General features: G+C 63.1%; 58 protein-coding genes (2 of these 58 running past the window's edge). 27 read left to right on the forward strand and 31 right to left on the reverse strand.

The genetic code is table 11. The features are described 5' to 3' along the window. A protein-coding gene (gene ccrA, locus RA19_RS04025; protein WP_039159761.1) for a crotonyl-CoA carboxylase/reductase crosses the window boundary here: on the reverse strand, positions 1-1,280 show its 5' portion. It extends 7 nt beyond the left edge of the window; only the first 1,280 of its 1,287 coding nucleotides appear in the window; its start codon is at positions 1,278-1,280; its stop codon lies off the left edge, out of view. Positions 1,281-1,391: 111 nt separating this feature from the next. Beyond that, the gene (locus tag RA19_RS04030) at positions 1,392-2,810 is read right to left on the reverse strand and encodes a 1-acyl-sn-glycerol-3-phosphate acyltransferase (protein WP_039159763.1); all 1,419 of its coding nucleotides are present in this window, start codon (positions 2,808-2,810) and stop codon (positions 1,392-1,394) included. Positions 2,811-2,983: 173 nt separating this feature from the next. On the opposite strand from RA19_RS04030, the gene RA19_RS04035 reads away from it, so the two are divergent. The 3 genes from RA19_RS04035 to deoD all read left to right on the forward strand — a co-directional run bounded on the left by RA19_RS04035 (position 2,984) and on the right by deoD (position 6,110). After that, positions 2,984-4,951, forward strand: coding sequence for a protein meaA (locus tag RA19_RS04035; RefSeq protein ID WP_039159766.1), 1,968 nt, complete (start codon positions 2,984-2,986; stop codon positions 4,949-4,951). A 118-nt stretch (positions 4,952-5,069) separates the two neighbouring features. After that, entirely contained in the window at positions 5,070-5,387 is a 318-nt protein-coding gene (locus RA19_RS04040) for an H-NS histone family protein (RefSeq protein WP_039159767.1), read from the forward strand. Positions 5,388-5,405: 18 nt separating this feature from the next. Beyond that, positions 5,406-6,110, forward strand: coding sequence for a purine-nucleoside phosphorylase (gene deoD / locus RA19_RS04045; protein WP_039159770.1), 705 nt, complete (start codon positions 5,406-5,408; stop codon positions 6,108-6,110). A 253-nt stretch (positions 6,111-6,363) separates the two neighbouring features. On the opposite strand, the gene RA19_RS04050 is transcribed toward deoD, so the two are convergent. The 13 genes from RA19_RS04050 to RA19_RS04110 all read right to left on the reverse strand — a co-directional run bounded on the left by RA19_RS04050 (position 6,364) and on the right by RA19_RS04110 (position 17,270). Further along, positions 6,364-7,221: an urea carboxylase-associated family protein gene (locus RA19_RS04050; RefSeq protein WP_039159772.1), complete on the reverse strand. Its 858-nt coding sequence runs from the start codon at positions 7,219-7,221 to the stop codon at positions 6,364-6,366. A 74-nt stretch (positions 7,222-7,295) separates the two neighbouring features. After that, a complete protein-coding gene (locus RA19_RS04055; RefSeq protein ID WP_039159774.1) occupies positions 7,296-8,471 on the reverse strand; it encodes a type III PLP-dependent enzyme in 1,176 nt (391 codons plus the stop codon). Positions 8,472-9,080: 609 nt separating this feature from the next. Continuing rightward, positions 9,081-9,350 (reverse strand): hypothetical protein, encoded by a 270-nt coding sequence (locus tag RA19_RS04060; RefSeq protein WP_039159776.1) that lies wholly within the window; start codon positions 9,348-9,350, stop codon positions 9,081-9,083. Between the two features lie 493 nt (positions 9,351-9,843). Further along, complete coding sequence (locus RA19_RS04065) at positions 9,844-10,623, reverse strand: succinate dehydrogenase iron-sulfur subunit (protein WP_039159778.1); 780 nt, start codon at positions 10,621-10,623, stop codon at positions 9,844-9,846. Positions 10,624-10,650: 27 nt separating this feature from the next. Beyond that, a complete protein-coding gene (locus RA19_RS04070) occupies positions 10,651-10,944 on the reverse strand; it encodes a hypothetical protein (RefSeq protein WP_039159780.1) in 294 nt (97 codons plus the stop codon). Continuing rightward, positions 10,944-12,749, reverse strand: a complete 1,806-nt coding sequence (gene sdhA / locus RA19_RS04075; protein WP_039159782.1) for a succinate dehydrogenase flavoprotein subunit — start codon at positions 12,747-12,749, stop codon at positions 10,944-10,946. Before sdhA ends, RA19_RS04070 begins: the two co-directional genes overlap by 1 nt. An 18-nt stretch (positions 12,750-12,767) precedes the next feature. Beyond that, the gene (gene sdhD / locus RA19_RS04080; protein WP_039159784.1) at positions 12,768-13,139 is read right to left on the reverse strand and encodes a succinate dehydrogenase, hydrophobic membrane anchor protein; all 372 of its coding nucleotides are present in this window, start codon (positions 13,137-13,139) and stop codon (positions 12,768-12,770) included. An 18-nt stretch (positions 13,140-13,157) separates the two neighbouring features. Further along, positions 13,158-13,541: a succinate dehydrogenase, cytochrome b556 subunit gene (gene sdhC, locus RA19_RS04085; RefSeq protein ID WP_039159786.1), complete on the reverse strand. Its 384-nt coding sequence runs from the start codon at positions 13,539-13,541 to the stop codon at positions 13,158-13,160. A gap of 193 nt (positions 13,542-13,734) precedes the next feature. After that, positions 13,735-14,436, reverse strand: coding sequence for a DUF1194 domain-containing protein (locus tag RA19_RS04090; RefSeq protein ID WP_039159789.1), 702 nt, complete (start codon positions 14,434-14,436; stop codon positions 13,735-13,737). 139 nt (positions 14,437-14,575) lie between these two features. Then, positions 14,576-15,607, reverse strand: coding sequence for a MaoC family dehydratase (locus RA19_RS04095; protein WP_039159791.1), 1,032 nt, complete (start codon positions 15,605-15,607; stop codon positions 14,576-14,578). Continuing rightward, the gene (locus RA19_RS04100) at positions 15,607-15,810 is read right to left on the reverse strand and encodes a DUF1737 domain-containing protein (protein ID WP_039159793.1); all 204 of its coding nucleotides are present in this window, start codon (positions 15,808-15,810) and stop codon (positions 15,607-15,609) included. Before RA19_RS04100 ends, RA19_RS04095 begins: the two co-directional genes overlap by 1 nt. Before the next feature lie 22 nt (positions 15,811-15,832). After that, positions 15,833-16,381, reverse strand: a complete 549-nt coding sequence (locus RA19_RS04105; protein ID WP_039159795.1) for an NnrU family protein — start codon at positions 16,379-16,381, stop codon at positions 15,833-15,835. Between the two features lie 34 nt (positions 16,382-16,415). Continuing rightward, positions 16,416-17,270 carry an HpcH/HpaI aldolase/citrate lyase family protein gene (locus RA19_RS04110; RefSeq protein WP_039159797.1) on the reverse strand — a complete coding sequence of 285 codons (855 nt, stop codon included), beginning with the start codon at positions 17,268-17,270 and terminating at the stop codon, positions 16,416-16,418. A gap of 350 nt (positions 17,271-17,620) precedes the next feature. Between RA19_RS04110 and RA19_RS04115 the strand changes: the two genes are divergently transcribed. Further along, a complete protein-coding gene (locus tag RA19_RS04115; protein WP_039159799.1) occupies positions 17,621-17,935 on the forward strand; it encodes a hypothetical protein in 315 nt (104 codons plus the stop codon). Between the two features lie 78 nt (positions 17,936-18,013). Here RA19_RS04115 and RA19_RS04120 read toward each other — a convergent pair whose 3' ends face one another. Continuing rightward, entirely contained in the window at positions 18,014-18,769 is a 756-nt protein-coding gene (locus tag RA19_RS04120; RefSeq protein WP_039159801.1) for a sulfite exporter TauE/SafE family protein, read from the reverse strand. 158 nt (positions 18,770-18,927) lie between these two features. On the opposite strand from RA19_RS04120, the gene mdh reads away from it, so the two are divergent. From mdh to RA19_RS04180, 13 genes are all read left to right on the forward strand, one after another. Next, positions 18,928-19,890 carry a malate dehydrogenase gene (mdh, locus tag RA19_RS04125; RefSeq protein ID WP_039159803.1) on the forward strand — a complete coding sequence of 321 codons (963 nt, stop codon included), beginning with the start codon at positions 18,928-18,930 and terminating at the stop codon, positions 19,888-19,890. A gap of 77 nt (positions 19,891-19,967) precedes the next feature. Then, positions 19,968-20,294: a hypothetical protein gene (locus tag RA19_RS04130; protein ID WP_039159806.1), complete on the forward strand. Its 327-nt coding sequence runs from the start codon at positions 19,968-19,970 to the stop codon at positions 20,292-20,294. Positions 20,295-20,342: 48 nt separating this feature from the next. Further along, positions 20,343-20,528, forward strand: a complete 186-nt coding sequence (locus RA19_RS26445) for a hypothetical protein (protein ID WP_152615674.1) — start codon at positions 20,343-20,345, stop codon at positions 20,526-20,528. 35 nt (positions 20,529-20,563) lie between these two features. After that, entirely contained in the window at positions 20,564-21,757 is a 1,194-nt protein-coding gene (gene sucC / locus RA19_RS04135; RefSeq protein ID WP_039159808.1) for an ADP-forming succinate--CoA ligase subunit beta, read from the forward strand. 539 nt (positions 21,758-22,296) lie between these two features. Then, a complete protein-coding gene (locus tag RA19_RS26450) occupies positions 22,297-22,533 on the forward strand; it encodes a hypothetical protein (RefSeq protein WP_152615675.1) in 237 nt (78 codons plus the stop codon). A 209-nt stretch (positions 22,534-22,742) separates the two neighbouring features. After that, positions 22,743-23,576, forward strand: a complete 834-nt coding sequence (locus tag RA19_RS04145) for a class I SAM-dependent methyltransferase (protein ID WP_039159813.1) — start codon at positions 22,743-22,745, stop codon at positions 23,574-23,576. Between the two features lie 18 nt (positions 23,577-23,594). Next, positions 23,595-24,479: a succinate--CoA ligase subunit alpha gene (gene sucD, locus RA19_RS04150; protein WP_039159816.1), complete on the forward strand. Its 885-nt coding sequence runs from the start codon at positions 23,595-23,597 to the stop codon at positions 24,477-24,479. 1 nt (position 24,480) lies between these two features. Then, positions 24,481-25,017, forward strand: coding sequence for a DUF805 domain-containing protein (locus RA19_RS04155; protein ID WP_039159818.1), 537 nt, complete (start codon positions 24,481-24,483; stop codon positions 25,015-25,017). Then, the gene (locus tag RA19_RS04160) at positions 25,014-27,965 is read left to right on the forward strand and encodes a 2-oxoglutarate dehydrogenase E1 component (RefSeq protein ID WP_039159820.1); all 2,952 of its coding nucleotides are present in this window, start codon (positions 25,014-25,016) and stop codon (positions 27,963-27,965) included. The genes RA19_RS04155 and RA19_RS04160 overlap by 4 nt, the downstream gene beginning before the upstream one ends. An 11-nt stretch (positions 27,966-27,976) precedes the next feature. Beyond that, a complete protein-coding gene (gene odhB / locus RA19_RS04165; RefSeq protein ID WP_039159823.1) occupies positions 27,977-29,494 on the forward strand; it encodes a 2-oxoglutarate dehydrogenase complex dihydrolipoyllysine-residue succinyltransferase in 1,518 nt (505 codons plus the stop codon). Between the two features lie 75 nt (positions 29,495-29,569). After that, entirely contained in the window at positions 29,570-30,073 is a 504-nt protein-coding gene (locus tag RA19_RS26455; RefSeq protein ID WP_152615676.1) for a hypothetical protein, read from the forward strand. Between the two features lie 45 nt (positions 30,074-30,118). Then, positions 30,119-31,510 (forward strand): dihydrolipoyl dehydrogenase, encoded by a 1,392-nt coding sequence (lpdA, locus tag RA19_RS04175; RefSeq protein ID WP_039159827.1) that lies wholly within the window; start codon positions 30,119-30,121, stop codon positions 31,508-31,510. A gap of 117 nt (positions 31,511-31,627) precedes the next feature. Then, complete coding sequence (locus tag RA19_RS04180) at positions 31,628-31,936, forward strand: EthD family reductase (protein WP_039159830.1); 309 nt, start codon at positions 31,628-31,630, stop codon at positions 31,934-31,936. 231 nt (positions 31,937-32,167) lie between these two features. On the opposite strand, the gene RA19_RS04185 is transcribed toward RA19_RS04180, so the two are convergent. The 3 genes from RA19_RS04185 to RA19_RS04195 are packed head-to-tail and all read right to left on the reverse strand — an operon-like array spanning position 32,168 to position 34,487. Continuing rightward, the gene (locus RA19_RS04185) at positions 32,168-32,917 is read right to left on the reverse strand and encodes a lysophospholipid acyltransferase family protein (RefSeq protein WP_039159833.1); all 750 of its coding nucleotides are present in this window, start codon (positions 32,915-32,917) and stop codon (positions 32,168-32,170) included. Beyond that, positions 32,914-33,813 (reverse strand): cell division protein FtsX, encoded by a 900-nt coding sequence (locus RA19_RS04190; RefSeq protein ID WP_039159835.1) that lies wholly within the window; start codon positions 33,811-33,813, stop codon positions 32,914-32,916. Before RA19_RS04190 ends, RA19_RS04185 begins: the two co-directional genes overlap by 4 nt. Next, positions 33,810-34,487 (reverse strand): cell division ATP-binding protein FtsE, encoded by a 678-nt coding sequence (locus RA19_RS04195; protein WP_039160243.1) that lies wholly within the window; start codon positions 34,485-34,487, stop codon positions 33,810-33,812. Before RA19_RS04195 ends, RA19_RS04190 begins: the two co-directional genes overlap by 4 nt. Before the next feature lie 216 nt (positions 34,488-34,703). On the opposite strand from RA19_RS04195, the gene RA19_RS04200 reads away from it, so the two are divergent. Next, a complete protein-coding gene (locus tag RA19_RS04200) occupies positions 34,704-35,636 on the forward strand; it encodes a zinc-ribbon domain-containing protein (protein ID WP_039159838.1) in 933 nt (310 codons plus the stop codon). A 100-nt stretch (positions 35,637-35,736) separates the two neighbouring features. On the opposite strand, the gene RA19_RS04205 is transcribed toward RA19_RS04200, so the two are convergent. From RA19_RS04205 to argH, 5 genes are all read right to left on the reverse strand, one after another. Further along, on the reverse strand, positions 35,737-38,340 hold the full coding sequence (locus tag RA19_RS04205; RefSeq protein WP_039159840.1) for a DUF4175 domain-containing protein: 2,604 nt from the start codon (positions 38,338-38,340) through the stop codon (positions 35,737-35,739). Between the two features lie 37 nt (positions 38,341-38,377). Beyond that, positions 38,378-39,643, reverse strand: coding sequence for a diaminopimelate decarboxylase (gene lysA / locus RA19_RS04210; protein WP_039159842.1), 1,266 nt, complete (start codon positions 39,641-39,643; stop codon positions 38,378-38,380). A 731-nt stretch (positions 39,644-40,374) separates the two neighbouring features. Next, positions 40,375-40,533 carry a hypothetical protein gene (locus RA19_RS26880; RefSeq protein WP_193748217.1) on the reverse strand — a complete coding sequence of 53 codons (159 nt, stop codon included), beginning with the start codon at positions 40,531-40,533 and terminating at the stop codon, positions 40,375-40,377. A gap of 96 nt (positions 40,534-40,629) precedes the next feature. Continuing rightward, positions 40,630-40,806 carry a lipoprotein gene (locus RA19_RS26885; protein ID WP_193748218.1) on the reverse strand — a complete coding sequence of 59 codons (177 nt, stop codon included), beginning with the start codon at positions 40,804-40,806 and terminating at the stop codon, positions 40,630-40,632. A gap of 36 nt (positions 40,807-40,842) precedes the next feature. Then, entirely contained in the window at positions 40,843-42,237 is a 1,395-nt protein-coding gene (gene argH, locus RA19_RS04215) for an argininosuccinate lyase (RefSeq protein WP_193748219.1), read from the reverse strand. 22 nt (positions 42,238-42,259) lie between these two features. On the opposite strand from argH, the gene RA19_RS04220 reads away from it, so the two are divergent. The 6 genes from RA19_RS04220 (at position 42,260) to phbB (ending at position 47,742) form a co-directional block, all read left to right on the forward strand. Then, positions 42,260-42,823 carry a TlpA disulfide reductase family protein gene (locus RA19_RS04220; RefSeq protein WP_193748220.1) on the forward strand — a complete coding sequence of 188 codons (564 nt, stop codon included), beginning with the start codon at positions 42,260-42,262 and terminating at the stop codon, positions 42,821-42,823. 60 nt (positions 42,824-42,883) lie between these two features. Then, complete coding sequence (locus tag RA19_RS04225; protein WP_152615677.1) at positions 42,884-43,513, forward strand: hypothetical protein; 630 nt, start codon at positions 42,884-42,886, stop codon at positions 43,511-43,513. 92 nt (positions 43,514-43,605) lie between these two features. Beyond that, a complete protein-coding gene (locus RA19_RS04230) occupies positions 43,606-43,947 on the forward strand; it encodes a hypothetical protein (RefSeq protein ID WP_039159850.1) in 342 nt (113 codons plus the stop codon). A 187-nt stretch (positions 43,948-44,134) separates the two neighbouring features. Further along, positions 44,135-44,974, forward strand: a complete 840-nt coding sequence (locus RA19_RS04235; protein ID WP_039159853.1) for an EAL domain-containing protein — start codon at positions 44,135-44,137, stop codon at positions 44,972-44,974. 677 nt (positions 44,975-45,651) lie between these two features. Beyond that, complete coding sequence (locus RA19_RS04245) at positions 45,652-46,830, forward strand: acetyl-CoA C-acetyltransferase (RefSeq protein ID WP_039160245.1); 1,179 nt, start codon at positions 45,652-45,654, stop codon at positions 46,828-46,830. A gap of 189 nt (positions 46,831-47,019) precedes the next feature. Beyond that, positions 47,020-47,742 (forward strand): acetoacetyl-CoA reductase, encoded by a 723-nt coding sequence (gene phbB, locus RA19_RS04250; protein ID WP_039131525.1) that lies wholly within the window; start codon positions 47,020-47,022, stop codon positions 47,740-47,742. A 79-nt stretch (positions 47,743-47,821) separates the two neighbouring features. Here the strand turns inward: phbB and RA19_RS26890 are convergent, their stop codons facing one another. Then, positions 47,822-47,971 carry a hypothetical protein gene (locus tag RA19_RS26890; protein WP_193748221.1) on the reverse strand — a complete coding sequence of 50 codons (150 nt, stop codon included), beginning with the start codon at positions 47,969-47,971 and terminating at the stop codon, positions 47,822-47,824. A gap of 113 nt (positions 47,972-48,084) precedes the next feature. Here RA19_RS26890 and RA19_RS04255 point away from each other — a divergent pair, with 113 nt between their 5' ends. Together RA19_RS04255 and yddG are read left to right on the forward strand one after the other, a co-directional pair. Continuing rightward, positions 48,085-49,032 (forward strand): transcriptional regulator GcvA, encoded by a 948-nt coding sequence (locus RA19_RS04255; protein WP_039159857.1) that lies wholly within the window; start codon positions 48,085-48,087, stop codon positions 49,030-49,032. After that, the gene (gene yddG / locus RA19_RS04260; protein ID WP_039159859.1) at positions 49,029-49,892 is read left to right on the forward strand and encodes an aromatic amino acid exporter YddG; all 864 of its coding nucleotides are present in this window, start codon (positions 49,029-49,031) and stop codon (positions 49,890-49,892) included. Before RA19_RS04255 ends, yddG begins: the two co-directional genes overlap by 4 nt. A 75-nt stretch (positions 49,893-49,967) precedes the next feature. Here yddG and RA19_RS26085 read toward each other — a convergent pair whose 3' ends face one another. The 3 genes from RA19_RS26085 to RA19_RS04270 form a co-directional block, all read right to left on the reverse strand. After that, the gene (locus RA19_RS26085) at positions 49,968-50,141 is read right to left on the reverse strand and encodes a YdcH family protein (RefSeq protein WP_082020447.1); all 174 of its coding nucleotides are present in this window, start codon (positions 50,139-50,141) and stop codon (positions 49,968-49,970) included. Positions 50,142-50,367: 226 nt separating this feature from the next. Continuing rightward, a complete protein-coding gene (locus RA19_RS04265) occupies positions 50,368-51,141 on the reverse strand; it encodes a tRNA1(Val) (adenine(37)-N6)-methyltransferase (RefSeq protein WP_039159861.1) in 774 nt (257 codons plus the stop codon). Then, positions 51,138-51,353, reverse strand: coding sequence for a putative signal transducing protein (locus tag RA19_RS04270; RefSeq protein ID WP_039131515.1), 216 nt, complete (start codon positions 51,351-51,353; stop codon positions 51,138-51,140). The genes RA19_RS04265 and RA19_RS04270 overlap by 4 nt, the downstream gene beginning before the upstream one ends. A 57-nt stretch (positions 51,354-51,410) precedes the next feature. Here RA19_RS04270 and RA19_RS04275 point away from each other — a divergent pair, with 57 nt between their 5' ends. Continuing rightward, a complete protein-coding gene (locus tag RA19_RS04275; protein WP_039159863.1) occupies positions 51,411-52,409 on the forward strand; it encodes a polyprenyl synthetase family protein in 999 nt (332 codons plus the stop codon). A gap of 199 nt (positions 52,410-52,608) precedes the next feature. Here RA19_RS04275 and RA19_RS04280 read toward each other — a convergent pair whose 3' ends face one another. From RA19_RS04280 to RA19_RS04290, 3 genes are all read right to left on the reverse strand, one after another. Beyond that, a complete protein-coding gene (locus tag RA19_RS04280; protein ID WP_039159866.1) occupies positions 52,609-53,430 on the reverse strand; it encodes a 4-(cytidine 5'-diphospho)-2-C-methyl-D-erythritol kinase in 822 nt (273 codons plus the stop codon). Beyond that, on the reverse strand, positions 53,420-55,132 hold the full coding sequence (locus RA19_RS04285; protein ID WP_039159868.1) for a tetratricopeptide repeat protein: 1,713 nt from the start codon (positions 55,130-55,132) through the stop codon (positions 53,420-53,422). Before RA19_RS04285 ends, RA19_RS04280 begins: the two co-directional genes overlap by 11 nt. A gap of 163 nt (positions 55,133-55,295) precedes the next feature. Then, positions 55,296-55,610 carry the 3' portion of a DUF1493 family protein gene (locus tag RA19_RS04290; protein WP_039159870.1) on the reverse strand. 114 nt of this gene lie beyond the right edge of the window, so the window shows 315 of its 429 coding nt (coding positions 115-429); the start codon falls outside the window, past its right edge; it ends in the stop codon at positions 55,296-55,298.

Genomic DNA, 55,610 nt, shown 5'->3' on the forward strand with positions numbered 1-55,610 from the left:
CCGGCGTCCAGCACGTCCTGCAGGGTGCGCAGGCCGGTTTTCGGCGCCTGTACCAGCACCGACATGTTGCCCGGCAGGTGCTCGTTCCGGCGCATCTTCATATGCGCTTCCGGCAGGTCAGCCCAGGTGAAGACTTCCGACATGCAGGGGTCCAGACGGCGCTCGACCATCAGCTGGTTGGCTGCCGACGCCTGCTTCAGGTGGGCAAAGTGCGAGCCCTGCAGGCGCTTCTGGTGCATCCACATGTAGCGCACGTCGAAGGTCAGGTTATAACCGGTGGTGCCGGCGCAGATCACAACCATGCCGCCCTTCTTCACCACGAAGGTGGAGACCGGGAAGGTGCTTTCGCCCGGGTGCTCGAACACCATGTCGACGTTCACGCCCTTGCCGGTAATGTCCCAGATCGCCTTGCCGAACTTGCGGGCTTCCTTGAACCACTCGGCATATTCCGGGGTGTTGACCGTGGGCAGCTGGCCCCAGCAGTTGAAGTCTTTGCGGTTCAGAACGCCCTTGGCGCCCAGGCCCATGACAAAGTCGCGCTTGCTTTCGTCCGAGATCACGCCGATGGCGTTGGCGCCGGCGGTGTTGATCAGCTGGATCGCATAAGACCCCAGGCCGCCCGAGGCGCCCCAGACCAGAACGTTCTGGCCCGGCTTCAGGTCATGCGGCTCGTGGCCGAACAGCATCCGGTAGGCGGTGGCCAGGGTCAGCGTGTAGCAGGCGGCCTCTTCCCAGGTCAGGTGCTTGGGGCGCGGCATCAGCTGCTGGGCCTGAACATTGGTGAACTGGGCGAACGAGCCGTCCGGAGTCTCATAGCCCCAGATGCGCTGGCTGTTGGAATACATCGGGTCGCCGCCGTTGCAATGCTCGTCGTCGCCGTCGTCCTGGTTGCAGTGGATGACAACCTCGTCGCCAACCTTCCAGCGGGTCACTTTGGAGCCCACCGCCCAGACGATGCCAGCCGCGTCGGAACCGGCAATGTGATAGGGCTGCTTGTGGACGTCGAACATGCTGATCGGAATGCCAAGCGAAGCCCACACGCCATTGTAGTTGACGCCGGCCGCCATCACCAGAACCAGCACCTCGTGGCTGTCGAGCTCGGGCACATCAACGACTTCGACCTGCATTGCCTTATCCGGCTCGCCCTGGCGCTCCTGGCGGATGGCCCAAGCGTACATTTTCTTGGGCACATAGCCCATCGGCGGGATTTCCCCAACCTCATAGAGATCTTTCTCGGGCGCCTCGTACGACATGACGTCAGTCTGGGTGTCCAAAGCCATGATGGCCTCCTTTGTGTCCTAGTTTTGCCGCGGTGCAGAATCGCAGCGGTTACCTAGGGAATAGGATTGAGGAGGTAATATTGCAACCTCTTTTGCGCTCTCTTGGTAATTTTATAACCCTGCAGATGCAGCATCACCCTTAGCAGGTGCAGAAAAATCCTCTGCTGCACTGTCCTCCGGCAGCAGGTGGCGGATGGAGTTTGCATAGAAGTCCAACAGATCGCGGCGTGCCTCAACCGGGGTGAAACGGCCGTTTGCCTCGGTGATCAGCCCGCGCCGCTGCAACTGGCGCAGCCCAACCTCGGCGGTATAGGCCCGGTTTTCCTGTGGTATGTGGACATGGGCCATCGGCATCGCCGCGATCAGCGCATCCAGCCGGTGCTCAATCGCGGAGCGGCTGAGACCGCCGTGGCGCTGCAGGATGGCGGCAATCAGCGGCACCGGCAGCACTGGCACAATGCCGCTGATCCGTTCCATCAGCTCCCGCGCCAGCGGCTTGGTGATATCCCCTTCCTGCCCGGCATCGAATCCCGCCAGGCTGAGGGGGCGGCCGAAATTCACTGCCGCATAGCCCGAGCGGTGGTAGCGCCCGGTCATCCACAGCCACAGCTGCCGCAGCAGCCGCAACGCCACCAGGCCGATACGGGCGCGGAACCGCCGCTCGCCGGCCTTGGCGGCGGAGGTCAGGATCCTGTCTTCCAGCACCCGGTCGTAGTTCAGCGCCACCGGCACAAAGACCACATCGCGCCCCTCCGGGTCATAGCCCTCGACGATGTATTTCAGCAGGCCTAGCTTGGCCGGGGCAAGCGCACCATCCAGGCTTAACCCGCCTTCGGGAAACATCGCCTGGGTTGACCCGCCCCGCGTCGCCAGCCGGACATAGGCCGCCAGAACCCTGCGGTAGAGGTCATTGCGCGAGCGGCGGCGGATGAAATAGGCCCCCATCGCCCGGATCAGCCGGCTGAGCGGCCAGACACGCGCCCACTCCCCCACCGCATAAGACAGCGCTGAGCGGTCTGCAGCCAAATAGGTCACCAGCACGTAGTCCATGTTGGAGCGATGGTTCATCACAAAGACCACGGTGGCATTCGGATCAATCGCCTGCAGCGCCGCCTCGTCCTGATGGCCCAGCCGCACCCGGTAGACCGCATTGGACAAGAGCCGCGCCGCCCGGATGGCAAAGCTAAAATAGGCGAAAGCCGAAAACCCCGGCACGATCTCGCGCGCGTAGCGGCGCACCTGTTCAAAGGCCACGTTTTCAGGGATGCCTTCAGCCGCCGCATGATCCACCGCAGCCTGTGTCACTTGCGGATCATGGATCAGCCTTTGGATCATGTCGTGGCGCCGGGCCAGCTTGAACGGCTCAATCGGCCGTTCCAGCCGCTGGTTCAGCCGCGCCACGGCCCGCTCCAGCCGCCGCCGGAAGAACCAGCGCACCGAGGGGAACAGGAAATGCGAGGCAAAGGTCACCGCGGCAAAGCCCAGGATCAGCACAAAGAGCCACAGCGGAAGTTCCACGGTTTGCGTCATATTATGAACCTTGCGTGAGGCCTGCGGGCATTACAAGCGCGCAGGCGGCAGAGGTCTCCCCACCGCAAAGGCGGAATTGCCGCAACGCAGCGAATTGACACGGGTTTAAAATTGCAGTTTACATCTGCCTGACGAAATAAAATTACCGCCACACTGACTCGCGAGGCCCGCTCATGCCGCAGACGCAAAAAGACCGCCCCTGGCTGATCCGCACCTACGCCGGCCACTCCACGGCATCGGCGTCCAACGCGCTGTACCGCGCCAACCTGGCCAAGGGCCAGACCGGACTGTCGGTCGCCTTCGACCTGCCGACCCAGACCGGCTATGACAGCGACCACGTTCTGGCGCGCGGCGAAGTGGGCAAGGTCGGCGTGCCGGTCTGCCACCTGGGCGACATGCGCACCCTGTTCGACGAGATCCCGCTCGAGCAGATGAACACTTCAATGACCATCAACGCCACTGCGCCCTGGCTGCTGGCGCTGTATATCGCGGTGGCCGAGGAACAGGGCGCCGATGTGTCGAAACTGCAAGGCACCGTGCAGAACGACTTGATCAAGGAATACCTGAGCCGCGGCACCTATGTCTGCCCGCCCAAGCCCAGCCTCAAGATGATCGCGGATGTGGCGGAGTATTGCTACACCAACGTGCCCAAATGGAACCCGATGAACGTGTGCTCCTACCACCTGCAGGAAGCCGGCGCGACGCCGGAGCAGGAGCTGGCCTTTGCCCTCGCCACCGCCCAGGCGGTGCTGGACGAGCTGAAGCCGCGCATCGCGCCCGAAGATTTCCCGGCCATGGTCGGCCGCATCTCCTTCTTCGTGAATGCCGGCATCCGCTTTGTGACCGAAATGTGCAAGATGCGCGCCTTCGTCGATCTGTGGGATGAGATCTGCGAGAAACGCTATGGCGTCGCCGATCCCAAATTCCGCCGCTTCCGTTACGGCGTGCAGGTGAACTCGCTGGGCCTGACCGAGCAGCAGCCGGAAAACAACGTCTACCGCATCCTGATCGAGATGCTGGCGGTGACGCTCTCCAAGAAAGCACGCGCCCGCGCGGTGCAGCTGCCCGCCTGGAACGAAGCGCTTGGCCTGCCCCGCCCCTGGGACCAGCAGTGGTCGATGCGGATGCAGCAGATCCTGGCCTATGAAACCGACCTGCTGGAATACGGCGACCTGTTCGACGGCAACCCCGCGGTCGACGCCAAGGTGGAAGAGCTGAAGGATGGCGCCCGCGCCGAGCTTGCCAACCTTGAGTCGATGGGCGGCGCAGTGGCCTCGATCGAATACATGAAAGGCCGCCTGGTTGACTCCAACGCCGAGCGCCTGAACCGGATCGAGAAGAACGAAACCGTTGTGGTCGGCGTCAACAAATGGACCGAAGGCGAGCCCTCGCCGCTGCAGACCGAAGACGGCGGCATCATGGTGGTCGACCCGGCGGTCGAGCAGGAGCAGATCGCGCGGCTGAACGCCTGGCGCGGCGAGCGCGATGCGGCCGCAGTCGAAAAAGCACTGACAGGCCTGCGCGCCGCCGCACAAAGCGGCGCCAATGTCATGGAGCCCTCCATTGCCGCCGCCAAGGCCGGCGTCACCACCGGCGAATGGGCCGAGGAAATGCGCAAGGTCTATGGCACTTACCGCGGCCCGACCGGCGTGTCGGCCTCAGTGTCGAACAAGACCGAAGGGCTGGACGACCTGCGTGATGCCGTGAACGCCGTCAGCGACGTGCTGGGCCGCCGGATCAAGTTCGTGGTCGGCAAGCCGGGTCTCGACGGCCACTCCAACGGCGCCGAGCAGATCGCCTTCCGCGCCCGCGACTGCGGCATGGACATCACCTATGACGGCATCCGCATGACCCCGGCCGAGCTTGTGGAAGCGGCGCAAAAGGATGACGCCCATGTGGTCGGCCTGTCGATCCTGTCGGGCAGCCACCTGCCGCTGGTCGAGGAAATGATGACCCGGATGAAGGAAGCAGGCCTCGCGCATGTTCCAGTGATTGTCGGCGGCATTATCCCCGACGACGACGCCGAGCGGCTGAAATCCATGGGAGTCGCCCGCGTCTATACTCCCAAGGACTTTGAGCTCAATTCAATTATGAGCGACATCGTCGACCTGGCAAAACCATCGGAAATTGCAGTGAATTAACTTTTCCTGCGCAATTTTCCGCGAATTCCAAAAAAGATGCTGAAAGGCGTCTGGCGTTTGCGTCATAAATGATGACATACCGGGATCTCCGGTATGTCATTTTTATGTGGAGTGCAAAATGACCGTCGATCTTTCAACAATGACAAGAAAAGAACTTCTTCAGCTGCAAAGCGACGTGGAAGAGGCACTGCGCGCGGCAGAACTGCGCGAGCGCCAGGAAGCCCTGAAAGCCGCCGAAGAAGCTGCTGCAAAATACGGCTTTTCGCTGGATGAGATTGCCAGCGCATCGCGCCAGGGAGCCAAGAAAAACAAAGCGGCTCCGAAATACCGCAATCCCAGCAACCCTGAAGAAACCTGGACCGGCCGCGGCCGCAAACCGCATTGGGTGCATGCCGCGCTGACCGCGGGCATGGATATTTCCGAACTGGAAATCTGATCCCGGCGGAGCAAAGCCATGACCATTCATATTGGCGCCGCCAAGGAAGACATTGCAGAAACCGTGCTGATGCCCGGTGACCCCTACCGGGCGAAATGGGCAGCCGAAACCTTTCTGGAAGATGCCAGGCTGGTCAACGAGGTGCGCGGCATGCTGGGTTATACCGGCACCTGGAACGGGCACCCCGTGACCATCCAGGGCAGCGGCATGGGAATGCCGTCGCTGTCGATTTACGCCAATGAGCTGATCCGGAATTACAGCGCTAAAACGCTGATCCGCATCGGCTCCTGCGGCGGCATGCAGGATAAGGTCAAGGTCCGCGACGTGATCCTGGCAATGACGGCCAGCACCGTGAACAGCCCTTCCAGCAGCCTTTTCAAGGAGCTGAACTTTGCGCCCTGCGCTGACTGGGGCCTGCTGCAGGCCGCCGCCCAGGCAGCGGCCAAACGCAGCACGCCAACCCATGTCGGCGGCATCTACTCTTCGGACGTGTTTTATGATGAACGCCCCGACCTGAACGAGCAGATGGTGCGCCACGGCATTCTTGGCGTGGAAATGGAAGCGGCCGAACTTTACACGCTTGCAGCCCGCTACGGCTGCCGTGCGCTGGCGGTGCTAACGGTTTCCGACCATTTGGGCACCGGCGAAGCGCTGCCCTCCGATCAGCGCGAGCGCAGTTTCGGCGATATGGTGGAAATTGCGCTGGAAGCCGCCTTTTCTTGACGTTAGGTAAATTGATTAGTTTGAAAGGGCGGCTGGTTTCCACCGCCCTTTTTTATTGAGATGCAGGTTTTGACCTTTTGATCAGAGAAAGCATGCGCGGCGCCATTCCCGGTTTTGCGAAATAACCGCCGCGCCAGCTCATTCACCAGCCTTCCGGCGTTCAAAGGACCGGGGCCAAAGCGAAGGCATTACTTTACAGAACCCGCGCCAATTTTGGCACCCATTCTAAAACAAACCTGATCGCGGCTTCGTTTCACCGGCATCCATGGCTTTGATCATAGGCATTGGGCAGCGGGCTTTTCCACCCGGACAACGCTCCCTCGGCAGGAGCAATAACCTCCACCAGCAGTGGAAAGCAGGCCGCGGTGTCGCTGGAATGCTCGGCCGAACAGTCGCCGCCCGGGCAAGCGCTAAGAGCACCCAGCAAGTCGATCTCGGCAAAGAACTCGAGATAATCGCCGGGCCGGACCGGGCTGGCCTTCATGAAATACTGGCCGGTATCGCGGGTAAAGCCCGTGCACATGAAGACATTCAGCACATCATGCACATGCGGCTCCGCCTCAGCGGGCGGGAGGCCCAGATGATCCGCCAGCGCCCGGGTCAGATTGGAATGGCAGCAGTGATGGTACTGGCTGCCTGCCAGCAGGTTGCCGGTGTAGGGATCGCAACGGGTGCCGATCACGTCATGCACCGAGCCGCCGAATTCATCCATGCCGTACCAGCCCAGCGTATCTTCGGTGATGGTGGCCATCGGGCGCATATGCGGAAAGCTGGTCCACATCCTCTCACCGGTGGTGATATGGGTGCCGTGCAAAGCCCGGGTCTTGCCCGAGTAAAACCGCTCGCTGAGATCGTTCTTGTTCCAAAGGTTCAAGTCCCCCACCTGCGGCCCCTCCACCGAAGAGATCCGGAAGAAATGCCCGGCAGGCACCTCGAAACAGGCAGCGTCGCGGGGCTGCACCAGCACTTCCCCGGTTTTCACAGCACCTTGCCGCGCCGCCTGGTAAAGCGGCAAGTCCGGCACGGGCAGGGTTTCATTCGGATAGCAGATCACCGGCTTGATGGCACGGCGGGCCGCGGCATCAGCGGGCGCGGCAGGGGATTTCGTCATGGGGCAAACCTTCCTGTTCGTTTGCCCCATCAAGACCGCGCCGCAGCCGGTTTGCAAGCCTTGCCGGCGCGCTGTCAGATCACAACCACATCCAGCGGCGGGAAGCCGTTGAAACCGACCGATGCATAAGTCGACGTATAGGCGCCGCAGGAGTGGATCACCACCCGGTCGCCGCCTTTCAGGCCAAGGGGCAGCTGGTAGGGTTTGCGTTCATACAGAACGTCGGCGCTGTCGCAGGAGGGGCCTGCCAGGATGCAAGGGCCGGTGGTCTCATGGTCGCGCCCGGTGGTGATGCGGTAGCGGATCGCCTCGTCCATGGTTTCTGCTAGGCCCGAGAACATGCCGATGTCCAGGTAAACCCAGCGGTGCAAGTCATCATCATGCTTGCGCGACACCAGCAGCACCTCGGCGGCGATGGCGCCGGCTTCGGCCACCAGGCCCCGGCCCGGCTCGGCCATGATCTCCGGCACATCGCCAAAGCGCGCGGTGACCAGTTCCATCACTTCGCGGGCATAATCCTCTGCCGGCAGCATCTCCGCGCCGTAGGACGCCGGAAAACCGCCGCCGATGTTCAGCAAGGTCAGCTTGTGGCCCGCATCTTCTGCCTGGTGCCAGACGCGCGCAACCTGGTCCAGGGTGCCAGCCCACATCCGCGGCTCGCGGGTCTGAGAGCCGACATGGAACGACAGACCTTCCACTTGCAGCCCGCGGGCGGCTGCATAATCCATCAGTTTCAAAGCCTTGTCAGGCGTACAGCCGAACTTGCGGCTGAGCGGCCAGTCTGCCTCGCTGGCCTCGACGATCAGCCGCAGGCAGATCTTGGCACCGGGCGCGTGCTCGGCCAGTTTATCCAGTTCCTCGCGCGCATCGGCTGCGAAATGCGTGATGCCGATGCTGTGGGCAAATGCGATGTCGGCGGGCCGCTTGATAGTATTGCCGAAGGTGATCCGCCCGGCAGCGGCACCTGCAGCCAGGCACATCTCGATCTCGGCCCGGCTGGCCGCGTCGAAATTGGCACCTTCCTGCACCAGCCTTTCCAGGATGCCCGCTGCCGGATTGGCCTTGACCGCATAATGGATGCGCGCACGCCCCAGGCCGCGCGCCAGTGCCCGGTACTTGCTCGCCACTGCTTCGGCATCGACAACCAGGGTGGGCCGGTCAAACCGGTTGGCGGCAATGAAGCTCAGAGTGCGGGAAACGGCTTCACCGTGACGGGCAGCCAGCCCGGCTACGTTTGCGTTCATGGTCATCTCCAAAAGACCCGGCCATATATGACCGCTCAGTTCTGTCAGAGACGTTACCGTCGCTACGTAACCGTAGGGGCGTGACCCCTTTCGCCAGAGGCGCGTGCGTTGGCGTCTTGGGCGCCCGTATCGGCGAAAGAGGTGAGTCTTTCAAGTGTTTTTTCCGCCTGCCGCCAAGGACAAGCCCAACCGGCGCGCTCCCGCCTGTTCGTGCGCCTTTTTGCAAAGGCACCTCGCAGTTGGGCGTGGCACCGCGCTTTGGCGCGGTGCCACGCCCAAGGCCGCACTGAAGGCGCTCCGGCGCAGCCGGGGCGCCTGCGGGCGCGGGAGTTCTCTCTGTTATGTTTTGCCGGCAGGTTTTCGGCAGACGCGCGGGGCATCCCCTCCCGGCTGAACCGCTCCGCAATAGCTGCAACGCCACTGCGCCTGCGCCCGCTCCTGGCGCCAGCGGCAGTCACGGGTCAAGCTGGTGGCCCTGCGCCGCCAAAGGAAATAGGCAAAAACGCCGGCCAACAGGAAAAGAAGCAAAACAGGCATGCTGCCTATCTAAGGCGCCTCCGCTGCAGCCTCAACCTCGCTCCGCCCCCCCGGCTGCTATACCCCTGCCCTGCCCCCTCAAGCGTTGATGCAAGAAGTCGCCTGTGCCGCCTGCGCCTGTGTCACATTGGGCCCGCTTTGAACAGTGCGGAGAACCACCGCCCCTGCCCCATGGCCCAGGAACTCCGTACGCACCCGGTATTGCCCGGCAATGCCCGCAGCCTCGACGCAGCCCGGAATACGCGCATCGGTAGCCGCAAGCTCGGCAGCCAGCCGGTCGTTGTCCGCCGCCGTCATACAGCCTGCCAAACCGCTCAGCACCGCAAGGGCCGCAATAGTGCGTCTCATAAAATCTCTCCGCCGCCTGTTCCTGCACATCAATACCCCCGGTCTCGCAGGAAACCCGGGGCATTTGCAAATCTTCAGCCTTCCAAGCAGCAGAACTTTGCTCACCCCGCAGGATGGCAGCACACTTTGGCCCCGCTTGCTATTCAGCCCGCATGCATGCGTTTGCCTTTGCAGCCTGGGCTGCGCTCACCCCGGCGCCAGGCTGGAAAACCTGAACAACCGAGACCCCATAATACTCTGTCGTCACGGAATACTGCCCGGTAATTCCGGCAGCCTTTGCGCATTGCGGCCGTTTGGCGTTCAACGCCTCCCAATCCGCGTTCACTTTGGCTGACTGTTCAGTACTCACACATCCTGCCAGAACACCAAGGGCTGCAGCGCAAAAGGCTGTTGCAATTCTCATCTCAATCTCTCCGATATAAATTTGGCAAACAAAAAACACCCTGCGATGTTTGCCATCGCAGGGTGTGAATTCGCAACCGGGAAAAATGCGTCAGACGGCGCGTTCGACCATCATCTTCTTGATATGCGCAATCGCCTTGGCCGGGTTCAGGCCCTTGGGGCAGGTCTTGGCGCAGTTCATGATGGTGTGGCAGCGGTAGAGCTTGAACGGGTCTTCCAGATTGTCCAGACGCTCGCCCGTGGCTTCGTCGCGGCTGTCGATGATCCAGCGGTAGGCATGCAGCAGCGCGGCCGGGCCGAGGTAACGGTCGCCGTTCCACCAGTAGCTCGGGCACGAGGTCGAGCAGGACGCGCACATCACGCATTCATAGAGGCCATCGAGCTTCTTGCGGTCCTCGATGGACTGCTTCCACTCTTTCGCCGGGCGGTTGGTCTTGGTCTCCAACCAGGGCATGATCGAGGCATGCTGGGCATAGAAATGCGTCAGATCCGGGATCAGGTCTTTGACCACCGGCATATGCGGCAGCGGGTAGATCGCCACATCGCCTTTGATCTCATCCATGCCATAGATGCAGGCCAGCGTGTTGATTCCGTCGATGTTCATCGCACAGGAACCGCAGATCCCCTCGCGGCAGGAGCGGCGGAAGGTCAGCGTCGGGTCGATCTCGTTCTTGATCTTGATCAGCGCGTCCAGAACCATCGGGCCGCAGCTGTCCATATCGACGAAATAGGTGTCGACCCGCGGGTTCTGGCCGTCATCCGGGTTCCAGCGGTAGATCTTGAATTTGCGCACATTGCTGGCGCCCTCCGGCTTGGGCCAGGTCTTGCCGGTGGTGATCTTGGAGTTCTTGGGGAGGCTGAATTGAACCATGGTCTGTCTCCTTCGGGTCCCTGGCGATTACTCGACCGTTACGGAATGGGCTTCGAGTCTGTGCGCCATACAGGCCGTGAAGGCCGCTTTAGCGGTGCGGAAGTCTTTGGCCTTGGCCTTGACCCTCTTGCTCTGCTTGATCGTCATGCGGACACCGCTGCTGCCAACACGCTTAAGGCTTTTGACATGAAGGGTTTCCGAATTGGCAACTTCTTCCAAACAATGAGGCTTTTCGTTCATCGCATAGAGGATCGGGTTTGCCGAAGCCGGCATGGCAAAGCAGGCCACTGCCAGGCCAGCGGAAAGTGTAAACTTTTTCATCAGAATGTCCTCGCCTTCGGCGCGATTTTCTTCAGGCTGATGCCGCCTTCGTCTTCAGTGGTCAGCGGATCGGTGATCACCGGACGGTAGGAGAGATCCACATTGTTGCCTTCCACGCGGGACACGGTGTGAACCCGCCAGTTCTCATCATCACGGGCGGTGAAGTCCTCATGCGCATGGGCGCCCCGGCTTTCCTTGCGCGCCTCGGCGCCGACGATGGTGGCCAGCGCGTTCGGCATCAGGTTGGTCAGCTCCAGCGTCTCCATCAAGTCGGAGTTCCAGACCAGCGAGCGGTCAGTCACGGCCAGATCGTCCATCTTAGCGGCGATCGCGGTCATCTTCTCCACGCCCTCGGCCATGGTTTCCGCGGTGCGGAACACGGCAGCGTCGGCCTGCATGCACTTCTGCATCTCCAGCCGCAGATCCGCGGTCGGGATGCCGCCCTTGGCGTTGCGCAGGGTGTCGAAACGGTCGAACGCCTTGTCGACGGAAGCCTGGTTCAGCACCGGGTTCGGCGCGTCGGCGTCGACAACCTTGCCCGCCCGGATGGCGGAGGCGCGGCCAAAGACCACCAGGTCGATCAGCGAGTTGGAGCCCAAGCGGTTGGCGCCATGCACCGAGGCGCAGCCCGCCTCGCCCACGGCCATCAGGCCCGGCACCACACCGGTCGGGTCTTCGGCGGTCGGGTTCAGCACCTCGCCCCAGTAGTTGGTCGGGATGCCGCCCATGTTGTAATGCACCGTCGGCAGAACCGGGATCGGCTCCTTGGTCACATCCACGCCGGCAAAGATCTTGGCGCTCTCGGAAATACCCGGCAGCCGTTCCGCCAGCGCCTCGGCCGGCAGGTGGCTCAGGTTCAGGTGGATATGGTCGCCCTCGGCGCCCACGCCGCGGCCCTCGCGGATCTCCATGGTCATGGAGCGGGAAACATAGTCGCGCGGCGCCAGGTCCTTGTACTGGGGCGCATAGCGCTCCATGAAGCGTTCGCCTTCGGAGTTGGTCAGGTAGCCGCCCTCGCCGCGTGCGCCCTCGGTGATCAGGCAGCCGGAGCCGTAAATGCCGGTCGGGTGGAACTGCACAAATTCCATGTCCTGCAGCGCCAGGCCTGCCCGCGCCACCATGCCGCCGCCGTCGCCGGTGCAGGTATGCGCCGAAGTGGCGGAGAAATAGGCGCGGCCGTAACCGCCGGTCGCCAGCACCACCATCTTGGCGTTGAAGACATGCATGGTGCCGTCATCTAGCTTCCAGCAGACAACGCCCTGGCACTGCCCGTCCTCGGACATGATCAGGTCGATGGCGAAATACTCGATATAGAATTCCGCGTTGTTCTTCAGGCTCTGGCCATAAAGCGTGTGCAGGATCGCGTGGCCGGTCCGGTCAGCGGCGGCACAGGTACGCTGCACCGCGGGGCCTTCACCAAACTCAGTGGTGTGGCCGCCGAAGGGGCGCTGGTAGATCTTGCCTTCCTCAGTGCGCGAGAACGGCACGCCGTAGTGCTCCAGCTCGTAAACTGCCTTGGGCGCCTCGCGCGCCAGGTATTCCATCGCGTCGGTGTCGCCCAGCCAGTCAGAGCCCTTGACGGTGTCATACATATGCCACTGCCAGCTGTCCGGGCCCATATTGCCCAGGGACGCCGCAATGCCGCCCTGCGCCGCCACGGTGTGGGAGCGGGTCGGGAACACCTTGGTCACGCAAGCGGTGCGCAGGCCCTGCTCGGCCATGCCCAGCGTCGCGCGGAGGCCAGCCCCGCCGGCGCCAACCACGACCACGTCATATTCATGTGTTTCGTATTCGTAAGCAGCCATTGAAAAGACCTCAGGGAGTTACAGGGCCAGGCGGAGCAGCGCATAGGCGCTGGTCACGGCGACGGCATAAGACAGGCAATTGACCAGGATGATCGTCAGACGGCCTTTGAAGCCGTGGACATAGTCCTCGATCATGATCTGGGCGCCGGATTTGAAGTGCATCATGCCAACCCAGATGGTCAGCGCCGCAACGATCGCCGGGAAAGGGCGGGAATAATAAGCGGTGATCTCTTCATAAGACCCGCCCAGCGCCGACCCGAAGGTGAAGACAAACAGCGGTACCAGGATCAGCAGCGCAATTGAGCTGATCTGCATCGACCAGTGGTGTTCAGTTCCGGATTTTGCAGCGCCCATGCCCACGGCGCGCTTGCGGTCAGTCAGATATCGCATTGCGTGTGCCTCCCGGGCTTAGACGATGATGATAGTCAGGACAGTCAGAACAGCCGAGCCAGCGACCACGAACCAGCCCAGCTTCTCGGCCTGCTCCAGATCCAGCATATAGCCGTTGTCCCAGATCAGGTGCCGGACACCTGCCAGCGTGTGGTACCACAGGCCCAGCGCCGAAAGCGTCATCACCAGATCGCCGAACCAGCTGGTCAGCAGCCCGTTGGCGATCGCGAAATATTCAGGCGAGGTTGCGGCAGCCAGGAACCACCAGGCGATCAGCAGCGCCGAGACGATCAGCGCGTTGCCGGTGATCCGGGTCAGGATCGACGTCACGGAGGTCAGCTGCGGACGGTACACCTGCAAATGCGGTGAAAGCGGGCGGTTGCCCCGATTGACATCGGCCATGTTGGCTCCTTTCCGGTTGGCTGACGACGTTTTAGCCGATTTTTACGTCGTGTCACCCGAAGGAAGGGTTAAAAACCACGGGTTTTTGCGCTGTTGGCGCTAAAAGGCCACGACTTGTGATCACACCGAATATTAAGTGATCACAAAATTGGAGATTGGAAATTTTTTGCAGAATCATCGGGAGTTCTGCAAATCACTGCAAAGCCGCTGCCTGCCGGCCCGCCCCATGCTGCAATGCAGCAGTCTGCCGTGCCACCTCGCGCACCAGCTTCCTCCGGATCCGGGACGGGTAGTCGGCAAAGCTTGCTGCGGTGACCACAAAGGCCCCCTCGCCGCGGATCACATTCTCAAAAAAATACGCAGTCAGATCCGGCTCGCTCTGCTCGATGGCTATGGCATTCACTGTCACCCCCGCGCCCGCCAGCGCCCCATGCGCCTCCCGCGGCTCGACCCCCTCGTTGGAGAACCCGTCACCGGATATGTCGATCACCCTGCGCTTGCACTGCGGCACCGCCGCGAACTGCTCCAGCGCCAGAAACAGCGCCTCGCCAACGGCCGTGGAGTAGTTCCGCCAGGGCCGCGGCGCCAGTTCGATCCGCCGCGCCAGCGCCTCCACATCGGCAAAGCTTTGCACCGGCGCCCAGGGCAGCGTCACCTCCTGCCGGCTCTCTCCGGACCACTGCATCAGCAGCACCTGCGTCCGCCCTTTGACCAGCGCTTCCGCCACCACTCCGTCGCGCAAGCCCGCCGCCAGCCCGTCCATCTGGATGCGGTACTCCTTGGCGTCGACCGACCCGGAGACATCCACTGCCAGCACCAATGCCAGATCGCAGGCCGCCGTGCGGAGCGGCCAAAAAGAAATCAGGGAGAAAACCAGAAGCTGCAAAATGCGCATGAAGGCAGCTTAGGACGCAAATCCGCCGCCGGTCATCACATTTCTGCCAGCAAGAGTCTCTCCCTGCCGCTTCTTTCTGGTCAAAAATACTCCGGGGGTGAGCAGGCGATGCCTGCGAGGGGGCAGCGCCCCCTCTCCGTCACTTCGGCATCAGCGCCCAGTAATCCAGATCCAGCAGCACGTCGGGCAGATACTTGCCATCCTCGCCCTTCAGCTCAAACGGTGCGCCTCCCTTGGTGGCGACCAGCCGCAGCCGGATCGCACCGACGCCGGGAGCAGAGGTATCCGCCTTGTCCAGCACCTCGGACCAGGCCCGCACTGTCAATCCAGACAGGCAGGGGTTGGCATGGGCGCCGCCATTGAGGCCCACGATCATCTGCGCATTGGCCAGCCCGTTGAACGACAGGGTCCGCGCCATCGAGATCACATGGCCGCCATAGATCAGACGGGTTCCATCCGGCCGCGCTGTATTGTCGAAATGCACCTTGGCAGTGTTCTGCCACAGGCGCGTCGCCATCATATGCTCGGCTTCCTCGATGGTGACGCCATCCACATGGTCGATGGTCTCGCCCACCTCGTAATCGCCCCAGCGGTGCGGCTCGCCGGCCAGGGTGAAGTCGTAATTGCTGAAGTCCAGCCCCGCCGGGATCACCAGCTGATCCGCCGGGATCACCTTGTTCAGTTCCGGGATCACGGTTTCGGGTGCAGGCGCCGAGATATCGCGTTTGCGCACCATCACCCAGCGCACATACTCCATCACGCATTCATCGCGCTGGTTCAGGCCACGGGTGCGCACATAGACCACGCCGGACTTGCCGTTGGAGTTCTGCTTGAGGCCGATCACCTCGGACTCGGATCGCAAAGTGTCGCCGGGATAGACCGGCAGCAGCCAGCGCCCCTCGGCATAGCCAAGGTTCGCCAGCGCGTTCAGCGAGATGTCCGGCACCGTCTTGCCGAACACCACATGGAAGGCCGCCAGATCATCCAGCGGCGCCGAAGGCAGACCAGAGGCCCGGGCAAATTCATCCGAAGAATAAAGCGCATGGCGGGCCGGATAGAGCGCATGGTACAGCGCCCGCTCGCCGCCCGACACCGTGCGCGGCACCGCATGGCGGATCACTTCGCCAACGGTGTAGTCCTCAAAAAAGCGGCCCGGATTGGTCTTGGCCATCAGTGTTCTCCCAGTTTGGTCTCAGGCGTGTAGGTTCCGTCCACGTCCTTCACCACCGCCTGGCCGCAGCGCATCACGCCGCGCGCCGCGTCAAAGGCGTAGACAGGCTCGCCCTGCAGCTCCCAGCCCTTGTTCAGCGCAGCCGTTACCTTGTGGCAAAAGGCAGAGGTGTCGTCTTCGGACAAAAATCGGTAGAGTTTCATGGCTTCCTATCCTGCTGAGGGCCTATCCTGGGAAAGGCGACGGCCCGACCATGGAATGGACGTAGCCGATCACCCCCATCAGGACAATCGAAGCCGCAAAGAACATGCCATCCTTGGCAATCGAACCCTTGGGCCCCGGTTGCCATTCCGGCTCGGAGCGGTTGATCACGATGACCTCAGCCACCGCCCAGGCCAGAAGCCCGCCGAACAGGAGGATCGAAGCCAGGTCGCCATTGACCAGCAGATGCGCCGTGGCCCATAGCTTGAACCCCGCCAGCATCGGATGCCGCATGCCGCTCAGCAGCGCGCCTTTTTTCGGTGCCGGGCTCATCATATAGATGGCAATCAGCACCATCAGATTGTTGATATGCACCATGAAGGACGGCGGCGCCCAAACGTGGATGAACTCCATGGACCGGTAGCCCAGCACCATCAGCACAACACCCGCAACCAGCACCAGTGCCACCACACCGCGGCCGCCATTGCCCATGGCGGCGCGGCGCTCCGGCGCCAGCCGTTTGAACAGGTGGCCGCCCCACCACAACAGGATGCCTATGAGCAGAAGCGTCATCTCAGTCTCCCAAAGCTGTTAATCGCGTCAACAGCTAGGCCGAAAGCGCGGCGATTGCATCCGCTTTTGCCAGGATCTCACGCGCCGTCACCACATGCAGGTTCTCAACTATCCGGCCGTCGACCACGGCAACACCCTGCCCTGCGGCCTGCGCCTCTTCAAATGCGGCGATCTGGCGGCGCGAGGTGTCGATCTCGCGCTCAGTCGGGGCAAAGGCGCCGTTGGCAACCTCCACCTGTGCCGGGTGGATCAGCGTCTTGCCGTCAAAGCCCATGTCGCGGCCCTGCGCGCATTCAGCGGCCAGGCCTTCGACATCCTTGAAGGCATTGTAGACGCCATCGACAATCACCAGCCCCTCGGCCTTGGCGGCCAGCAGGCACAGCCCCAGCCCGGTCATCATCGGCAGCCGGTCGGGGCGGAAGCGGGTCTGCAGCTCCTTGGCCAGGTCATTGGTGCCCATCACCATGCCCTGCAGCTTGGGATGAGTGCCAATCGCGGCCGCGTTCAGCATGCCGCGCGGGGTTTCCATCATCGCCCACAGCGGAATGTCCCCGGTGATCTCCGCCAGCGCATCCAGATCTTCCGGCGCGTTCACCTTGGGCAGGAGAATCGCATCGCAGTCCATCTTTGCCGCCGCAATGGCATCCTCGCGGCCCCACTCGGTATCCAGCCCGTTGATCCGCACGATTTTCATCCGCGCACCAAAGCCGCCCGCCTCCAGCGCTTGCGCCAAGGTCGCACGGGCATTGGGTTTTTCGTCCACGGACACCGCATCTTCGAGGTCGAAGATCACCGCGTCCACCGGCAGGGTTTTGGCCTTCTCCAGCGCGCGGGGCTTGGAACCGGGGATATACAAAACCGAACGGTAAGGGCGCGCACGCGGATCCATGCCAACTCTCCACAAGTCATATTGTTGCGCAAATCGGTATAGATTCGATTGTATACTTTCAAGTACAATTCCGCTGCAGCGCAGCAAAAACCTAAGGGCACTTGCGGCAAGGCATTGAATTCACGCGTGCTTTCTTGGCGCACGCTTGATTAACCACTTATCAGCACCTGACAGGCACACTGAAAGATACCAAGGCACAGGACCACTGCCGCCGCCACAGGCCGCACCTGCTGCCAGCAGGCATGAGGCCTGCATGTTGAACTACGTCACACACCGGCCCGCTCAGGGACACCGGGGGATGCCAGCGGGCACCCTTCTCTGTCCGGCCGTTCCGGAAAGGGTAAAACGAGATGAAAAAGACATTTTTCGCACTGCCGGCCACGCTGGCTGCGCTGACCCTGGCCGCCGCCCCGGCCGCCGCCCAAAGCCGCAACTGCGCGCCGCGCGACATGGTGGTCAAACGCCTGGCAGAGAAATACGGCGAAAGCCGCCAAAGCATCGGCATGGGGCAGCAAGGCATGGTGATGGAGACCTTCGCCTCCGGCGAGACCGGCAGCTGGACCATCACGGTGACCACTCCCAATGGCATGACTTGCCTGGTGGCCTCCGGCCAGTCCTATGAAGTGCTCGCAGAAGCACTGCCGGAAGTCGAAAGCGACGCCTAAGCGGTTATTGAGGCGGGTTTCCAGGCTGCAGGTTAAGCGGCCGGGGACGCCGCGCGGGCTGGCAATTGTGAGCAGTCATCAAGTCAGCCCGTCCCAGATCAGCTTGGCGCCGGTAACCGTCAGCAGCACATAGGTCAGCGCAAAGAACCAGCGCTCCGTGATGCTGTGATGCAGACGCACCCCCAGCCAGGCCCCCAGCAGCGCAAAGGGGGCAAGCACCAGATCCAGCAGCAGCGTGTCCCAGGTGAACAGCCCCAGCCAGGCATATGGCACCGCTTTGGCGATGTTGACGGCCCAGAAGATCAGCACAGTGCTGGCCTGATACTCGGTCTTTCGCAACTTCAGGCTGAGGAGATAGACAGCCGCCGGCGGCCCGCCTGCATGGCTGACAAAACTGGTGAAGCCCACGGCCAGCCCGGCAAACAGCCCCGCCCTGTCTGAAAGCCGGGCCGCGGAACCGGCCGCAAACCCCAGCCGCCCGCGCATCTGCCACAGCACAAACCCGACTGAGACCGCGCCGATCAGCACCCGCATCGCATCATCATTGACAGCTGAGTAAATCCAGGCGCCCAGCGCCACACCAGGCAGCCCGCCGCCAATCAGCAGCAGCGACGCACGCAGATTCCAGCGCCCCCAATAGGGTTTCAGCGTCGCCAGATCGATCAGCATCAGCAAGGGCAGCATCAGCGCCAGCGCCGTTCCGGGGTCCAGCACCAGTGCCAGAATCGAAGCCGAGGCAAAGGCTGCACCGGAACCGAAACCGCCTTTGGACACGCCCGCAAAAACGACCGCGGGAATAGCAAAAACGAAAAACATAACATCAAATGCCGCCATTGCCCGCCCCGGAAAGCCCTAAATTCCTTGCGCTTTAGCGTTACCACTGCGGCATACGCAAGTATACCGAACCCTTTGCCGCAGCGCAGAACCCTTGCACGGGGGGCCGTTACGCCGTAGGCATCAGGAAATTTCAACCGGACCGGAGACATTTCCCAATGGCACGACCCAAAATCGCCCTCATCGGCGCAGGTCAGATCGGCGGCACCCTCGCACACCTCGCAGCCCTCAAAGAACTCGGCGACGTTGTCCTCTTCGACATCGCTGAAGGCACCCCCGAAGGCAAGGCGCTGGACATCGCGGAATCCGGCCCCTCCGAAGGCTTCGACGCCTCCCTCAAGGGCACACAGTCCTATGAGGACATCGCAGGCGCCGACGTCTGCATCGTGACCGCCGGCGTGCCGCGCAAGCCGGGCATGAGCCGCGACGACCTGCTGGGAATCAACCTTAAGGTGATGAAATCCGTTGGCGAAGGCATCCGCGACCACGCGCCGGACGCATTTGTGATCTGCATCACCAACCCGCTGGACGCGATGGTCTGGGCTCTGCGCGAATTCTCGGGCCTGCCCCACGCCAAGGTCTGCGGCATGGCCGGCGTTCTGGACTCCGCCCGCTTCCGCCACTTCCTGGCCGAGGAATTCAACGTCTCCATGAAAGACGTCACCGCATTCGTGCTGGGCGGCCACGGCGACACCATGGTGCCTTCCGTGCGCTACTCCACCGTTGCAGGCATCCCGCTGCCCGACCTGGTCAAGATGGGCTGGACCTCGCAGGAGAAGCTGGACGCCATCGTGCAGCGCACCCGTGACGGCGGCGCCGAAATCGTCGGCCTGCTGAAAACCGGCTCCGCCTTCTATGCGCCGGCCACTTCGGCGATCGAAATGGCCGAAGCCTACCTGAAAGACCAGAAGCGCGTGCTGCCCTGCGCCGCCTATTGCACCGGCGAGATCGGCGTCAAGGACATGTATGTGGGCGTGCCCACCGTGATCGGCGCCGGCGGCATCGAGCGGATCGTCGACATCCAGCTGACCGAGGAAGAGCAAACCATGTTCGACAGCTCGGTCAACGCGGTGAAAGGCCTGGTTGACGCCTGCAAGGGCATCGACCCCTCGCTGGCCTAAGAAAAGCCGGGAAATCCCGCATTGAATGCGCGCCATCCGGCGCGCATTTTCTTTCCAGAGTCATCTCGGGAAGAACCATGTATCTGCTGGCGATCAAGCTGTGCATCCTGTGCATTCCGGCCGTTTCCGTTCTTTGGGCGACGCAGCACGCCAAAGCTTCGATACTCCGCAAATCCAGAATCTCCTTGATTGGCTTTGCGATACTGCTGCTCGTCGCCTGGCCTGTGTTCGGATTTGTGCTTTTTCTTGGCTTCAGCATTGGCGGCGGCAATCCCAGCGTCCTGCAGATCGTGGTCCCGGCGCTGCTAATGTCATCCCCTCTCCCGGCCGCTGCAGGGATCACGCTAGCGGCAGCCCGCTTCCTAAAAAGGCGCATCGGCGCTCAGGCATCAAAGGACGCGTGATTTTCCGCGAAGGGCCGGCGTGCCTGAAAACAGCCGCGCCGCAACGGCATGACGCTTCTGCCTTGCAATGCGGCGCTTGCGGCCTACGGCGGCATTCGAATCAAAGCCGTTAAGCTTTCGAAAATTTGTGATCACACGCCGGAAATGCGTGATCACAAAAACCGAAAATCTTCATCATTTCCTGCTCTGCTGTCAAAAAAGCCTTTAACACTTGGCTTTAACACGGCCTATTGAAGACAGATTATTGCAGCCAGACGGGACAGTTTCAGATGAACATCCACGAATATCAGGCCAAAGCCCTCCTTCGCAGCTACGGTGCCCCGGTGTCCGACGGACGCGTGGTGCTGAAAGCCGAAGACGCTAAAACCGCCGCCGGCGAACTGGACGGGCCGCTTTGGGTCGTCAAAGCGCAGATCCACGCAGGCGGCCGCGGCAAGGGCTCATTCAAGGAAGCAGACGCCGGCGAAAAAGGCGGCGTGCGCCTGACCAAATCGGTGGAGGAAGCGGCCGAGGAAGCCAAGAAGATGCTGGGCCGCACCCTGGTCACCCATCAGACCGGCCCCGTCGGCAAGCAGGTGAACCGCATCTACATCGAGGCCGGTTCCGGTATCAAAACCGAGCTGTACCTGGCGCTGCTGGTCGACCGCCAGACCTCGCGCATCTCCTTTGTCTGCTCGACCGAGGGCGGCATGGACATCGAGGAAGTGGCCGCCGCCACCCCGGAAAAAATCCTGTCCTTCTCGGTCGATCCGGCCACCGGCTACCAGGCCTACCACGGCCGCCGCATCGCGTTTTCGCTGGGCCTCAAGGGCGCCCAGGTCAAGCAGTGCGTGAAACTGATGGGCCAGCTCTACAAAGCCTTCGTCGAGAAGGACATGGAGATGCTGGAGATCAATCCGCTGATCGTCGGCGACGACGACAGCCTCAAGGTGCTGGACGCCAAGGTCGGCTTTGACGGCAACGCGGTCTACCGCCACGCCGACGTGGCCGAGCTGCGCGACACCACCGAGGAAGACCCGAAAGAGCTGGAAGCCTCCAAGTACGACCTGAACTACATCGCGCTCGACGGTGAGATCGGCTGCATGGTGAACGGCGCAGGCCTGGCGATGGCCACCATGGACATCATCAAGCTCTATGGCGCTGAGCCTGCAAACTTCCTCGACGTCGGCGGCGGCGCCACCAAGGAGAAGGTCACCGAGGCCTTCAAGATCATCACCTCCGACCCCAACGTCAAAGGCATCCTGGTCAACATCTTCGGCGGCATCATGCGCTGTGACGTGATCGCCGAGGGTGTGGTTGCAGCCGTCAAGGAAGTCGGCCTGCAAGTCCCGCTGGTGGTCCGCCTTGAAGGCACCAATGTCGAGAAAGGCAAGGAGATCATCAACACCTCCGGCCTCGACGTGATCGCCGCCGACGACCTGAAAGACGGCGCCGAAAAGATCGTGAAGGCGGTCAAAGGCTGAGCGGAATGAGAGTCAGTTCCATTTCGGCTGTTAGCTTCGCGCTGATGTGTGCGGCGTGTTCCAGCGGTTACACCGCTGGAGACGCCGAGCTGAACCTTGTTGCCGCAAGTAGTGAAGTCCCGGAACAAGGCGCTTATGTTGCAACCGCAGCGCCAGCTGCAGGCGGGCGATACGATCCTGCAACCGACGTCTTCGTTCCGGCACCCGGTACCAATGGCAGCCACGAGGTATTGAGTTCCACCGCCGCACCCGCGACTTCACAGACAACTGCGAATGCACCAGCAGCCTTTGCGAGCGCAACCGTGCCGGCAGCCCCGGTGCAAAACGTTGCGTTCTCCTCCTCCGCCAGCCCGGCAGGCGAGGTGCCTCTTTTGGTTCAAACCTGTGTTCAATCCGTTTCCGGAGCTTTCGGGAATGCTGATGGGCTCGCACAGAGGGGCTACAAGCTGCAACGTGCCTCGGAGTCCCGCCGCAAATTCCACCGGAAGTTTCAGGTCTCCACTTTTGCGGCTCTGAATGGCTCCCACCGGTCCTCAGGATTGGAACTGCGGGCAAATCCGCGGCGCTCCGAGAACTACTGCTCTGTCACAGTCACAAGCAATGAAAGCCCTGGCAGCGTGACTGCGGCTTTGCGCAGCACTCTTGCGAACGCAGGTTTCCACGAAATCGGCGGTGACACTTGGAGCAATGGCAGCAGGCAATTGAAGGTGTCCCAGTTCCTGTCCGGCTCCAGGGTCGCCTGGACCACCTCGGTCAACATTACTGAGGTCCGGTAACGCAATCTTGCGCCCCTTGGATCAGATCACTCTAGGAGCCTTTCAAATGCAACGACCAACTGGCGGAAACAAACTGGCCATTGAACAGCAGCAAGCTGCTTCAATGACTGTTTCCCCAACAGCGCAAGGTCAAGACAAATGAAAGCCCCTGTCTACCTCATAAGCTTGCAGCAAACCGCTGCGCGCCTCTCGAAACAGGAACAAGTCTGATGCCGCAGGCAACCTCAGATACCGGTCTGCAATCGTCTCCGGACGATGCACAGCCGCGCGCTTGCCCGGCCTGCGGCAGCAGCGGGTATCAGCGGCTTGCCGAATACTCTCCTGACCATTGGGAAATGGCGGAATGCACAGACTGCGGCTTTGTCTTCCTGCGCAACCCGCCGGGCTACGAGGCATTGAAAGAGGAATTTGCCTGGGAAACCACCTACCGGGCCAAGAAAGCCTCTTCCAAAGGCTCCACCCCTTTCAGCCCGGTTGCCCGCAAAATCCGCAATGCGCTGCGTATGAGCCGGAACAAGTCCCGTTCCTACCGCCGGTGGTTCGGCGACGGGCATGTTCTGGACATCGGCTGCGGCGCCGGCCACCGCGTGCGCGCACCGATGACGCCCTACGGCATCGAACTGTCGACCGGCCTGCACAAGATTGCGGATGAGCGGATGCGCGCGCGCGGCGGCTACTGCGTGCACGGCCCCGGCGCCGAAGCGATCTGGGAGTTCCCGGAAGAAACCTTCGACGGCATTCTCATGTATTCCTACCTGGAGCATGAAACCGAAGTCGGAAAAGTACTTGCCGGCGCCCACAGGGCACTGAAACCCGGCGGCGGGGTTTTTGTCCGGGTGCCGAATTACGCCTCTCTGAACCGCCGTGTTGTTGGACCGAAATGGTGCGGCTTCCGTTACCCCGACCACGTCAACTACTTCACTCTGCAGAGCTTGACCGCTGTTGCCGCAAAGGCCGGTTTCACAACCCGCCTCGTCAACCGGATCTCGCTGCACATCGACGACAATGTCTCTGTGCTGCTGCGGAAAAAACCCACTTCCTAACGCAAGGATGAAATCGATATGGCAGTCCTCATCGACGAAAACACCAAGGTCATCTGTCAGGGCTTTACCGGCTCGCAGGGCACCTTCCACTCCGAACAGGCCATCGCCTACGGCACCAAGATGGTCGGCGGCGTGACGCCCGGCAAAGGCGGCATGGAGCATCTGGGCCTGCCGGTCTTTGACTCGGTGCATGAAGCCAAGCACGTGACCGAGGCCAATGCCTCTGTCATTTATGTGCCGCCGCCGTTTGCCGCGGATTCCATCCTTGAGGCGATCGACGCCGAGATGGACGTGATCGTCGCCATCACCGAAGGCATTCCGGTTCTGGACATGATGCGGGTGAAGCGGGCGCTGGAGAACTCCTCCTCGATCCTGATCGGCCCCAACTGCCCCGGCGTCATCACCCCGGACGCCTGCAAGATCGGCATCATGCCCGGCCACATCCACAAGCGCGGCAACGTCGGCGTGGTCTCCCGCTCCGGCACCCTGACCTATGAGGCGGTGAAGCAGACCTCCGACGTGGGCCTGGGCCAGTCGACCTGCGTCGGCATCGGCGGCGACCCGATCAAGGGCACCGAGCATATCGACGTGCTGGAATGGTTCCTGGCCGATGACGAAACTGAGTCCATCATCATGATCGGCGAAATCGGCGGCTCCGCCGAGGAAGAGGCTGCCCAGTTCCTGGCCGATGAAGCCAAAAAGGGTCGCTCCAAGCCGGTTGCAGGCTTCATCGCAGGCCGCACCGCCCCTCCGGGCCGCCGCATGGGCCACGCGGGCGCGATTGTTGCCGGCGGCAAAGGCGGTGCTGACGACAAGATCGAAGCGATGAAATCCGCAGGCATCGTGGTCGCCGAAAGCCCGGCCGGCCTCGGCGAAGCGGTTCTGAAAGCGATCGGCAAGTAAGATGCCGTCTACTCTGCGGGAAAACCTCAAGCGCGCACTGAAAAGACCATTGGCTTTTTCAGGCCGCTCCTCCCGCGGAGAATTCTGGGCCTTCGCTCCATTAAGCGTGGGCCTGCCGCTCTTTGCCGCCACTGTAAGCCTGCAACTGGAACTTGGCTTTTGGCTTGTGCTCTTGCTCACTGCTGCAGCGGCCCTGCCGCTTTTCGCGGCTGGCTGGCGGCGAGTGCAAGATACTGGAACTTATGGAAGCGATGCTATCGAGCCGTGGAAGTTCTTCTTTCTGGCTTTGGTGCTTGGGTATTTCACCAAATCCATCTTCCTGTGGGCAGACACCCAGATCAGCGCCGGAGCCGATGGCCCAACCGGATTTGGCGTCATGATTGCTGCCGCGCTAGCCGGAATTCCTATGGCTATCGGCGCCGCTACCGCAGCCTTCGCATTTCTATTTACGTTTCCTCAAGCTGCAGCCTTGACTCTGCTGCCGTCTGACACTGGCACCAACAAATACGGTCCCAACCCGCACGAGGCACCCCAATGACCGAACAAAGCCCAAACGACCTCTTCCACGCCTCCTCTTTCATGCAGGGGCACAATGCGGAGTATCTGGAGCAGCTTTATGCCCAATACGCCAATGACCCGAATGCGGTGGATGCCGCATGGGCTGAGTTCTTCCGCCAGATGGGTGATGCCGAACTCGACGTGAAGGCCGAAGCCAAAGGCCCCTCCTGGGCCCGCAACGACTGGCCGCCCGCATTGGACGACGACCTCACCGGGGCGCTGACCGGCGAATGGCCCGCCCCCGCCGAGGCCAAGGGCGCCGGCAAGAAGATCCGCGACAAGGCCTCTGCCAAAGGCGTCGAGGTCACCGACGACCAGATCCAGCGCGCGGTGCTGGACTCGATCCGGGCGCTGATGCTGATCCGTGCCTACCGGATCCGCGGCCATCTGGCCGCTGAGCTGGACCCGCTGGGCATGCGCTCGGCCGCGGCACGGCCTGAACTGGACCCCAAGACCTATGGGTTCTCAGATGCCGACATGGACCGGCCGGTGTTCCTCGACAACGTGCTGGGCCTGCAGGTTGCGACCATGCGCCAGATCGTCGAGATCGTGAAGCGCACCTACTGCGGCACATTCGCGCTGCAGTACATGCATATCTCCGACCCCGAGCAGTCCTCCTGGCTGAAGGAGCGGATCGAGGGTTACAATAAGGAAATCAAGTTCACCCGCGAGGGCCGCAAGGCCATCCTCAACAAGATGGTTGAGGCCGAGGGCTTCGAGAAATTCCTGCACGTCAAATACACCGGCACCAAGCGGTTCGGCCTGGATGGCGGCGAGAGCCTCATTCCGGCGATGGAGCAGATCATCAAGCGCGGCGGCGCGTTGGGGGTGCAGGACATCATCATCGGCATGCCGCACCGCGGCCGCCTGAACATCCTGGCCAACGTGATGGCCAAGCCTTACCGCGCTATTTTCAACGAATTCCAGGGCGGCAGCTTCAAGCCCGAGGATGTCGATGGCTCCGGCGATGTGAAATACCATCTCGGCGCCTCCTCCGACCGGGAGTTTGACGGCAACAGCGTCCACCTCAGCCTCACCGCCAACCCGTCGCATCTGGAAGCGGTGAACCCGGTGGTGCTGGGCAAGGCCCGCGCCAAACAGGACCAGCTGAGCGACGAGGACCGCACCAGGGTGATGCCGATCCTGCTGCACGGCGATGCGGCCTTTGCGGGCCAGGGCGTTGTTGCAGAATGTTTTGCTCTGTCGGGCCTCAAGGGCCACAAGACCGGCGGCACCATGCATATCGTGGTGAACAACCAGATCGGCTTCACCACCGCGCCGCATTTCTCGCGCTCCTCCCCCTACCCCACCGACAACGCGCTGGTGGTCGAGGCGCCGATCTTCCACGTCAATGGCGACGACCCGGAGGCTGTGGTGCACGCGGCCAAGGTCGCGACCGAGTTCCGCCAGAAGTTCCACAAGGACGTGGTGCTAGACATCTTCTGCTACCGCCGCTTCGGGCATAACGAAGGCGACGAGCCGATGTTCACCAACCCGATCATGTACAAGCGGATCAAGGGCCATAAGACCACCCTCAGCCTTTATACCGACCGGCTGGTGCGCGACGGTCTGATCCCCGAGGGTGAGATCGAAGACATGAAAGCCGCCTTCCAGGCGCATCTGAACGAAGAGTTCGAAGCCGGCAAGGACTACAAGCCCAACAAGGCCGACTGGCTGGACGGCCGCTGGTCGCATCTGGACAAGAAAGACGCCGACTACCAGCGCGGCCGCACAGCGATCACGCCGGAAACCATGGCGGAAATCGGCACCGCCCTCAGCGGCGTGCCCGAGGGCTTCCCGCTGCACCGCACCGTCGGCCGGGTGCTGGACGCCCGCGGCAAGATGTTTGAAAGCGGCGAGGGCTTTGACTGGGCCACCGGCGAGGCGATGGCCTTTGGCTCCTTGATGCTGGAAGGCTACCCGGTCCGCCTTGCGGGTCAGGACGCCACCCGCGGCACCTTCTCGCAGCGCCATTCCGGCATCGTCAACCAGGAGACGGAAGAGCGGTACTACCCGCTGAACAACATCCGCTCGGGCCAGTCCCATTACGAAGTAATCGACTCGGCGCTGTCGGAATATGCTGTGCTGGGGTTCGAATACGGCTACTCGCTGGCGGAACCCAATGCGCTTACCCTTTGGGAAGCCCAGTTCGGCGATTTCGCCAACGGCGCCCAGATCATGTTTGACCAGTTCATCTCCTCGGGTGAGAGCAAATGGCTGCGGATGTCGGGCCTAGTGTGCCTGCTGCCGCACGGGTTCGAGGGCCAGGGGCCGGAGCACTCCTCAGCCCGGCTGGAGCGTTTCCTGCAGATGTGCGGCCAGGACAACTGGATCGTCGCAAACTGCACGACGCCCGCGAACTACTTCCACATCCTGCGCCGCCAGCTGCACCGCACCTTCCGCAAGCCGCTGATCCTGGTCACGCCCAAGTCGCTGCTGCGCCACAAGCTGGCGGTATCAAAGGCAGAGGAATTCACCACCGGCTCCAGCTTCCACCGGGTGCTGTGGGATGATGCCCAGCATGGCAACTCCGACACCCAGCTGGTGCCGGATGATCAGATCAAGCGCGTCGTCATGTGCTCGGGCAAAGTCTACTACGACCTGCTGGAGGAGCGCGACGCCCGCGGCATCGACGACATCTACCTGATGCGGATCGAGCAGTTCTACCCGTTCCCGGCGATCTCGCTGGTGAAGGAGCTCGAGCGCTTCAAACAGGCCGAAATGGTCTGGTGCCAGGAAGAGCCCAAGAACCAGGGCGCCTGGACCTTCATCGAACCCAATATCGAATGGGTGCTGTCCCGTATCGGCGCCAAACACACCCGGCCGGCCTATGCAGGCCGCGCCACCTCGGCCTCGCCTGCCACCGGCCTGGCCAGCCAGCACAAAGCCCAACAAGCAGCCCTCGTGAACGAAGCGCTGAGCATCTGAGGAAGAGAGACATGACCACCGAAGTCCGCGTGCCCACTCTGGGCGAATCCGTGACCGAGGCCACCGTGGCCACCTGGTTCAAGAAACCCGGCGATGCTGTCAGCGCCGATGAAATGCTCTGCGAGCTGGAAACCGACAAGGTGACGGTCGAAGTGCCCTCGCCCGCCTCCGGAACCTTGGGCGAGATCGTGGCCGGCGAAGGCGATACCGTCGGCGTCGACGCGCTGCTGGCCACTTTGACCGAGGCCAATGGCGCCGCCGCAGCCCCTGCCGCAGCAGCAGCACCGGCTCCTGCTGCTGCGCCCTCCGGCGGCGATAGCGCACCGGTGCCGGTCATGGTCCCCGCACTTGGCGAGTCGGTCTCTGAGGCGACCGTTTCGTCGTGGTTCAAGAAAGTGGGCGACAGCGTTGCGCAGGACGAGATGCTGTGCGAGCTGGAAACCGACAAGGTTTCCGTCGAAGTGCCCGCCCCCGCGGCCGGCGTGCTGACCGAGATCATGGCCGCCGAAGGCGCCACCGTTCAGGCGACTTCACAGCTGGGCGTCATTGCCGGCGGCGCTGCCGGCGCCTCCCCTGCTCCGGCAGCACCTGCAGCCGCGCAGAACCCCGCCGTGGCCGCCGCTGCCCCAGCCAAGGATGTGGCCAACGCGCCTTCGGCCGAGAAAGCCATGGCCGAGGCCGGCCTGAACGCGTCGCAAGTCACCGGCACTGGCCGCGACGGGCGCATCATGAAGGAAGACGTCTCTGCCGCCGTGGCTGCCGCCAAGGCTGCGCCCGCGACTGCCCCGGCGCCGGCCCAGGTGCGCGGCCCGGTCACCGCCGATGACGCGGCGCGCGAAGAGCGGATCAAGATGACCCGCCTGCGCCAGACCATCGCCAAGCGCCTGAAGGACAGCCAGAACACCGCTGCCATGCTGACCACTTACAACGAGGTGGACATGACCGAGGTGATGGCGCTGCGCAACGAGTACAAGGACCTTTTCCTGAAGAAGCACGGCGTGAAACTGGGCTTCATGTCCTTCTTCACCAAGGCCTGCTGCCACGCGCTGAAGGAAGTGCCGGAGGTGAACGCCGAGATCGACGGCACCGACATCGTCTACAAGAACTTCGTCCACATGGGCATCGCCGCAGGCACCCCCACGGGCCTGGTTGTGCCGGTGATCCGTGATGCGGACTCCATGTCCTTTGCCGCGATCGAAAAAGCCATCGCCGAAAAGGGTGCCCGCGCCCGCGACGGCAAGCTGTCGATGGCGGAAATGCAGGGCGGCACATTCACCATCTCCAACGGCGGCGTCTACGGCTCGCTGATGTCCTCGCCGATCCTGAACCCGCCGCAGTCCGGCATCCTGGGCATGCACAAGATCCAGGACCGCCCGATGGCGATCAACGGCCAGGTGGTGATCCGCCCGATGATGTATCTGGCGCTGAGCTATGACCACCGCATCGTCGACGGCAAAGGCGCCGTGACCTTCCTGGTCCGCGTCAAGGAAGCGCTGGAAGACCCGCGGCGATTGCTGATGGATCTGTAATTAACAATTGATCCCCCGGTGCTTCCTTTCCTATGAGGAAGCACATCACCAATAACAAAGATAAGTCTGGATTTCATGAAACTTCGCCATCTTTTTCCTTTTGCAGCAGTTGCCGCCCTTTCAGCATGTGCAGACGCTCAGATCGAACAACCCCCAATCGCATATAATGCGACACGTGCCCTGCATGAACGCGGCACAACTACATTTACATTCCGGGCATTTTCCAAGGAAAGCGGCAGCCGTAAGGAGATTTCCGGGGTGCCGTGCAAGCTGCAGGGCCAAGGTTTCAACTCGGCCTTTACCACCCCCGCCGTTGTCATAGCCCCCGAAATCGGAGCGAAAGCCCAGGTTGCATCAGTTACCTGCAGCTACAACGAGGAAGCCAAGACCAAAGTTCTCGAACCCTACAACAAAACCGTCGCTGATATAAATGCCAACGCGAATGCTGCAGCTGTAAACCACGGTTTGCTTGGCGCACTTGTCGGAAGCATCGCAGCAGGTGTTCAAACATCGCGCCGCGATCCTTCGAAAGACATCTATGCATATCATAGCAGCTCTGTTGTCTTCGCAGATAATTAATAGCGTTCGGGACTGAGGGCGCATGAAAATAGATAGGGACACAAAATGACAGCCTATGACGTCATCGTAATCGGCGCCGGCCCCGGCGGCTATGTCTGTGCCATTCGCTGCGCCCAGCTGGGGCTGAAGACAGCTGTGGTCGAGGGGCGCGAGACCCTGGGCGGCACCTGCCTGAACGTGGGCTGCATTCCCTCCAAGGCGCTGCTGCATTCGACCCACCTGCTGCATGAGGCCGAGCACAACTTTGCCCATATGGGCCTCAAGGGCAAAAGCCCCTCGGTCGACTGGGACCAGATGAAGGCCTATAAGGACGAGGTGATCGGCCAAAACACCGGCGGCATCGAGTTCCTGTTCAAGAAGAACAAGATCGACTGGATCAAGGGCTGGGCGTCCATTCCGGCGGCCGGCAAGGTTCAGGTGGGCGACGAGGTGCATGAAGCCAAGAACATCGTGATCGCTTCCGGCTCGGTGCCTGCCTCCATTCCGGGCGTGGAGATCGACGAGAAGATCGTGGTCTCCTCCACCGGCGCGCTGGAACTGCCGAAGATCCCGAAAAAACTGGCGGTGATCGGCGCAGGTGTCATCGGGCTGGAGCTGGGTTCGGTTTACGCCCGCCTCGGTTCCGAGGTGACCGTGGTGGAATACATGGACGCGGTCTGCCCGGGGATGGACAAGGACGTGCAGCGCTCCTTCAAACGGATCCTGGAGAAACAGGGCCTCAACATCATCCTGGGTGCCGCGGTGCAGGGGGTGGAGACCACCAAGACCAAGGCCAAGGTCAAGTATCAGCCCAAGAAGGGCGGTGATGAGGTCACGCTGGACGCCGATGTGGTGCTAGTGGCCACGGGGCGCAAACCCTACAGCGAAGGTCTTGGCCTGGATGCCCTCGGCGTCAAGATGACCGAGCGCGGCCAGATCGCCGCGGACAACCACTGGCGCACCAATATCCCCGGCATCTATGCCATCGGCGATGTGATCGAAGGCCCGATGCTGGCCCACAAGGCCGAGGATGAGGGCATGGCCGTGGCCGACGTGATTGCGGGCAAGCACGGCCATGTGAATTACGGCGTCATCCCGGGCGTCGTCTACACCACGCCTGAAGTCGCCACTGTCGGCGCCACCGAGGACGCGCTGAAGGCCGAGGGCCGCAAGATCAAGGTGGGCAAGTTCATGTTCATGGGCAACGCCCGCGCCAAGGCCGTCGGCCAGGCCGAGGGCGGCTTTGTCAAAATCATCGCCGACAAGGAAACCGACCGCATCCTGGGCGCCGCCATCATCGGCCCGGCCGCGGGCGACATGATCCACGAGCTGTGCGTGGCGATGGAATTCGGCGCTTCGGCCGAGGATGTGGCCCTCACCTGCCACGCGCATCCGACCTATTCGGAAGCGGTGCGCGAAGCGGCGCTGGCCTGCGGCGACGGGCCGATCCACAGCTGATCTCCGGCCGGACGGCAGACACTGGAAGGGCAGCTTGACGCAGCTGCCCTTTTTCTATTGGCAGCCTGGCAAGGGCCGGCTCTAGTGTCTCTGCAATGCAAACACAGGAGGCCCTCAATGCCCGTTTCACTGCAAGTCATCTACCCTGTCAGCGCAGAAAGCCGTTTCGATCACGGCTATTATGCCGCAACCCATATGGCGCTGGTGGACGAATATATCGCACCGCACACTCAAAGCATCATTGTGACCAAGGGGCTGACCGGCGGCCCGGACGTGCCCGCGCCGTTTCATGCTGTCGCAACCATGGTGTTTGCCGATCAGGCCGCATTGGATGCGGCAATGCAGGCAGCAGGCCCCGCTTTGGCCGACATTCCGAATTTCACCAACGTGCAGCCGCAGATTCTGATTGGCGACGTGGTACGCTGAAGAAGCGCCGGGCCGGCAGGGGTTTCCTGCCAGCCCGGTCCGGCTCAGCGGCCGGCACCTGTGAGTGGTGGTGCAAACGCAGGACGGGTTCGCTTGCTGAAGCTATCAACGCATCCCGGCCCGGTTTCCGTCGCGGGCCGGTGCAACCATGCGCGTAAAAGTTTTCAGAAACCTTTTGCCAAGGAAATTATGAATTTCCTTGGTCCCGCCAGCCGCCTGTGCTTCGGCAGATCAATTCTGCAACGCGGGTTGCCCGGGATCGAACCCGGCTTCGCGCATCAGGGCCGCCGAACGGCCTTCCACCGTCTCCTCCAGCGCCTTCATGAAGGCTTTCGGCTTCAGCCCGGGCTGCATCGGTTCCAGGAACTCCACCACCCCTAGGCCCGGGTTGCGCATCAGCCCGTTGCGGGGCCAGAAGACGCCAACGTTGGTTGCCACCGGAACGCAGGCCTGCTTCAGGCCCTCATACAGCACCGCTGTGCCGACCTTGTAAGGCTTCTCGGCTCCGGGCATCACCCGCGTCCCCTGCGGGTAGATCACCAGCTGGCCGGGCTCGCGGCTTTGCGAAGCCACGTCCTTGACCATCTTGGCAATCGCCGCGCCGCGCTTGCCGCGGTTCACCGGCACACAGCCCAGGCGGCGGGCATAGACGCCGATCACCGGCGTCCACAGCAATTCGCGCTTCATGATGAAGCGGGCCGAGGGCAGCGCGTTGAAGATGATCAGGATGTCCAGGAAGCTCTGGTGCTTGGCGGCGATGATCACCTCGCCTTCGGGCACCGGGCCGCGCACTTCGGTGCGGATGCCCACCATCCAGCGTGCTGTCCACAGCACCCAGCGGCAATAGGTCTTGCAGGCCGCCCGGGCACCCTTGCGCGACACCACGGCCCAAGGGGCAAAGATTACCCCCAAAACCAGCATGGAAGCATAGACATGAATGTCGAACAGCACCGAGCGCAGCAGCCGGAAAAAACGGGTCACGACAGTTCTCCCAAACGTTTGGTGGCGGCGCGGGTGGTGGCGGCAAAGGCCACCACAGCGCCCAGCGGCGGGATCATCAGCGGCACCAGCCAGCCCCAGCCCTGGAAGCCAAGGCCGGTGAGAAAGCCGCCCTCGTCCGAGGCTTCCGGCATCAAAAGCACCCCGATCATGCCCAGGGCAACCCCCGCGGCAGCACCGGTCAGCGCCCGCAGTGTAAAGCGGCGGATAAAGGCCTGGGCGATGTAGCTGTCGAGCGCGCCCACAAGCCGTAGCACCTCGATCACCTGGGCATTGGCTGCAAGCGCTGCATTCGCCGCAAGGGTGATCATCGCCGCGGTGGCGCCGCCGATCAGCAGGATCGAGACCCAGGCCAGGCGGCGCAGCGACCGGGCCGCCTCCACCAGCGGCGCGCGCCAGCGGGTGTGGTCGTCCAGCACCGCACCGGGCACCTCGGCCTGCAGCCGCAGCCGCAAGCCCTGGGCGTCGTAGCCCTGATCATCGCCGGTCACCTCGATCAGCTGCGGCAGCGGCAGGCTGCCTGCAGGCAGGCTGGAGCCGAACCAGGGCGCCAGCAGCGCCGCCTGCTCCTCGCCGGTCAAGGCACGGGCAGTAGCAACGCCCGGGGTCTGACGCAGGATTTCCAGCGCCGCCTCAGTCTGTGCCACCCGCTGCTCAGCCGGGGCGTTGATGCGCAGAGTGGCGGCGCGGGCCAGTTCCGAGGCCCAGCGGTCGGCGAGACGTCCCGAGGCCATCGACAGCGCCAGCGCAAACACCGCCAGGAACGCCATTGCACCCGAGACAAACAAAGTCAGATGGGCGGTAAAGCCGCTCGGCGGCACCACCCGGTTGGCCTGGGCATCGCCCAGGATCAGCCTGCGCAGCCTGCCGTCGTTCATAGGTCCGCTCCCGCCAGCTGCAATTGCCGGTTTGAAATCCGCAGCACCCGCGCCTGCACCTGGTTCTTGGCGGCCCGGATCAGCGACAAGTCATGGGTGGCGACTAGGATGGTCTTGCCCATCCGGTTCAGCTCTACCAGCAGCTGCAAAAGCCGCTGCGACATTTCCCAGTCGACGTTGCCGGTCGGCTCATCCGCGATGATCACATCCGGCGAGAGGATCACCGAGCGGGCCAGCGCCGCCCGCTGCCGCTCGCCGCCCGACAGCTCCGGCGGCAAGGCATGGGCGCGTTCGCTAAGACCGACCCAGTTCAGCAGCTCGTTCAGGTTGGCCTCTTCGTGGGAAAGCTCCCGGCCGGAAACCAGCAGCGGCAGGGCAATATTCTCGATCACCGGCAAATGGTCCAGGAACCGGCAGTCCTGATGCACCACCCCGACGCGGCGGCGCAGAAAAGCCATCTGATCGCGGTCCAGCCCCTGCACATCCATGTTAAAGGCGCGGACCCGGCCCGAGGTCGGAGTCAGCGCGCCGTAGCAGAGCTTCAGCAGCGTGGTTTTGCCCGCCCCGGACGGGCCGGTCAGGAAATGGAACGACCCCGGCGCCAGCTGCACCGAGACGGCGTTCAGCAGCTCGCCGCCGCCGTAATTGTAGCCCACATTCTCCAGCTCGATCACTGCTGCCCCCCGCAAGCGCCTTTTCATTTGCGCCCCGGTGTTTTGCCCCAAGGGGCGGCCAGTTTCAATGGGGCTCTGTTGCTTGGAAGCCGCCGCCGCAAGCGGGCTTGGGCCCGGGTCCGATTGACCCTTTCGCGGCCTTGCCGTTCTGCCTATAATCCTTTGAAAAACAACCTGCCGCCAGCTGGCCGGCGGGATGGTGCCGAGGAGAGCATGATGCGCCTGACCTGCCCGAATTGTGCAGCCCAGTACGAAGTGCCCGAGGATGTGATCCCTGCCGAAGGGCGCGACGTGCAATGTTCCAATTGCGGCCAGACCTGGTTCCAGGCTGCCGCCGGCGCGCCTGCGGCGGAAACCGCAGACGAGATTTCCCCGGACCTGCAGGAAACCGCAGAAGCCGCTCACCCGCCGGTGGAACAGGCACCGGAGCCGGAACCTGCTGCCGTCACCGAAGCGGAAACCGAAACCGGGATTGCCGCCTCTGCGCCGCCGGAAGACACGGAGCCCCCGGCTTCGTCTCATCAGGATGAAACCGCTGAAGAAGAGGCCGAAGAGCCGGAGCCCGATGACGGCACCGGGGCGGAGACGCAAGCCGAAACCCAATCGCAGCCGCCGCGCTCCCGCGGGCTGGACCCGGCCCTGACCGATATCCTGCGCGAAGAGGCTGAACGGGAAGCGTCGCTGCGGGCGGCGGAAACCGGCAGCCTGGAAACCCAGCCCGATCTTGGTCTGGAAGGCGCCGCCCCCGAGGACGAAGCCGCCCGCCGCAGCCGTCAGGCCCGCGACCGCATGGCCCGCATCCGCGGCGAGGATCCGCGCCAGATTGCGGCCGCCGAAACCGGTTCGCGCAAGGAACTGCTGCCGGACATCGAGGAGATCAACTCCACCTTGCGCTCGGCCGGCAGTGCCGCACCCGCACCGCAAGCCGCCAGCGAAGAACCGCCAGTGCGGCGCAAGAGCGGCTTTGCCCGCGGCTTTGCGCTGTCGCTGATTGCGGCGCTGGCGCTGGTGATGGTCTATGACAATGCGGCGCTGATCTCCGAGAAGGTTCCGCAAGCGGATTCCGCGCTCAGCAGCTATGTTGGCTGGGTCGATCAGGCGCGGCTGTGGCTGGACGGGCAAGTGAAGTCGCTGACCAGCCCGCAGTAAGCCCTGTCAGGCAAGCAGACTAAACGGCCGGGTCAGAGCCCGGCCTTTTGCATTTTGCCACACATGCTAATCGCGCGCCTTTTACAGTGGCGACAGGGCTTCAGAACCGGTCGAGCAGCCGCCGCAGGTAGCTGCGCTCCCGTTCACTGCGCTCCCGCTCTCCGGCCCGGCGGCGGATGTCCTCCAGCAGGTCCCAGGCGCGGCGGTAGGCATTGCCCTCGCCCACTTTGCCTCCGTCGTCCGTCGCCCCATTGTTACGGCCGAGCGGATCCAGCCGTTGCCCTTGCGCGGTATCAGAGAGCTGCTGCCCCTGCCCGTTCTGCTGGCCCGGCTGGCGCTGCTGCGCCAGGGCCTCGCCCAGGCTGCGCATGCCCTCGCGCAGCGCCTCCATGGCCTCGGACTGCCGGTCTATGGCCTCGGCATTGTCGCCGCCGCGCAGCGCTTCTTCAGCGCCCTCCATGGCACGGCCGGCCCGGTCCAGCGCCTCGCGTGCGGCATCTCCGGCCTCGCCATCCAGATAGGGCAGTCCCTCGCGCTGCTGCTGCAGCTGCTGGCGCAGCGCCTGCTGGCGGTCGGCCAGCGAACCGCCCTGCCCAGGCTGTTCACGGCCGCCTGACCCGTTGCCGCCGGGCGTGCTGTCCTGCGCGCCCTGATTGCCTTCACCGCCCTGGCCGCCCTGACCGCCACCCTGGTGGCTCTGGCCGCGGCCCAAGCCGCCATCGCGGCCCTCGTTGCCCTGGCTTTCGCCGCTGCGGGCACCGGGGTTGAATTGCTCCTGCAGATCACGGAAGGCCTGATCCGACAAACCCTGCTGTTCACGCAGGGTTTCGCCCAGCCCTTCCATCGCTTCGCGGCCCTGATCGCCGCCCTGGCCTTGCTGCGAGCGGGTCATCTGCATGTTTTCCATCATCTCCTGGAACTCGCGCAGCGCCTGCTCGGCCTCGGCCATGCGGCCCTGCTCCATCAGTTCCTGGATGCGGTCCATCATCGCCTGCAGGTCATCCTGGCTGAGGGTCATCATGTCCTCGGGCATCTCACCCGGCTCCAAGGTCTCGCCATTGGCCTCGGCCTGACGGCTGAGCTGGCGCAGGTAATCCTGGGTGGCCTCGCGCAGCTCCTGCATCAGCCGCGCAATCTCCTGCTCGCTGGCGCCGTCGCGCATGGCCTGGCTCAGCCGTTCCTGGGCACGGCGCATCCGCTCCAGCGCGTCACCGACATCACCCTCTTCCAGCTGCATCGCCAGATCCCACAGCGCAGCGGTGATTTCCCCCTGCCGCGGCTCAGGGATGCTGCCCTGCACCGTATAGGCTTCCAGCCGCCGCAGGATGGTGCGGAGCCGCAGATAATCGCCATAGTCGCGGAACAGGCCTTCGGGCCGGTGCGACAGGGTTCGCAGCACCTGCGCCACCCGCGGCGCATTGGCCCGCGCCCACAGCAGGTCGCGGCGCTGTTCGATCACCGCCGCAGCCAGCGGATCAAAGAAGCGCCGGGCGGTCAGCTCGGTGCCGAAACCGGCCGCGGCTGCGGATTGCCCGGCTTCATCCACTGCCGAGAAGGTGAAGACCACCGGCAGGTTAGCCCAGGGATGCTGCGCGAAATCCTCGATCAGCTTTTCCGTGAAATCCTTGCGCGAACCGCTGAGCGGCAGCGGCAGATCCAGCACCAGCGCTTCGCGCGGGTCGGGCTCCGCCGCCAGGCCGTGTCGGCGCTCCACCGCCGCCAGATCCAGCGCGATCCGCACCTGCCCCCCGGCGACGCCGTAGTCGTCGCCAGCTGCAAAGGCCAGCGAGGTGTAGCCGTCATTCTCAAGCACAGGCTGGCCGGCCACGGCCACTTTCGGAGAATGATCCGGAATCACCTCCACCTGCCACTTGCGCCCGCCGCTGCCGTCAATTGAAAAGGAACCGCTGCGCGCGACAGTGAACTCCTGCGCACCGTCAGCAGGCGGCGGCGTAGCTCCGCTTGCACCCGAAACGGTTTCTGCCAGGCTCAGCGCGCCAACTTCGCCATAGAACCGCAAGGTCACCCGGCTGCCCTCGGGCAGCTTCAGCGTGCCTTCCGCCTGGTCGTTCAGATACAGCACCGGCAGGCGGGTATAGGCAGGCGGCTCCGCCCAGCCCTCCCAGGCCGGCCCGTTAAGCACTGCCGTGCCCTCCGCGCCCAGATCCCTGATCGATACCACCTGCCATATCGAACCGAACAGCAGCGCCACCGCCAGGAACAGCCCCGCAACATAGCGCAGCGCATAAGGGTCGGCGGCGTTGACATTCAGATCCGGAGCCGGCGCCCGGGCCTGTGCCGCTGCCTCGGCCATCCGCCGCTTGTGCGCGTTCCAAAGCGCGATCGATGCCGCGTCTTCCGCCCCGATTGCCTGGGTATCCATAAGCGCGGTGACAGGACGCCCGGGCAGGGTTTCATCCAGCCGTTCCAGCGCCTCCCCGCGGCCGGGCCAGCGGAACCGCCAGCCCCCCCAGCCGAAGGCGGCGGTGGCCGCCAAAACAGAAGCAATGGCACCGGTCCACACCACGGCCTCCGGCAGCAGCGTCTGCAACCCCAGCATCAGCGCGGCCAGCGCGGCCATCAGCACCGAGGCCAGCGGCCAAAAGGCCCGCATGGCCCGTTCCGCAACGAGTCCCGCCTGCGTCAGCCGCAAGGGCCAGCGCAGGCGTTTCAGGACCGGATCGGCACGTCTGTCAAAGGGCATTCGGGCCTCGTATCAGGATGGCCCGCGCAGGATTGCGTCAGAGCCACTCGGGGATGGTATCGCGGTTTATCATTTCGTCAAAGGTGGGACGTTGCCGGATAACCGCGAATTGATCCTCGTGCACCAGCACTTCCGGGATCAGGGGGCGCGAGTTGTACTCGCTGGCCATCACCGCGCCATAGGCGCCGGCGCTGCGGAAAGCGATCAGATCCCCCGCGCTGAGCGGCGCCAGCGCGCGCTGCTTTGCAAAGGTGTCGCCGGTCTCGCACACCGGGCCGACGATGTCATAAGGCTGGCTCTCGGTGCCCGGGGCGGGCTCGTTCACCGGCACGATATCATGGTGCGCTTCATACATCGCTGGGCGGATCAGGTCGTTCATGGCACCGTCCACGATCAGGAAGTCGCGGCCCTCGCCGGATTTCACATAGATCACCTTGGAGATCATCAGGCCTGCGTTGCCCGCAATCAGACGCCCCGGCTCGATCTCGATCTCGCAGCCCAGGTGGCCCAGCGTGTCCTTGATCAGCTGGCCGTATTCCACCGGCAAGGGCGGCGCCTCGTTGGAGCGCTCGTAGGGAATGCCCAGGCCGCCGCCCAGATCCAGACGGCGGATGTTGTGGCCTTCGGCGCGCAGCACTTCGGTGAGCTCGGCGACTTTTTCGTAGGCCAGCCGGAACGGTTCCAGATCGGTCAGCTGCGAGCCGATGTGGCAGTCGATGCCAACCACCTCCAGCCCCGGCAAAGAAGCTGCAAGGGCATAAACTTCCTTGGCGCGGGAGATCGGGATGCCGAACTTGTTCTCGGACTTGCCGGTGGCAATCTTGGCGTGGGTCTTGGCATCTACGTCCGGGTTCACCCGGATGGTGATTGGCGCCACGGTGCCCAGCTCCAGCGCCACCGTGTTGATCACCGCCATTTCCGGCTCGGATTCGACGTTGAACTGGCGGATGCCGCCGGTCAAAGCCACGCGGATTTCCTCTGCCGTCTTGCCGACGCCCGAGAACACGATCTTCTCGCCCGGCACGCCTGCGGCCTTGGCGCGCAGGTATTCGCCCTGGCTCACCACATCCATGCCGGCACCCGCCTGCGCCAGGGTTTTCAGGATCGCCTGATTGGAAGCCGCTTTCATCGCATAGCAGACCAGGTGGTCGGTGCCTTCCAGCGCCTCGTCGAACAGCTTGAAATGCCGCAGCAAGGTGGCACTGGAATAGACATAAAACGGGGTGCCCACCGCCGCGGCGATCTCGGAGATGGGAACGTCTTCGGCGTAGAGCGCGCCGTCGCGGTAGAGAAAATGATCCATGCGCCTGCCTTTAGGGCAAAAGGGGCATATGGATCAAATGATTCCGCCCCTTCCAGCCCGTTCGGCAACCGCCAAGCGGGCGCTCCCGCCCGTCGCCGGACGCATCAAAGATGCGCCCGCTCCCGTTGGGCGTGGCGCCGCGCTGGCGCGCGGCGCGGCAGCCGCCTCCCGCGGGTCAAGGGCCGCAAAGCGGCGGTGCGCAGCACCGTTCCCCCTTGACGCGCTGCCTTCTTCAAAATGGCAATCGCGCTTATGGGCAGGGGCTCCGCCCGTTCGGTCTGGAAACCGTCCCCCGGACGGTTTCCTGGCCAGACCTCACCCCTTAAGCGTTTCTCAGCGACACCTTTCGCGCTGCGTCAGCAGCGCCATGCCCAAGGCTGTAATATGCTCCCACAGGGAGCATCTTCAGGCGCGGGAGCTCCCGCGTCCCGGCCGCACAACTGTTGCGCACCACCCGCACGCCGCTCTCACCGCATCTTAAGCCGGCTCTGCCAGGATCGCCCCTGATCGCGATCCCCGCCGGGCCTGACACCCCCGGCACTCAGGAACAGGGCCCTTTGGCAAGGGCGCGCAGAGACAACGTTCAGCGTGCGGGCGGATACGCCCGACCCGCCTCCGCCCCCCTTGCGGCGCCGCCACTTTTGCAGACGATCTGAAGACCTCCGGCGATCAGACCTGCCGGACAGCAGAAAATCACTCGAAACACCGCCCGAAGCTGCCTTCGGAGCGGTCTAGAACCTATGCGAAACCCCAACCCGGGCATAGCCGGAGACCGATACACCGGTCTCCGCAGGCGCGTGCTTCTGCGGCGGTTCCGCCGCCGGGCCAGGCGTCTCGCAGGCCGCCAGCACCAGCAACGGCAACGGCAACAGCACAGCTGCAAATCTCATAAGAGTATCCTCAATTGGAAAGAGAAACGCCCGGGCACCGGGCCCGGGCGTTATCCATTTGGTTCTTCTGGGCCTCCGCTTCAAGCAGCGGCCAGGCTAGAAGCCCAGGAAAACGCTCACCGGTCCTTTGTGCAGCCCGACCGCGCCGCCGACGTGCACGCCGCTATCCCCGACACCGATCCCGGCGTTCAGAGTCGGCTGCACCGGCTCGCCATCCACGCCGCAAGCCGTCAGCACCGCCAGAGCGAACAAAGCAAAAACCGTCTTCCGCATTTTCAGCCTCCTTGCTGCAGCAGCGCCCCAGTGGTCTCAGCCCGCCAGGATTTCCTGCCAGCGGGCGATTTGCGCGCGCACCTGCGCCGGTGCGGTGCCGCCATAAGACATGCGCGAGTTTACCGAATTCTCAACACCAAGCACAGTGAAGATGTCGTCAGTAATTCCTTCATGCACGCCCTGCATATCCGCCAGCGAAAGATCCGGCAAATCGCAGCCGCGGCTTTCCGCCATCGCCACCAGGGTTCCGGTCACATGGTGGGCATTGCGGAACGGCACCTTCAGCACCCGCACCAGCCAGTCGGCCAGGTCGGTCGCGGTGGAGAAGCCGGAGCCCGCCGCTGCCGCTAGGCTCTCACGGTTGCCGGTCATGTCCTTCACCATGCCTTCCATCGCCGCCAGCGCCAGCATCCAGTTGTCGGCGGCGTCAAAGACCTGCTCCTTGTCTTCCTGCATGTCCTTGGAATAGGCCAGCGGCAGCCCCTTCATCACCATCATCAGCGCGGTGTTGGCGCCAAAGATCCGGCCCACCTTGGCGCGGATCAGTTCAGCCGCATCCGGGTTCTTCTTCTGCGGCATGATCGACGAGCCGGTCGAGAACCGGTCGCTGAGGGTCACAAAGCGGAACTGAGCCGAGGACCAGATCACCAGCTCTTCGGCGAAACGGCTGAGGTGCACGGCGCTGATCGACGCCACGCTCAGGAACTCCAGCGCAAAGTCGCGGTCGCTGACCGCATCCAGCGAGTTGGCCGCCGGACGGTCAAAGCCCAGCGCCTTCGCGGTCATCTCCCGGTCGATCGGGAAAGAGGTGCCCGCCAGCGCTGCCGCGCCCAGCGGCGATTCGTTCATACGTGCGCGGGCATCGCGCACCCGCGACAGATCGCGGCCGAACATCTCGACATAGGCCATCATGTGGTGGCCCCAAGTGACCGGCTGCGCCGTCTGCAGATGGGTAAAGCCCGGCATCACCCAGTCCGCTCCCGCTTCGGCCTGGCTCAGCAGCGCCTTGATCAGCGCCAGCAATCCGCCTTCCGCTGCATCCAGCTGGTCGCGCACCCAGAGTTTGAAGTCCGTCGCCACCTGGTCATTGCGCGACCGGCCGGTGTGCAGGCGCCCTGCTGGCTCGCCGATGATCTCCTTCAGGCGCGCCTCCACATTCATGTGGATGTCTTCCAAAGCGGTGGAAAACTGGAAAGTTCCGCCCTCGATTTCTGACAAAACGGTGAGCAGCCCTTCCCGAATGGCCTCGGCATCATTATCCGTAATGACGCCCGTGGCGGCCAACATCGCCGCATGGGCCCTGGAGCCTGCGATGTCCTGTGCTGCCATCCGCTTGTCGAACCCGATCGAGGCGTTGATCGCCTCCATGATCGCGTCGGGACCTGCGGCAAAGCGGCCGCCCCACATCTGGTTCGAGGATTGATCTGTCATGGTGTGGAACCCCGGAGATAAAATGCGTCTGTTTCGTCAGCTTTCCCTTTATATGGCCCTCGCCTTGGGTGCAAATGCCGCGGCTGCGGCAGATCAGGCGCAGCTGGAAGCGCTGCGTGAAGACAGCCTCAAGCGGCTGGTCGTGCATGCAGAGCCGCGCGGCACCTCCAGCGTGGCCTTTGAACTGGCCGATGGCGCCGGCACCGCCAGCCTTACGGATTACCAGGGCAAGGTCGTGCTCCTGAACTTCTGGGCCACCTGGTGCGCCCCCTGCCGCAAGGAAATGCCGCAGCTTTCCGAGCTGCAGGAGGAGTTCGGCGGCGAGGATTTCGAAGTGCTGACCATTGCGACGGGGCGCAACTCGCCCGCCGGCATCCAGAAATTCTTTGACGAGGCCGGCATCTCCAACCTGCCCCGCCACCAGGACCCGAAACAGGCGCTGGCGCGCGAGATGGCGGTGATCGGCCTGCCGATCACGGTGCTGCTGGACCGCGACGGCAAGGAAGTGGCGCGGCTGCTGGGCGACGCCGAGTGGAACTCGGACAGCGCCAAGGCGATTGTTCAGGCGATGATCGCCTCAAAGTAGCTTGCGCTTGAAATTCAAGTGAGTAGCTTGGGGCCGGAATACCGGCTCCAGGAGACTACTTTGAGAAAGCACTTTATTAAAGCGGCACTAACCACAGCCGCAATTCTTGCAGCTGCCATCGGCGCACAAGCCGGTGAGATCTTACTTGAAGGATCAAGACCCAAGCTCACTGTTCACTCTGAACAACGTTTGCGGGGAGAGCTAAAGAAGGAATTCGCCTACTTTAAAAAAAACGCAGACTACTACGGCGCCTTTTATATTAATAGACAGGAAGAAATCACTGGCGAGTTCTGGAACACCAGAAACATGGAATTGGCAAAGCAAAGCGCCCAGGACTCTTGCCGCCTGAAATCAAAAACACCTTCACATTGTGAGCTATACGCAACGGTCGGCCCCAAGAATCCGGCGGTTGGCACTGGGACAAGGCTTAGCCAATCCGGACATCGCCTGTTCAAGGAATACCAAAGAACTCAGAAAGACGGAAAATTTGGTGCCTTCGCAACTACCAAATACGGGCATCCCGGATATAGCAGAGGCTTAAGCAGCGAAGTTGAGGCAAGGGCAACGGCTATCCGTTACTGTGAGAAAAGCGTGCAGGGCATGAACGAGAACACATCTGCTCATCTCGTTCAGAATGTAATGGCGGGTAGAGGCCAAGAATGCCAAGTCATCCATGTCACTAAACCATAGCAGCAGCAGGCACTGACCCAGCAGAATTTCGCACTACGTCATACGTGAGGGACGTCTCAAAAAGGGCGCCCAACTGTAGGGTGGAGAGTGAAATGAAACCTGTTGTGTTACTGATCGGAAAGCTGCCGCATGTGATCGGCAATGTGGCTGAGCAGCTGGATCATCTGCCGATCCAATGGCTGGGCGCGCATGACCAGCCGGAAGTGGTGCGCCAGCTGGAAACCGAGCCGCGCATCGAATGCGTGATCATGGGGGCCGGGCTGGACGACCAGACCCGCGGCGACCTCATTGGCATCATCGCCGCGCTCAGGCCGGATGTCTGCATCCATCTCAAGGACCGCAGCTCGGGCCCCGAAGGCCTGGTGCCCTTTGTCGAGCAGGTGGTGCAGATGCGGGTGCTGCCGCAGCCGCAGCGCGCAGCAGCTATGGTCTAGGGCCCAAGGCACGCAGGCCGGACCGCCTAAGCTGCCGCCAGGCGCAGGCAAGCCTCCCTGCCCGGCGGCCAGCACCGCCGGCAGGTCATTCAAATGCAATCTTTAATCCCGCTTCAACCCTTTTGCGTGAAGCTGCAGGGCAACGCATATTGTGACACATCTTTGCCGGAACAAGGCCCCGCAGCACATGACCAGACGAAACGCCAAGGCAGATCTTCCCGAAGGCTCCGAAAGCCCGCTGAATGCGGCGGTGGCGAGCCGTGACAAATCCACGCTTGAGATGGTCGCCGAGGCGGTGCAGCACAATCAGACCGTGCTGGCCTATCAGCCCGTCATGCAGGCCATGGCGCCGCATGGGGTGGCCTTCTACGAGGGTTACATCCGGGTGCTGGACCCCACCGGCCGGGTGATTCCCGCCCGCGAGTTCATGCATGTGGTCGAAGACAAGGAAATCGGCCGCGAAATGGACTGCCTTGCGCTGCAGCACGGGCTGCGGGCGCTGGACAAATTCCCGAACATCCGCCTCTCCATCAACATGTCGGCCCGCTCCATCGGCTACCAGCGCTGGACCCAGGTTCTGGAGCGTTTCATGAAACGCGACGCCACTCTGGGCGAGCGGCTGGTGCTGGAAATCACCGAGGCCTCGGCAATGGCCGCGCCCGAGCTGGTGACCGATTTCATGGGCCGGATGCAGCAGCACGGCATTGCCTTTGCACTCGACAATTTCGGCGCCGGCACCACCGCCATCGGCAGCTTCCGCCAGTTCTTCTTTGACGCGGTCAAGATCGACGGCCAGTTCGTGCGCGGCATCCACGCCAACTACGACAATCAGGCCGTCGCCCGCGCGCTGATCGGCATTGCCAAGCAATTCGACATGTTTACCGTCGCCGAGTCGGTCGAGAACCAGGAAGATGCGGAATTCCTGGTCGCCAACGGGGTGGACTGCCTGCAAGGCTATCTGTTCGGCGCTCCTTCGGTGTCGCCGCCCTGGATCGAAGACATGAAGCAGCGCCAGCAGGCCGGCTAGCCACCCGCAGCGCGGACAGCTCACAGCGGCACAGGCTGTCTGCCGCCAGAATTCCGGAGCCTCCGGCCTGGAACTGGCTGTGCGCCATTGCACCCGGCTGACCTTCCCGGACGAAGACGGCATTCCGGCTAACGATGGGCCTGCCGGTATGCTGACCGCATTTGGCCCCGGCGAGGACGCTTTGCAGGAGGAAGGCCGCGGTGCTTATCTATTTGATACAGGGCTGGACAGTACCAGCCGGACTTCGGCAGCCGCGCCGCCGGATCGGACAGCGCAAAGGCTTCAAGCTATGACAGATGCTGCCTGGGCTGAGCCGGCTGCCAGCAGCCTATTCAGAGCGCTCTATCCGCTGTGCAAGGAAAACCGGACCGGGAACTCCGGCCACTGACGGAAGCTGCGATGCCCCTTGCTGATCAAATTAAGGTTATGACCAGCGGCCGCCTCTGCTGCTTTGCAGCATCAAATACGCCGGGATGACCGAATTCGTACAGCTTGGGACGGTTCTGGCGGTTGACTCCTGCGCACCCCCTGAGACACCCTGTCAATTGCTGCACGTGCAGCAATAGATTATGTCGGTACCCGGAGGATTCGGGAAAGATTCTTGCGCGGCCGATTTCACACCGGCTAGGCGGGGCTCTCCCGGGAGACCTGAATTGATGGCAGAGGACCAGAAATCAATGACCAATGTTGTAATCGCATCCGCCGCGCGCACCGCCGTCGGCTCCTTTGGCGGCTCGTTCGCCAATACCCCGGCCCATGACCTGGGCGCCGCGGTGCTGGAAGCCGTGGTGGAGCGTGCCGGTGTGGACAAATCCGAAGTGTCGGAAACCATCATGGGCCAGGTGCTGACCGCCGCCCAGGGCCAGAACCCGGCCCGCCAGGCGCACATCAACGCCGGCCTGCCGCAGGAAAGCGCTGCTTGGGGCATCAACCAGGTTTGCGGCTCGGGCCTGCGCGCCGTGGCACTGGCTGCTCAGCACATCCAGCTGGGTGACGCCTCCATCGTTGCCGCCGGCGGCCAGGAAAACATGACCCTGTCCCCCCATGCCGCGCATCTGCGTGCCGGCCACAAGATGGGCGACCTGAAGTACATCGACACCATGATCCGCGACGGCCTGTGGGACGCGTTCAACGGCTACCACATGGGTCAGACCGCCGAGAACGTGGCCAACCAGTGGCAGATCTCCCGCGACATGCAGGACGAGTTTGCTGTTGCGTCGCAGAACAAGGCGGAAGCCGCGCAAAAGGCTGGCAAATTTGCCGATGAGATCACCCCGTTTGTGGTCAAGCACCGCAAGGGCGACATCACCGTGGATGCGGATGAATACATCCGTCACGGCGCCACCATGGAAGCGATGCAGAAACTGCGCCCGGCCTTCGTGCGCGACGGCGGCACTGTGACCGCAGCCAACGCCTCGGGCCTGAACGACGGCGCCGCTGCCACCCTTCTGATGAGCGCCGATGAAGCCGAGCGCCGCGGCATCGAGCCGCTGGCCCGCATTGCTTCCTACGCCACTGCCGGCCTGGATCCGTCGATCATGGGCGTCGGCCCGGTCTATGCATCGCGCAAGGCGCTGGAGAAAGCCGGCTGGTCCGTGGGCGACCTGGACCTGGTCGAAGCCAACGAAGCCTTTGCCGCCCAGGCTTGTGCTGTGAACAAGGACATGGGCTGGGATCCGTCGATTGTGAACGTGAACGGCGGCGCCATTGCCATCGGCCACCCGATCGGCGCCTCCGGCTGCCGGGTTCTGAACACCCTGCTGTTCGAAATGAAGCGCAGCGGCGCCAAGAAAGGCCTTGCCACCCTGTGCATCGGCGGCGGCATGGGCGTCGCCATGTGTGTCGAGCGCCCATAAAACCAGCAACACACCGTTAAATGAGAAGGACGCCCCCCGGGCGTCCTTTTTCTTTTACATGGGCAGCCTATACTGCAGGTGCGACAATTTTTTCGCGGCAACGCAGAAATTTGCTGCGCAATATTGTTGCGCTCACTAATTGGAATCTGTAGCAAGATTACCAAGAGACTATGACTGGAGGATTCTTGAATGGCACGTACTGCACTCGTCACCGGCGGCTCCCGCGGCATCGGCGCAGCAATTTCCCAGGCGCTGCAGGCGCAAGGCTGCACTGTGGCAGCAACCTATGCCGGCAATGACGAAGCCGCGGCAAAGTTTACCGAGGAAACCGGTATCAAGACCTATAAGTGGAATGTGGGCAGCTACGAGGAAAGCGCTGCAGGCATCGCCAAGGTCGAAGAGGAACTGGGTCCGATCGACATCGTGGTGGCCAATGCCGGCATCACCCGCGACGCGCCGTTCCACAAGATGACGCCCGAGCAGTGGCAGCAGGTGATCGACACCAACCTGACCGGCGTGTTCAACACCGTGCACCCGATCTGGCCCGGCATGCGCGAGCGCAAGTTCGGCCGCGTCATCGTGATCTCCTCGATCAACGGCCAGAAGGGCCAGTTCGCCCAGGTGAACTATGCCGCCACCAAAGCCGGCGATCTGGGCATCGTGAAATCTCTGGCCCAGGAAGGCGCCCGCGCAGGCATCACCGCCAACGCCGTCTGCCCCGGCTATATCGCCACCGAGATGGTGATGGCGGTTCCGGAGAAAGTGCGCGAATCGATCATCGGCCAGATCCCGGCCGGCCGTCTGGGCGAGCCGGAAGAGATCGCCCGCTGCGTGGCCTTCCTGGCCTCCGACGACTCGGGCTTCATCAACGGCTCGACCATCTCCGCCAACGGCGCGCAGTTCTTCGTCTGATTTTTCGTATCAGCAGAAACGGCAAGGGCCGGTCCAGATGGACCGGCCCTTTTCCTATCCCGTAAGGACGTTTGCGCGCTCAGGCCCAGCGGGAAACCTTGGGGCGGAGGGCGGGCACATGCCGCTTGCCGAACAGCCAGGTCCACGCCTGTTTCAGCACCTGCCCGCGTTCGGCATGGGCGCGGGCCATGGCAGTCTTGGTGGCGGCGTCAGCAGTGTATTCCAGCATTTCAGGCCTCCTTCCCGGATCAGTATCCTTTATCTGCATCCAATATGAGGACGTTCCGTCAAGCGGACAAACGAGTCTTTTCCAGGCTTCAGTTAAGGTATACTTATGTGAAGATGACTGACCGCCTGCCACCCCTCACCGCTTTGCGCGCCTTTGACGCTGCCGCCCGCCACATGTCCTTTGCCAAGGCGGCGGAGGAGCTGAACGTGACCCCGGCCGCGCTGTCCTTTCAGATCAAATCGCTGGAAGAGCATCTGGGCCAGCCGCTGTTCCGCCGCCTGAACCGGGCGGTGGAGCTGACCGAAGCGGGCAAGACGCTGGCCCCGGGCGCAGCGGAAGGGTTCGAGACCTTGACGGCAGCCTGGCGGGCCACCCGGCGGCTGCAGGACAACACCACGCTGACGGTGACGGCCGGACCGGGGCTGACAGCAAAATGGCTTGCGCCGCGGCTGTATGAGTTTGCCCGCGCGCATCCGGAAATCGACCTGCGGTTTTCGGCCACGCTGCGGATCATGGATTTTGTGCGGGACGAGGTCGATGTGGCGATCCGCTTTGGCTACGGACCGGATCCAGGGCTGTACGTGCTGCCGGTGCCGCCGGAATGGGTGACGCCGGTGATGTCACCGGAGCTGGCAGAGCGCTACACCACGCCGGAGAGCCTGATGGAGGCGCCGCTGATCTTCGACGAATCCATCGACTTTCTGGACCCGCCCGTTGATTGGCCCGCCTGGTTCCGCACGCAAGGCATTGACTTCACCCCGACCCACGGCTCGCATTTCTCGCAGGCCGATCACGCGATTGATGCGGCAGTGGCAGGTGCAGGCGTGGCACTGGGGCGGCGCGGCATGGCGATCACCGATCTGCATGCAGGGCGGCTGGTGGCGCCTTTCAAAACCGCGATCGAAACCAAGGCGCATTTCCGGTTCCTCTGTGCGCCGGGGACTGAGACCCGGCCGCAGATCGCAGCGTTCCGCGACTGGTTCATTGCCGAGATCGACAAAACTGCCTACGTCTCGGACGAATTTGAGATCATTCCTGTCGAGGACATCCCCCCGCCATGACCAAGACCCGTGCGACCGCCATTGGCTTTATCGCTGTCCTGTTGTGGTCGCTGCTGGCCTTGCTGACCGTCGGATCGGAACCGGCGCCTCCGCTGCTGCTGAATGCGCTGTGTTTCAGCATTGGCGGCACGCTGGGGATCATCTGGACCGCAGCCTCGGGCAAGCTGGGGCAGCTGAAGGACGTGCCGTTCAAGGTTTACGCTTTCGGCACGCTGGGCCTGTTCGGCTATCACGCGCTTTACTTCTCCGCACTGCGGCTGGCGCCCGCAGCAGAGGCCGGGCTGATCGCCTATCTCTGGCCGCTGCTGATTGTGCTGTTTTCCGGCCTGCTGCCCGGGGAACATCTGAAGGCCGGGCATCTGATCGGCGCGGGCCTGGGCTTTGCTGGGGCGGCGACGATCATTTCAGGTGGCGGCGGCGGGTTTGAGGCACAGTACCTGCCGGGGTATGGGCTGGCGCTCCTTTGCGCGCTGACCTGGTCTGGCTATTCGGTGCTGTCGCGGCTTGTGGGCAAGGCGCCGACAAGTTCAGTTGCGGTGTTCTGCCTGACTACAGCTGCGGCGTCCTGGGGTCTGCATTTTGCACTGGAGGAGACGGTGTGGCCCGCAGGCACTCTGGGCTGGGCCTCTACCCTGCTGCTGGGCCTCGGCCCCGTCGGACTGGCCTTCTATGTCTGGGACATCGGCGTCAAACAGGGTGACATCCAGATGCTGGGCACCAGTTCCTACGCCGCGCCTTTGCTGTCGACCCTGATCCTGGTACTGGCGGGGATTGCCGCGGCATCGTGGGGGCTGGCGCTGGCGGCGGCGCTGATCACTGGCGGCGCGCTGATTGCGGCGCGGGCCAGCGCCGCAAAATGATCCGGAAATGAAAAGAGGGCCGCCGCGCCGGGCAGGCCCTCCAAAACTTTAGCCGGGCATCCCCGGCGGAACTCTTCAGACGGCTTCGGCTGTCAGCCGCGAAATCTCTTCCTTCAGCTTCAGCTTCTGCTTTTTCATTGTTGCGATTTCCAGATCATCGGTTCCGGGAGATCGTTGGGCCTGTTCCACTTCCATGCTCAGATGCTCGTGCTTCTTCTTAAGTTCGGTCAGATGCGAGCTGAGGCTCATGGCAACCCTCCTTCTTTGAGCTAGATGTGTTTGACAGAAAGAGTGGAGCACAAGTTTTGGCGTCTGTCACGCTGCAGCCGCACTATTTTTGTCATGAAATTTTCATATCGGCTATGCGCCGCGCAATTTGCCGCAGGCAAGCGCCCCTTATGGCAGAGTTTTGCTGCTGAAAATCCGCTCTGGTTGAAACTTTTGAAAACCGGCCTTATGGTTGCGCCGGAGCTAATCAGGGCTGTTTCGGCCAGGGCAAGGCAGCCCCCTCCCGCAGGACCGCGCGGATTTCCGGCCTGTAGCTCTCCCCGTCCTGCTCGTGCCGGATGCCTTCATGCAGAATCAGCGGTGCATGCAGACGGAAGTCTGCTCTGCCCCCCTTGCGGGCACGCAGAATGACCAGTTCCGCCGCGCGCCCCGCGCGCGGGGCCAGCGGCAGCACCTCGATAGATCCCAGCGCACCTGCACAAGCGGTCAGCATGTCCGGCAGCCGGTCCGCCCGCTGGATCATATGCAGATACCCCTTGGGCGCCAAGCGGCGGGCTGCGGCGCTGACCCAATCTGCCAGCGGAGTCTCCTCCCCCAGCGCAACCCGGCGGCCTGCGTCCTGGGACTGGCTGTGCGCGCCCGCCTTGTAATAGGGCGGATTGGCAATGACGTGGTGGAACTGCCGCTGTTTCAGCGCGTCGGGCAGCTCAGAAAGGTCGGCTTCGAAAATTTCGATCTGCCGGCCGTTTTCAGCCCCGTTGCGCCCCGCCAGAGCGGCATAGGCGGGCTGAAGCTCGACACCCGTGAGCACCAGCCCCGGCACCCGCGCCGCGGCGCAGAGCAGCGCCTGGCCCGCACCGCAGCCGAGCTCCAGCAGCGTCTCGCCAGACTTGGCCGGAACTGCGGCCGCCAGCAGCACAGGATCGACCCCGGCGCGGTAGCCGCGCACCGGCTGCCACAGCTGCACCCTGCCGCCCAGAAAGCCGTTGCAGGTCAGATCGCTGTCCGCGAAACCGCTCATCTTCCCAATGGGATTTCGTTGTCGCGCATCACGATCAGCGCCTCATCGTAATCATCCTCATGCACCATCAGGCGGCGCGGGAAAATTCCGATCCCGCCTTCCAGGATGCTCATATTTACGTCCATTTGAAAGCAGTCTATATCCTCTCCCTCAAGGAGGGCGGAGGCAAAGGCCATGATCGTCGGATCGGTGCTGCGCAAAAGCTCTTTCATGAGAACGGATCTAAGGGCAAGGCGCGGGTCTTGTCGAGCCTCGCAGGCAGGAATGTGATGGACCAAGTGATGACCAGGAAGCCGCACGAAATGCTGGCCGCAACGCTGCAGGAAGAGCTGGAGGCGGTAAACACGCTGATCCGCACGCGGATGGCGTCTGAGCACGCACCGCGCATTCCGGAGGTGACCGCGCATCTGGTCGAGGCGGGCGGCAAGCGGCTGCGGCCGATGCTCACGCTGGCGGCGGCGCGGATGTGCGGCTACGAGGGCGACCATCACCTGAAGCTGGCAGCGACGGTGGAGTTCATCCACACCGCCACCCTGCTGCATGACGATGTGGTCGACGAAAGCGCCCAGCGGCGCGGCCGTCCCACGGCGAACCTTCTGTGGGACAACAAAAGCTCGGTGCTGGTGGGCGACTACCTCTTTGCCCGCAGCTTCCAATTGATGGTTGAGACCGGCTCCCTGCGGGTGCTGGACATTCTCGCCAATGCCTCGGCCACCATTGCCGAGGGCGAGGTGCTGCAGATGACCGCGGCCTCGAACCTGAAGACCGATGAAGACATCTATCTGCAGGTGGTGCGCGGCAAGACCGCGGCGCTGTTCTCGGCGGCGACCGAGGTGGGCGGGGTGATTGCCGGGGCACCTGAGGAGCAAGTGAAGGCGCTGTTTGCCTATGGCGATGCGCTGGGGATTGCCTTCCAGATTGCCGATGACCTGCTGGACTACCAGGGCGACAGCAAGGCCACCGGCAAGAACGTCGGCGACGATTTCCGCGAGCGCAAGCTGACCCTGCCGGTGATCAAGGCGGTGGCGCAGGCGACGGAGGAGGAGCGCGCCTTCTGGATGCGGACCATCGAGAAGGGCAAGCAGGAAGACGGCGACCTGGATCAGGCGCTGGCGCTGATGGCGAAGTACAAGACGCTGGAAGCGACCCGCGAGGACGCCTACGGCTGGGCCGCCAAGGCGCGGGATGCGCTGGACGCCCTGCCCGATCACGAGATCCGCAGCATGCTGCGCGACCTGGCCGATTACGTGGTGGCGCGGCTGAACTGAGGAGCAAAGGGGCTTTGCCCCTCGCGCCTGCGGCGCTCACCCCAGAGTATTTTTACAAAGATGAAAGTGCGAGGCGGTTCTGCGCCGCGCGCCAGCGCGGCGTCTGGCCCAACGGCGGGCAAGCATCTTTGATGCGCCGACCCGCGGGCGGGAGCACTCGCTGGCTGTCTGTTGCAGCAGTTCAGGACAGGGCGGCAGTTCAGGTCAGAATGGCTGGGCAGCACCACCAATCAGGATGCTCTGCACCAATCTCATAAGCCGCCATATGGGCAGCCTTTTTTGTCGGGTACAGCGCAAAGCAGGTGGCGCCGGAGCCGGACATGCGGGCCAGCAGCGCCTGTCGGGAGCTGCGCAAATCAGACAAGGCCCGGTCAATGACCGGCGCCAGAGCGCGGGCCGAGGCCTCCAGATCATTGCGCTGCTCAGCCAGCCAGGCGGCGCAGTCTTCGGCACCAGTGAAGACGGGAATCTCTTCAGGCATTGGCGGGTTATCACGGGAGGCAAGCGCTGCAAACACCGGGCCGGTCGGAACATGCACGCCAGGATTGACCAGCAGCGCGTGCAGCTGAGGCAGCGCAACCGGCTCGACCCGATCGCCGATCCCTTGCATGCGCGAGGCCTGGGCTGCCATGCAGACCGGAATGTCGGCCCCCAGCGACAACGGCAGTGCGTCTGGAACGGAGGTGCCCCGCCCTGCAACAGCGGACAGGAAAGCCGCCGCATCTGAAGAGCCGCCGCCGATGCCTGCCCCGTGGGGCAAATGCTTGGTCAAGCTGATCCGGCCGCGCCAGCCTGCGCCCTCGGCGGCCTTCCAGACCAGGTTCCTTTGATCTGCGGGCACGCCGTCAGCAAAGGGGCCTGAGACCTCCAGCGCCATTTCCAGCCCCGCTTCCAGCTGCAGGTGGTCCCCGGCATCCGCAAAGACCACCAGCGAATCCAGCAGGTGGTAGCCATCCTCGCGGCGGCCGGTCACATGCAGCGTCAGGTTGATCTTGGCAGGCGCAAACGCCTCAACCGCCATTGGCGACTTCCAGCGGCTCGGCGCCCTCTTCGGCCAGCACTGCATCCAGGCCAACTTCCAGCTTGCGGCGGATGCGCTCGGGATCTGCCTCGCCGTCGGTGTCTTCGGGGTCAATGAAGGACAGCGCGCGCTTCCACTGGAATTCAGCCTCGCGGGCGCGGCCTACCGCCCAGTAGACATCGCCCAGGTGGTCATTGACCACCGGGTCCACCGGCATTAGCTCCACCGCGCGCTCCATATGGCTGACGGCTTCGTCAAAACGGCCCATGCGGTAGAGCACCCAGCCAAGGGAGTCGACGATATAGCCGGAGTCGGGGCGCGCTGCGACGGCACGCTCGATCATCTCCAGCGCCTCATCCAGCTTGCTGCGTTTTTCGACCAGCGAGTAGCCAAGGTAGTTGAGCACCTGCGGCCGGTTCGGGTCCAGCTCGAGCGAAGCACGGAAATCCGCCTCGGCCTTCTCCCAATGGCCCAGCCGCTCGTGGCAGATGCCGCGTGCATACAGCAAGAACCAGCGGCTGGCCGACTCTTGCGCCGTCCTGTCCAGCGCCTTGTCATAGGCACTGGCCGCCCCGGCATAGTCCTCCTGCTGGCGCAGCAGGTCGCCAAGGCTGACATGAACGCCCGGCTGATCAGGGAAATCCCGTGCCAGTTTCTCCAGCACCTCGATGGCGGCGTCCGGCTTGGCTGCCCGGCGCAGCGCTTCGGCACGGCCCATTTCCGCCGCGTGGTAATCAGGATGGTGGCTCGGCACCTGTTTGTAGGTGGCGACTGACAGCTCATAACGGCCAAGCTGGTCAAGCAGCCCCGCGCTGAGCAGAATGGCATCCACGTGATCGGGACGCAGCGAAGCGGCCATGCGGGAGTACATCAGCACATAATCGTTGGCGGTGTCGCCGTTCAGCGCCGAGCCCAGGGTAAAGAACACTTCGGCAATGCCCTCGCGCGGGCTGGGGGCAATGGTGAAGGCCAATGTCTCTCCGGCCTGCAGCTGTGCCTCCAGCGCCTCCAGGCCCGGGTCAAGGCGGCTGCCGAAGGCGGCCTGCAGAGCCTCGCGGGCATCCTCGTTGCGGCCCAGCTGCGACAGGACCTGCACCCGGGCCACCGCGGCGCGGCGGCTGAGGCTGGCGAGGCGTCCGTCCTCGGCGGCAAACAGTTCTTCGGCACCGCCGTAATCACCGGCAGAGGCCAGTGCCAGCGCCCGGTGATACTGCACGAAGGGCCGGAGGCTGCCGTCCTTGGCCAGCCTGTCGAATGTCTTGAGCGCGCTGGACACCGAGCCGGCGCCAATGTGCGCCCAGCCTTCCAGCAGGCCGTCGACAAGCGGGTGGATAGCCTGTTGCTCCGGGTCCCGGTCCAGGATCGCCTGATAATCCCCGGCTGCCGCGTGTCCGCCTGCGATGACGATATTGGCCACCTGGCTGCGGGCCCCGCTCTGCAAGAGCCGCTCGGCCACCGGCACTGCCAGTTCCGCCTTGCCCATGGCAAGCTGGGCAAAGACCACGTTTTCCATCAGGAGCGGATTCTGCGGGTCGCGGGCCAGCGCCTGGGTGTAATAGAGCGCCGCTGCGGCAAAATCGCTGTCATAGGTCGCCGCCCGTCCGGCCAGGTATGATCCGGCCAGCCCCTCGGCCTGGGCAACTGGTGCGGAGGCGGCCACCAGGGCCGCACATGTCAGGGTGCGGAGAATGGATACGGGCACGGGGGACCCCTTTACGGTTTACTGCTCTGCCTGAGTAGAAGCGTAGTCTCGCAGCGGTTAACGCGCAATGGCTGTTGGGTCACGCTGCCGTCAGTTTCCGAGCCTTGTGCCGCAAAAGCGCGCGGGTGTGAAGCCGTCCCCGCCGCTTTGCGCAAGGCTCTGCCTATTCGAAAGCAGCCCAAAACAATGCGAACACAATTGCGATAAGGACAAATGGCCAAACTGATAAGGTGTCGGCAAAAGGCAAGGTCTTGATTGTGTGCTCAGGATACTCATAGCTCCACCTGCCGGCCAGAACCGCTTTTTCGAGCAGTTCCAAGGTGATCGGCTGATAGGGGATTATCTTTCCGGAGACATCCAGCGGCAGAACGCGCCGCCTGCCGGGCGGCTCATCGGCGTTGTAGTGGGACTCCCAGAGGAAGCCGGAAAAATCTACGCCGTACCGTTCCGCAAAAGCGTCCAGGAATTCGTTAGCATC

It is taken from the genome of Leisingera sp. ANG-M1, assembly GCF_000813745.1.
Classification (GTDB): domain Bacteria; phylum Pseudomonadota; class Alphaproteobacteria; order Rhodobacterales; family Rhodobacteraceae; genus Leisingera.

Bases quoted from the DNA above. Each gene is read 5' to 3' on its own strand.
- deoD (WP_039159770.1), top strand. From the start codon at position 5,406: ATGACCATTCATATTGGCGCCGCCAAGGAAGACATTGCAGAAACCGTG.
- RA19_RS04180 (WP_039159830.1), top strand. From the start codon at position 31,628: ATGCCCGTTTCACTGCAAGTCATCTACCCTGTCAGCGCAGAAAGCCGT.
- mdh (WP_039159803.1), top strand. From the start codon at position 18,928: ATGGCACGACCCAAAATCGCCCTCATCGGCGCAGGTCAGATCGGCGGC.
- RA19_RS04130 (WP_039159806.1), top strand. From the start codon at position 19,968: ATGTATCTGCTGGCGATCAAGCTGTGCATCCTGTGCATTCCGGCCGTT.
- RA19_RS04105 (WP_039159795.1), bottom strand. From the start codon at position 16,381: ATGACGCTTCTGCTCATAGGCATCCTGTTGTGGTGGGGCGGCCACCTG.
- yddG (WP_039159859.1), top strand. From the start codon at position 49,029: ATGACCAAGACCCGTGCGACCGCCATTGGCTTTATCGCTGTCCTGTTG.
- RA19_RS04245 (WP_039160245.1), top strand. From the start codon at position 45,652: ATGACCAATGTTGTAATCGCATCCGCCGCGCGCACCGCCGTCGGCTCC.
- RA19_RS04160 (WP_039159820.1), top strand. From the start codon at position 25,014: ATGACCGAACAAAGCCCAAACGACCTCTTCCACGCCTCCTCTTTCATG.
- sdhC (WP_039159786.1), bottom strand. From the start codon at position 13,541: ATGGCCGATGTCAATCGGGGCAACCGCCCGCTTTCACCGCATTTGCAG.
- phbB (WP_039131525.1), top strand. From the start codon at position 47,020: ATGGCACGTACTGCACTCGTCACCGGCGGCTCCCGCGGCATCGGCGCA.
- RA19_RS04220 (WP_193748220.1), top strand. From the start codon at position 42,260: ATGCGTCTGTTTCGTCAGCTTTCCCTTTATATGGCCCTCGCCTTGGGT.
- RA19_RS04110 (WP_039159797.1), bottom strand. From the start codon at position 17,270: ATGGATCCGCGTGCGCGCCCTTACCGTTCGGTTTTGTATATCCCCGGT.
- RA19_RS04120 (WP_039159801.1), bottom strand. From the start codon at position 18,769: ATGGCGGCATTTGATGTTATGTTTTTCGTTTTTGCTATTCCCGCGGTC.
- RA19_RS26885 (WP_193748218.1), bottom strand. From the start codon at position 40,806: ATGCGGAAGACGGTTTTTGCTTTGTTCGCTCTGGCGGTGCTGACGGCT.
- RA19_RS04065 (WP_039159778.1), bottom strand. From the start codon at position 10,623: ATGGTTCAATTCAGCCTCCCCAAGAACTCCAAGATCACCACCGGCAAG.
- RA19_RS04190 (WP_039159835.1), bottom strand. From the start codon at position 33,813: ATGAACGACGGCAGGCTGCGCAGGCTGATCCTGGGCGATGCCCAGGCC.
- RA19_RS04265 (WP_039159861.1), bottom strand. From the start codon at position 51,141: ATGAGCGGTTTCGCGGACAGCGATCTGACCTGCAACGGCTTTCTGGGC.
- RA19_RS26890 (WP_193748221.1), bottom strand. From the start codon at position 47,971: ATGCTGGAATACACTGCTGACGCCGCCACCAAGACTGCCATGGCCCGC.
- RA19_RS04145 (WP_039159813.1), top strand. From the start codon at position 22,743: ATGCCGCAGGCAACCTCAGATACCGGTCTGCAATCGTCTCCGGACGAT.
- RA19_RS26880 (WP_193748217.1), bottom strand. From the start codon at position 40,533: ATGAGATTTGCAGCTGTGCTGTTGCCGTTGCCGTTGCTGGTGCTGGCG.
- sucC (WP_039159808.1), top strand. From the start codon at position 20,564: ATGAACATCCACGAATATCAGGCCAAAGCCCTCCTTCGCAGCTACGGT.
- RA19_RS04230 (WP_039159850.1), top strand. From the start codon at position 43,606: ATGAAACCTGTTGTGTTACTGATCGGAAAGCTGCCGCATGTGATCGGC.
- RA19_RS04040 (WP_039159767.1), top strand. From the start codon at position 5,070: ATGACCGTCGATCTTTCAACAATGACAAGAAAAGAACTTCTTCAGCTG.
- RA19_RS04030 (WP_039159763.1), bottom strand. From the start codon at position 2,810: ATGACGCAAACCGTGGAACTTCCGCTGTGGCTCTTTGTGCTGATCCTG.
- odhB (WP_039159823.1), top strand. From the start codon at position 27,977: ATGACCACCGAAGTCCGCGTGCCCACTCTGGGCGAATCCGTGACCGAG.
- RA19_RS04155 (WP_039159818.1), top strand. From the start codon at position 24,481: ATGCCGTCTACTCTGCGGGAAAACCTCAAGCGCGCACTGAAAAGACCA.
- RA19_RS04270 (WP_039131515.1), bottom strand. From the start codon at position 51,353: ATGAAAGAGCTTTTGCGCAGCACCGATCCGACGATCATGGCCTTTGCC.
- sdhD (WP_039159784.1), bottom strand. From the start codon at position 13,139: ATGCGATATCTGACTGACCGCAAGCGCGCCGTGGGCATGGGCGCTGCA.
- RA19_RS04275 (WP_039159863.1), top strand. From the start codon at position 51,411: ATGGACCAAGTGATGACCAGGAAGCCGCACGAAATGCTGGCCGCAACG.
- RA19_RS04095 (WP_039159791.1), bottom strand. From the start codon at position 15,607: ATGGCCAAGACCAATCCGGGCCGCTTTTTTGAGGACTACACCGTTGGC.
- RA19_RS04235 (WP_039159853.1), top strand. From the start codon at position 44,135: ATGACCAGACGAAACGCCAAGGCAGATCTTCCCGAAGGCTCCGAAAGC.
- RA19_RS04060 (WP_039159776.1), bottom strand. From the start codon at position 9,350: ATGAGACGCACTATTGCGGCCCTTGCGGTGCTGAGCGGTTTGGCAGGC.
- RA19_RS04115 (WP_039159799.1), top strand. From the start codon at position 17,621: ATGAAAAAGACATTTTTCGCACTGCCGGCCACGCTGGCTGCGCTGACC.
- sucD (WP_039159816.1), top strand. From the start codon at position 23,595: ATGGCAGTCCTCATCGACGAAAACACCAAGGTCATCTGTCAGGGCTTT.
- RA19_RS04050 (WP_039159772.1), bottom strand. From the start codon at position 7,221: ATGACGAAATCCCCTGCCGCGCCCGCTGATGCCGCGGCCCGCCGTGCC.
- sdhA (WP_039159782.1), bottom strand. From the start codon at position 12,749: ATGGCTGCTTACGAATACGAAACACATGAATATGACGTGGTCGTGGTT.
- lysA (WP_039159842.1), bottom strand. From the start codon at position 39,643: ATGGATCATTTTCTCTACCGCGACGGCGCGCTCTACGCCGAAGACGTT.
- RA19_RS04035 (WP_039159766.1), top strand. From the start codon at position 2,984: ATGCCGCAGACGCAAAAAGACCGCCCCTGGCTGATCCGCACCTACGCC.
- RA19_RS04090 (WP_039159789.1), bottom strand. From the start codon at position 14,436: ATGCGCATTTTGCAGCTTCTGGTTTTCTCCCTGATTTCTTTTTGGCCG.
- argH (WP_193748219.1), bottom strand. From the start codon at position 42,237: ATGACAGATCAATCCTCGAACCAGATGTGGGGCGGCCGCTTTGCCGCA.
- RA19_RS26085 (WP_082020447.1), bottom strand. From the start codon at position 50,141: ATGAGCCTCAGCTCGCATCTGACCGAACTTAAGAAGAAGCACGAGCAT.
- RA19_RS04255 (WP_039159857.1), top strand. From the start codon at position 48,085: ATGACTGACCGCCTGCCACCCCTCACCGCTTTGCGCGCCTTTGACGCT.
- RA19_RS04200 (WP_039159838.1), top strand. From the start codon at position 34,704: ATGCGCCTGACCTGCCCGAATTGTGCAGCCCAGTACGAAGTGCCCGAG.
- RA19_RS04205 (WP_039159840.1), bottom strand. From the start codon at position 38,340: ATGCCCTTTGACAGACGTGCCGATCCGGTCCTGAAACGCCTGCGCTGG.
- RA19_RS04070 (WP_039159780.1), bottom strand. From the start codon at position 10,944: ATGAAAAAGTTTACACTTTCCGCTGGCCTGGCAGTGGCCTGCTTTGCC.
- RA19_RS04100 (WP_039159793.1), bottom strand. From the start codon at position 15,810: ATGAAACTCTACCGATTTTTGTCCGAAGACGACACCTCTGCCTTTTGC.
- RA19_RS26455 (WP_152615676.1), top strand. From the start codon at position 29,570: ATGAAACTTCGCCATCTTTTTCCTTTTGCAGCAGTTGCCGCCCTTTCA.
- RA19_RS04055 (WP_039159774.1), bottom strand. From the start codon at position 8,471: ATGACCATGAACGCAAACGTAGCCGGGCTGGCTGCCCGTCACGGTGAA.
- RA19_RS04280 (WP_039159866.1), bottom strand. From the start codon at position 53,430: ATGGCGGTTGAGGCGTTTGCGCCTGCCAAGATCAACCTGACGCTGCAT.
- RA19_RS26445 (WP_152615674.1), top strand. From the start codon at position 20,343: ATGACGCTTCTGCCTTGCAATGCGGCGCTTGCGGCCTACGGCGGCATT.
- lpdA (WP_039159827.1), top strand. From the start codon at position 30,119: ATGACAGCCTATGACGTCATCGTAATCGGCGCCGGCCCCGGCGGCTAT.